This window comes from Campylobacter sp. JMF_11 EL3 (genome assembly GCF_027736965.1).
GTDB lineage: Bacteria > Campylobacterota > Campylobacteria > Campylobacterales > Campylobacteraceae > Campylobacter_B.
Genome location: NZ_JAOVTJ010000001.1, coordinates 402,777 through 460,447 on the forward strand (window position 1 = coordinate 402,777; position 57,671 = coordinate 460,447).

Genomic DNA, 57,671 nt, shown 5'->3' on the forward strand with positions numbered 1-57,671 from the left:
TTATTTTATCAGCGATTTGCATTTCGGACACGAAAACATTATGAAATACAGCCCAAAATACCGAAATTTTAATAGCGTGGCCCAAATGGACGAGTATCTAATCGCCCTGTGGAACGACACTGTGAGCGATGATGACATCGTCTATAATCTAGGCGATCTCTCATTTCACAAAGACAGCGCCAAAACAGCGCGGATTTTAGAGCGGCTAAACGGGTCGCATAGGCTGATTTTGGGCAATCACGACAAACAAATCATCGCAAACGCCGATTTGCAGGGCTATTTCGACGAAATTTGCGATTATAAATATTTCAAAGCCCCAGGCGTAAAAAAGGGCTTCGTGCTATTTCACTACCCGATTTTGGAGTGGAACGGCGCGCATTATGGCTCGGTGCATTTATACGGCCATGTGCATGACAAAACCCCGCCACTAAAAGGGCGCGCGATTAATGTTTGCTATGATTATAACGGCAGATTTTTGGAATTTAAAGAAATTTTAAAAATGGCTGAGAAGCTGGATTTTAGCGGGTTTATACATAATTCTAGCGATGATGATAACGAAGAGTAATGGGATTTTTAGCATGGGTTTGGGTTTTTGGCATAGTTTGGAATACTGTGCCGAAATTTGACAAATTTTAAATTTGCGTGAATTTTCTAAATTCGGCGCAGAATTTAACTTCGCTCAAAATTCAAAGCTTCTTAAAATAAAACGCATCATCTTTTCGATAATCCAAAAATCACCATATTCGCCGTCAATATAAATTTTACAATTCTCAAATTCGTTTAAATCCATAGCGCACCTACTCAATCACAAGTTGCATTAGATACAGATCTTCGCCGTCGGTTACTCGCAAATTTCTGCTCTCGCATTTTGGGCAGATGAAGTTGTTTTGCTCCAAAACGCCGTTATATCCGCACTTTTCGCACTCTATAACGACATCTTGGATATGGATTTTCAGCTCGGCATTTTCGCAGACCGTGCCCTGCCTAAACACATCGTAGCAACTCTGCAAATAATGCGCCTCCACGCCACTAAGCCTGCCTACTTTGACTACGATTTCTTTGATTTCTCCGCCACCGTTTGCATTTAAATTTTTCTCGCAAAGCTCCACTAGGCTTTGCACTATCGACATTTCGTGCATATTATCTCCATTTTATTAAAATGTTTTTATCATCAAATAATTGATTTTTTTCTCAATATCAATACCTGCAACTTCTAAAAAATATTTTCTCAAATCATCTTTATCTTTTTTTGTGATTATAGGTATGACTTTTTCGCCGTGCTTGGTTTTTATGAGTAAAAAACCAAATGAAAACAGACTGCTAAGCGACCCGTTTCTGACAACAGAAAGTATCATAAACGGGCAATAAAACAATATAATTATTCCACCAAAAATATTCGCCATATTCATCGCGCCCATAAATAAAGAAAAAAACATTGCCACTATAAAAATAGGAAGTAGCATCGTTCTTTTGTCAATAATAAAATTTGAAGCTTTCAATGAATTTGTTTCTATGGATACAATACTAGTTAGGGCGATTTTAGAGTTAAAAAATTTAAATTCATCGTCGTTCGTGCCTATGCGTTTTTTAAACCAAAACGCTACTATTATCGCTAAAATAATCGAAAAAATAAAATTAACATTGTTATTAAATTTGTCATAAATTGTATTTGTGGTCATAAATGTAATAACTCCCTTATCAAAAAGTATCTTTGTTAAAATTAAATCAAAAATGGCAGGGAAAAACATATAAAACGAAATTTCTTTTATAAAATCTCTTATAGCAATCGGATTTTCATCATAATCTCGCAAATTTGATTTTTTAACATTTGGTCTATTTTCTAAATTTTCGTTTTCCAAATTTATCCTTTTGTTTTTGCTGTTCGGTCAGTATCGCTTGATACTGAATTTTAAATTTCAGCAAATTCTAGGCAAAAGCTCGCCCTTTGGAAGCTCCAAAAATCGCCCTGAGCCATACGCATTTTGGATTATCACCCTATTTTGCGATTTTGCTGTGCCTGTTACTTCGCCGATGATTTGCGCATTTTTATCAAATTTACGCAACACCTCCAAAGCTTTTTCTTCGTCGCCACTAGCAACGACTGCGACAAAAGTGCCTTCGTTTGCCAGTTCGTAAGGCTCAAAACCTAGCAACTCACACACGCCCACGACTTCATCGCTCACGGCTATTTTTTCTTCGAAAACCAAAATTTCATTGCCAGAAATTTCGGCAAATTCGTTCAAAACTGCGCTCAAACCCCCACGCGTAGCGTCTCGCATGGCACTTATTTTCACGCCACTTGCTAGTAGCTCCCCTACTACGCCGTTTAGCGGTTTGCAGTCGCTTTTAAGCTCACTTTCAAGCGAAAGCTCATCTCTGGCAGCTAGTATCACAGCCCCGTGTCTGCCCACATCGCCACTAAGCAAGATTTTATCGCCGATTTTGATATTTTTCGCCTTGATGTTTGGTGCTAGGATTTGCCCTATTCCGCTTGTGTTTATGAAAATCTTGTCGCATTTGCCGTGCGGGACGACCTTAGTATCGCCACAGACGATTTTGACACCACACTGCTTGGCAGTATCGGCGATACTGCCCAAAATTCGCTCAAATTCGGCAAATTCCAGCCCTTCTTCGATGATGAAACCAACACTGATAAAAAGCGGTTTAGCGCCGACCATACAAAGATCGTTTATCGTGCCACAAACTGCGATTTTACCGATGTCGCCACCGCTAAAAAATATCGGCGTAACGACATACGAATCAGTCGTAAAAGCTAACTCACCACTGGGATTTGACAAAATCGCGCTGTCGTTGCACTCACGCAAAATTTCATTATCAAACGCCCTAAAAATCGTATCATTGATGAGTTTATTCATCTCTTCGCCACCACCACCGTGGCTAAGCAAAATCGTTTTTTTCAAATTTTATCCTTATTTTGTAAAATTTTACGCAAAATTTTATGAATTTCGTGCGTATTTGAAATACGCAGCACATGCACCCTCGCTACTTACCATGCACGAGCCTATCGGGTTTTGCGGGGTGCAGACCTTGCCAAAAACCTTGCAATCATAAGGTTTTGCCTTACCACGCAGTATCTCGCCACAAATACACGCCCTATTTTCGCCCTTGCTCTGCAAATTTTGCAAAATTTCAGCAAATTTCACTCTCGCGTCAAATTCGGCGAATTTGGCTTTTAGCTTCATACCGCTTTTTGGGATTTCGCCAAGCCCACGCCACGAAAAATCACAAATTTCAAAATATTTATCTATCAAATTTAACGCAGTTTTGTTGCCGTCAGCCTTAACCACGCGGTCGTATTCGTTATAGACTTCGTGCGTATCAGCTTCAAACTGAGTTACCAAATTTAGCACACCCGCCATAATGTCAAGCGGTTCAAAACCGCTCACGGCGATTGGTTTTTTGTATTTGACGGCGATATTTTCGTAAATTTTGCTTCCTGTGATGACGCTGACATGGCTAGGTCCTAAAAACGCGTCGATTTTGGCTTCTTTGTCTTGCAAAATGGCTTCCACAGGGGCTGGGACGGTTACATGATTTATGTGAAAAAATAGATTTTTTAGCCCCAAATTTATCACTTTATCCACCAAAACCGCACTCATCGGCGTGGTCGTCTCAAAGCCTATCGCAAAGAAAATGACATTTTTATCTGGGTTTTCTAGGGCGATTTTTATGGCATCGAGTGGGCTATAAAGTGCGCGTATGTCGGCTCCGTCCGCACGCAGTTTTTGCAGGCTCGTGGTGCTTCCAGGCACGCGTAGCATATCAGCCAAAGTGCAAAAAATCACGCCGTCAAGCGACGCAAGAGCGATTGCTTCGTCAATGCGAGCTCGTGGCATTACGCACACAGGACAGCCGGGACCATGCACGAAGTTTATATTTTCGCCAACCAAATTTGGCAGACCAAATTTCATAATGCTGTGCGTATGACCGCCGCAAATTTCCATGATATTTATGGGCTTTGTGCTTTTTTGCTTTATCGCTTCTGATAGCCCTAAAATCAGCTTTTTATCTCTAAAATCTTTTATCAAATCCATTTTTACTTCTTTGTAAGTTTATAACTTTCTTCGATTAAATCGTATGTCGTCGCCTCGTCGCAAATGCCAAACACTACGCTAATCCAATGCTTTTTGTTCATGTGATACGCCTCTATGACACTCTTGCCGTCGCGCAAAATTTCGCCCAAATTCGGCTCGATTTTCAAATTTAAAATATCAAGCGTTTTCTCGCCCGCAAACGCGCCGGGTTCGACGCCCAGAGTTTTTACGCTCACGCTCTTCATTAGCACGGCAAACCATTTTTTGTTTTTTTCGTGGCGAAAAACGCAAAAGCCCGGCGCACTTTTCCACAAATACTCAGGTTTTGCGCGATACCTGTGCCAGATTTCTTGGATTAGTGTTTCTGCTTCCACCGCGCGCCTTATTTGATTTTTTTGGCTTTTGCACTCACGCTTTGGATTTTAAACTCATAAATCTTCATACGGCGAAACTGTCCGTCTATTGCCTTTTCGAAAGCACTCATATACTCTTTGCAATACTTTTGACAAAGAAGTTTTATTGCCAAATACATTATTTTTTCATCTTTTACTTCGTAAGCTTTGGCTTTTGCTATTGCAGATGTGTATTCGGTCGTAAATGCTTTTTTGCCAAGCATGCTTGTATTGTCTTTAATCGCCTCAAATTCGGCATCGCTTAGGACTGGGACTTGATTGTAGCTAACACAAACAATACTTACTTCCCTGCCCTGCGTAAAAAGCTCCGCCTTGCTCCCCTCGGGCGCGCCGTGGATAAAGATACTATCATTTTCCCTAGCAATCGAAAGCGGAATCGAAAAAATCTCGCCATTATCTCTCACGCACGAAATTATGGCATATTCGCAATCATCAATGATTTTGTAAGCTTCCTCGTTTGAAAGTTCTCTGTCTTTTCTACGCATTTTTTTTCCTTTGCACGGCTTGTCTTTTTAGCGCTTTTTTGCGATTATTCGCGCTTGCTTCACTGCGACGCACAGCCCAGTGCGCCTCGCTCGCAACCGCTCTAAAACACAAAAAATCATCTAAAAATACTTCGCCTTATTTTTTTTCGAATTTTAAAATTTATTTTAAATTCGCTAGCCCCATATCGCCCTCGTCTGCCGAAATTTCGCCACTATTCATCTCTTCGGCGATTTGTTCGTAAATTTTCAAGCTCTCTAAGGCAACGGCTGTGTCGATTTTTTCCATCGCAAAGCCCACATGAATAAGCACGAAATCCCCAACGCTAACTGGCTCAGAAATGAGATCCAAGCTCACGCCACGCCTAACGCCGAGCGTTTCGACGGTCGCGAAATTATTTTCATCTATTGAAATCACTTTTGACGGAATTGAAAGGCACATTATCTAAATTCCTTTTTAAATTCCAAAAATTTCAGCCACTTATCCACGCCCTCGCCAGTTTTACTATCTAGGGCAATTACAGCGGCTTTTGGATTTAATTTTCGCACCTCTTTGACCACCTCTTCGACGCTAAAATCAAAATGCTCGATTAGCGAGTGTTTGGTTACTACGACCAAATCCGCCGCGCGAAACATTACAGGGTATTTTGCGACCTTGTCGCTTCCTTCGGTTACGCTTAGAAGCACGACATTTGCGTGTGCGCCGACATCGTAGCTTGCAGGGCAGACGAGATTTCCGACATTTTCTATGAAAACTAAATCAAGCCCAGTGGTATCGAGATGATGAAGCCCTTCATGCACCATAAATGCATCTAAATGACATGCTTGGCCTGTGGTGATTTGATGAGCGCGCGCGCCTGCTTGCAATACGCGATCGGCGTCGCGATTGGTTTCTAAATCGCCCTCGATTACGCCGATTTTAAATTTGCCACTTTTGATAGTAGCTTCTAGTAGCGTTGTTTTGCCACTTCCTGGGCTACTCATCAAATTTACGCATAAAATCCCGTCTTCGTCGAAATGCTCTCTGATATGCGCTGCTTCGGCATCGTTTGCAGATAGAATTTTTGTGATTACTTCGACGGTTTTTTTATCATTTAGCACAGGGTGTGCGTGGTCGCCGTGAGTGTGAATTTCGCCGTGCTCGTGCTCATGCGCCTCTCCATGAGAGTGAGCGTGAGCGTGATTATGCTCGTGTGTGTGCGTAACGCCGTCAGAGTGCGTGTGGCTGTGAGTGTGTCCTGCGATAGAACATCCGCAATCTTTACACATTTTTTATCCTTTAATTTGAGATTAAATATACAAGAAAAATTAAAACCAAAGCCCACACCACCGACCAAATAACAAATTTTTTCCAAAATTTATTGCTACTTTGCTCGTGGGTTGCGACTTTGTTTTGTGAGTTTTCGTAAAAATCTTTTGCCCTCATATCCGCGCTACTTAAAACAGCGCGCCTGACATCGACAAATTCGCCATTATAGCGCATTGCCCCGTCTGGTTCGATCCTGTAAGAATCTATTTTTTTAACGCTCCATAAAACTTTATTAGTTGCGCTTTGCATTTTGATTAGGGCTGAAATTTGCCCCTCGCTATCAAGGGCGTAAAATTTTAAAATTTTATCGTATGTAGCCTTGTCGATTTGCCCCAAATCCGCTAAATAATCTAATTTTTCTTTAATACTTTTTTGGTGAAAAGTATGTAAAAACATAAAAATTCCTAATCGTAAAATAACTTGCGATTTTACCTAAATTTAATTATTTAACGCTGAAATTTAGCCTTTAATGTAATCGCTGGCGTTGTATGCCTTGCCCGCGTCAAAATCCCGCAGTAAGCGCACCACAATGCCACTTAAAAGCAAAATCGCAATCAGGTTTGGAATCACCATAAGGCCGTTGAAAAGATCGGCTAGCTCCCAAACAAGGTCGATTTTAAGCAGTGAGCCCATAAAAACAAAGCCAATAACCAAAAGCTGTAAAAATTTTACCCCTTTTGGTCCAAGCAGATAACGGATATTTATCTCAGCGAAATAATACCAGCCCATAATCGTGGTAAATGCGAAAAACAAAAGACAAATTGCCACGAAGCTATATCCAAGCTCCCTGCCCAAAAAATTCGACGAAAACGCCTCTTGCACGAGCGCAATCCCGCTAAATACAGCCTTGCCATCAGCCCCAAACTCCACCACGCCCGAGGTCAGTATCACAAAAACCGTGATATTTAGCACGATAAATGTATCTATAAAAACGCTCATAATGCCTAGCATTGCTTGATCGACTGGGTGAGCGACATTAGCAGCAGCGTGAGCGTGAGGGGTAGAGCCCATACCAGCTTCGTTGCTAAATAATCCCCTAGCCACGCCATATCTCATAGCCATAGCGATACTCGCTCCCGTCGCACCGCCCCATGCAGCACTTGGATCAAAGGCAGCCTTGAAAATCAGCGAAATAGCGCCAGGAAGCTCGGAGATATTAGCGCAGATTATGCTAAATCCCACCAAAATGTATAAAATCGCCATAAGCGGGACGACCTTTTCGGCTACGCGCGCGATCGCACGCACGCCACCGATGAAGATTATCGCGCAAACCACAGCCAAAATTTCGCCGATATAGACTTTATCGATATTAAAAGCCTTGCTAAATCCGTCTGAAATGGCGTTTGCTTGCACCATATTTCCCATACAACCAAGTGCTAAGATTATCGCTATGGCAAAAACCACAGCCAAAATTTTGCCAAAATTCCCGCCAATACCGCGCGAAATATAAAACGCAGGACCGCCGATAATATGACCACTTTTATCCTTTGAGCGATAAATTTGAGCCAGACAGATTTCAGCGAAATTTGTCGCCATACCAAAAAACGCAGCCAACCACATCCAAAAAATCGCCCCAGGTCCGCCCATAATAAGCGCGGTCGAAGCTCCGACTAGATTGCCCGTGCCAACCTGCGCCGCAATCGCAGTCGAAATCGCCTGAAACGAGCTCATACCGTGTTTGCCAGCCTTTTTGCCATGGAGCGAAAAATCGCCCAAAAGTCTATTTCCAGCAAGTTTGAATTTCAAAATTTGAACGAATTTTAATCTGATTGTAAAATACACGCCAGTCCCGCAAAGAAGGGCTATGAGAAAGTATGGCCCCCAGATAAATGAGTTTATGTCGGTTACAATTTTGATAAAATTTTCCATTTTTGTCCGCCTTAATCTGCCTCGAATTTGTTAAAAATCGATTATTTTACTTTTTTCGCGCTTAATAAAACTTAAAATTTTATAAATTTCAGTTTTAATTTATAATTGTAAGAATTTATGGCACCAAATTTTGCTAAAATTCGCGCCGTTTTTAAAAAAAATTTGAAATTCATCGAGGCTAAAATGAATCTAAAAAACGAAAATATCTCCAAACTCTCAAATTTCCCGATTATGTTTTTTGCCGTAACAATGGGGCTTGGCGGGCTTAGTATCGCTTATCGCGCCATTAGCGAGGCGTATGGTGCGCCACATTTTATATTTGAAATTTTGCGATTTTTCGCACTTGGCGTTTTTGCGCTGATTTCGGCGTTTTACACGGCAAAAATTATCAAATTTCCGCGCGCTGTGCAGGCAGAATTTACCCACCCAATCAAGCTAAGTTTTTTTGCCACATTTTCGATTAGCCTGCTTTTACTAGCCATTGCGTTTAACGATATTAGCGCGCTTCATAGCGCATTTTACGGCGTAGCGATGATATTTCATGCGTTTTTGACGCTTTATATCATTTCGTTTTGGATACAAAAAAACATGCTCATCACCCACTCTAATCCAGCGTGGTTTATCCCAATCGTAGGCAATCTCATCGTAGTAATCGCCGCGAGCGAAAAGGGCGAATATCTGTGGTATTTTTTTAGCATTGGGATTTTCTTTTGGATTGTGCTTTTTAGCATTGTTTTTTACCGCATTATTTTTCACGACCAGCTCGCACAAAAATTCGTCCCAACGCTTTTTATAATGATTGCGCCACCGTCTGTGGCGTTTCTGGGCTATATCAACATCGGCGGCGAGTTTGATATGCTCGCTAAAATTTTGATAAATTTGGTGCTATTTTTCACGCTTTTGATATTTTTCATGGCAAAAAGCTTTTTCGGGCTTAAATTTTTCCTATCATGGTGGGCTTTCACTTTCCCGACAGCGGCTGGGTGCATTGCCTTTATGAAGGCGTATTTTTTAAGCGCGGAAGTGTGGTTTGCAAGGCTCGGGCTTGGTATGTTCGCGCTTTTGTGCGTTTTGATAGCGATTGTAGGATACCACACTATAAAAGGGCTAATTAACGGCGAAATCTGCGTGCAAGAGTGAAATTTAGCGCAAATTTCGCCAGATTTATTGTTTAAGAAAATTACTTACAAAATGCACATTATCAACCTTAAAATTTGGTAAAAGTAAATTTATAAACTTACAAATTTTCTTAAAATCCACTTATAAATTCGCTATTTTTATTGACTTTTAAGAATTAATATTATATTATAACGCCAAATTTTCACAAGGAGCAACCTATGGCAGTAGATGTTATAAAAGTCGAGCAAATGGTCAAAGACGCTGAATTTTTAGAAAACATCAGAGGCAGAGAAAGTTACAGAAAAGCTCTAAAACTCTTAGGAATTGCTAAAAATTATAGTCTTTTAGATAGCGAAAAATGGGAATCGCTCCATAATAGCGTGCAAACAATGGCTTCGCTCTTGGGCCTAGCAAGGGCAGAAATAGATGAGGTCTATACCCCTAAACAGCAGGTTTTAGCCGGCCACACTATGGAAATCATAGAGCTACTCAAAAAGGAAAAAACCCCGCTTCAAATCACAAAAATTTTGCAAGAGCGAGGCGTGGAGGTGGCTTACTCTCAGGTCAGCCATTTCATATCAGAGACAAGGCTAAATCAATTTTCCGCACCATCGACTAGGGAAAGGCTCGCCAAATACAAGGACGAAATCCAAGCCAAACTCGAAAAGGGCGATAGCTATTACGCAATCGGTGGCGATTTGGCAGAGGCATACCCTGAGCTTAGCGAGCTTACATATTCGCAGATTAGCAACTTTATCAAAAGCGAATTTGGCGAAAAATACCTAGCCGAAATAAAGGCGAAATTCGCTGGTCCGACAAGCGAAGAGTTGCTAAGCCCATACAAAGATGAAATTCGCAAAATGCTAGCTAGCGGCGACCAGCTCACGGATATCCGTGCCAAACTAAAAGAATTAAAGCCAGAGCTAGGGAATATTTCGTATTCACAGCTTAACTACTTTATCGCAACGAAACTCTCGCAAGGCTGAGAGCCTGCGATAAGAGCGTGAAATTTGGCGTGAAATTCTCGCGGTGGCGCGTTAGTAGTGCGCGCGATGCTGTCATTGCGAGAATTTAAAATTCCAGCATTGCATTTGCTGTCATTGCGAGAAGCGAAGCGACGAAGCAATCTACGAGTTTAAAATTCCGAAGTGTAAATTTGCAAAAATACTGACCTTGAATTTTTAATTCATAGATTGCCACGCTCACTGCGTTCGCTCGCAATGACAAAAAACGAATTATAAATTCTTGCATAAATTTAGAAGTTTTTCTAATTCATCGGCTATAAATTTCTGCTCTGCTTTCGGCGGCAGGGGGATTGGAAAAAGATTTATCGTTTCCATAGAAATATTATCATTTGTAGAATTTTTACTTTCTTGAATAATTTTTTGAATTATCGGAGCAATTACATTGTAATTGATATATTCAGGTAATGCGTTTCGCACTTTTATAGTTGCTACACGCTGATTTACAATCATTTTTTCTTCAAGTTTTTTAACAAAAAAACTTTTTCCTACTGTTCCACCTGTCATACATAAGAGAATATTTTTTTCTCCAAGTATAAAAGGTTCATATTCTGGTAAATATGGAAGACGAACAATGTTTGTATCAATAAACCCATTTTCATTAAAGTCTGAAATGCGTATAACTCTCACACCATTTGTAGTGTAATTTGTGCTTTTAAAAGCATATCCGCCATTTATTGTTGCAATCTCCCCTAACTTCACCCATGCCCAAGAATTTGGAATTTCAAAAGGTGGGTTGAAATCCCCGTCAGTATTTAGTGGCGTGATAGTGCGATATGATTTGATTTTGGTTTTTAGTTTAGCGATGATATGTTTGATTTTATCGCTATTTTTTGGTTTTGTTTTTAGAAGTTTTTCTAAATTTGAAAGCAGTTTTTCACGCTGTGATTTTAGAGTTGAAATTTTAGCGTTAAATTCAGCGATTTCATCAAAGGCTGTTTTGTTTGTCATTGCGAGATTTTTCGCAGAAAAATCGAAGCAATCCAGAGAATTGCCTTTATCTTTAAATTTAGAGATTTTGGAATTTTTCTGGATTGCTTCGTTCGCTTCGCTCTCTCGCAATGACGAAAGGGACGAGATTGCTCCGCCTGTTCGCTCCTCGCAATGACACGAAAGGCGAAATTTCGCTGAGAGTTCGCCACGAATAGCGTAATCAAGTATGGATTTTGGAATTTGTATTTTAAATTTGGTTTGCAAATTTGCCAAATTTAGGGCTTTTGCTTCGTAACTCTCACACTCTTTTAATGCTTGCTCCAATTGACCTGCAATAAATTGTTGCTCCGCAAGGGGTGGTAGGGGGACAATAAGATTTTTGAAATCAGTTTTATTAAATTTTCCTTGTGCCGTAGATGATGAAATGCCTTGCAACGCAGAAATACCAAAAGATGATGAAAAAAGATAATAAAACCAATATTTGCTATTTTCATCAAAAAATCTAACCATTACAGAATTTGGTGCTAATGTCATTTTTTCCTGTAATTTAGGCACTATAAAAACCTTACCGATAGATGCACCTATATTTGGGAAAATAAGTTCTCCGCCAAATAGATTAGAGTTTGATAAAAATTCATATCCGTGTTTATCTGTATATATCAAATCTTTTTGGAAATTTGTTTTAAAGTCAGTTGTCCTTACTAATACTGCATAATTAGGACTTTGATAATACTTTACATTTTCTCGCAATGTAGCAAAACTTCCACTTGCAACAAAATCGGTTACTTTTTTGACATAATCCCCTAACTTCACCCATGCCCAAGAATTTGGAATTTCAAAAGGTGGGTTGAAATCCCCGTCAGTATTTAGTGGCGTGATAGTGCGATATGATTTGATTTTGGTTTTTAGTTTAGCGATGATATGTTTGATTTTATCGCTATTTTTTGGTTTTGTTTTTAGAAGTTTTTCTAAATTTGAAAGCAGTTTTTCACGCTGTGATTTTAGAGTTGAAATTTTGGCGTTAAATTCAGCGATTTCATCGTAAGCTGATAAATTTGTAAATTCAGTGCGAAATTTCGCTGAGAGTTCGCCACGAATAGCGTAGTCTAAAATTGATTTTTTCAAATTCGCAGGATTAGTCATTATTGCGCCTTGTTGCTTTTAAGGATCGCCTCGATAGCTTCGAGTGTGGCGGACATTTGGGATTTTAGTTCGTTTTGTTCGTGAGTGAATTTTTCAATCAACTCAAACGGCGGTAAAATTTCGTCTTTGGCTTCGATAAATCCGCATAAATCAAGGTTGTAGTTTTTATCTACGAGCTGGGCTTTACTAAATTTGGCGGCTTTTGGGTTGCCGTTTTCATCATCAAAGGCAGTGCGGTTTGTATCCCAAGCGAAAAATTCATCAAAATGCTCTAATTTCATAGGTTTGGTCTTAGAAAATGCCTTGTAGGTAGGCGGCATATCAAGGCGATAAAACCAAGTCTCATCAGTGCCTGTGCCGTTACGCTCAAAAAACAAAATATTTGTCGTAATGGAAGTGTATGGGGCAAAAACGCTTTTTGGGAGACGGACGATTAGATGTAGATTAAATTCGTCAAGTAGGCGTTTTTTGAGATTGATTTTGGCACTATCATCGCCAAATAAAAATCCATCAGGCAAGACTACGGCGGCTTTGCCATTAATCTTCAAGCTCTCGGTGATGATTGCCATAAATAAATCAGCGGTTTCGCTACTTCTAAATTCGCTTGGAAAATTTGATTTTATGGTGTCGTTTTCGCTTCCGCCATAAGGTGGGTTCATAGCGATAATGTCAAAGCTAGGCTTAATATCATCAAAATGGGTGTCAAATGAGTTTGCGTGGTCTAAATTGGGATTTTCGATGCCTTTGATTAAAAAATTTGTTACACATAAAATATAAGGAAGTGGCTTTTTCTCAACGCCGTAAAAGCTTTCTTTTAAAATCTCACTATCTCGTGTATTTTTGGTTAATTTGTTCAAATAATTAAAAGCTGAGGTCAAAAACCCGCCCGTGCCACAAGCGAGGTCTGCGATTGTATCGCCGATTTTCGGGCGTAAAATTTCCATAATAAAATCCGTTACAGCTCGCGGAGTGTAATACTCGCCTGCATTTCCTGCGCTTTGCAAATCTTTTAAAAATGTTTCGTAAGTGCTAGAAAGCAGAGCTCTATCGGAATTTTCATCAAGGGTAATGCTATTGATTGCGTTTATTAGCTTGCGAAGCTGGATACCGTCTTTCATAAAATTAATGCGATCTTCAAAAGCTTTTTTGACGATTTTTTTATTTAACGGCATATCGTTAGTAATGTATAAATTTTTAAGCGTAGGGAAAAGTTTATTATTTACGAATTCTATCAACTCATCACCTGTTTTGATATCTTTTCTAACATTGCCATTGGCGTCGTATTGATTAGCCCAAGTATCCCATGAAAGCTCATCTGGTATGATAGAAGTATAAATTTCGCCCTCGAATTCAGCGCTATCACGCCAACGCTTTTCGTAAAAATCATAGACTTTTAAAAATAAAATCCAAATAATCTGACCAATTCTTTGAGCGTCACCATCTACTCCTGCGTCTGTGCGCATAATGTCTTGTAATGTTTTTATATTTAACAAATCAAATCCTTATTCTGCGTAAAGTGCTGATTTTATGCTATCAATAGCAATTCTATATGAAGCAATGTCGCCAAAAGCGGTTTTTAGCTTTTTAAAGCTTGGGTCGTCAAATGGCTCTTTGCTAAAAACCTCCATACTTTCTAACTCATTTATGCCATTTTGCTCGTATCTTTCAAGCAAAATTTGCAAAATTTCTCTCGCTTCACCTTGATAATTTTCTAAAATTTTGTTTGCTTTTTTGGCTCTTTGTGAGCGAGAAAGCGGAATTTTGCCAAAAGCAAGTGAAAGCAAAATGTCAAATTCGTCCATATTTTCGTATTGAGAATAACTTCGCAATTCTTCGATTAAAATTCCTTTGTTTTCAAATTCACCAAGTAATTCAAGCTTTTTCTTACTAGAATTCCAAATTTTGAGAAATTCCTCTAAATTTGCAAATTCCATACTATCCTTGATATTTTTTTTAGAATAATCTATAAAATTGTCAGTAATTACTTCACCATTTAAATAAATTTGGTTAATTTGCGTATCTATCGTAACCTCAACTCCATTAACATAATACCTTTTTACACTCTTTGGCTCAGGGTCTGGCTCGGGAGTTGGCTGAGGTGGAAATGTCGTAGGAGGCTGTGGGGTTGGCTCTGAGCTGCCACCATTTATCTCGCTAGGCGCAGGCTCATCGATTTCTACGACAGGCGGAACTTCGATTATTTCGATTGCGCCGTCGAATTCTGGGTCTTTAAATTTTTCACTAGAACCTTTAAAATCGATAACTGTAAAATATTTTTTGTTTCGTTTCTCATCTAGTCTTGTGCCACGCCCTATGATTTGTTTGAAATCTGTCATTGAATTTATGATTTTGTTTAGCACGATAACTTTGGCTAGTTTAGTATCTACGCCTGTGCTTAAAAGCTGCGAAGTTGTGGCTATGACTGGAAATTTCTTTTTTGAGCTGATAAAATCACTCAAATATCTCTTACCGTCCATATCATCACCAGTGATACGCACGACATAATTTTTGTCTTTTAAATCTAAATTTTCATTTTCTAATGCAAATTTTACCAAATTTGCCTCTTCTGTGGTTTCGCAAAAAACTATCGTTCTTGCAAATCTATCTTTTATCGTGTATTTCAAAAAATTTGTAATCGCCTTTGCAATGGTGTTAGTTCGCTCATCGATTAAAATTTTTTTACCAAAATCAGATTGATAATATATACCCTCTGGAACTTCTTGCCCGATTTTATCGATAGTTTCGCCCTGTATCTCTATGCCGTCATCGATATTGGAAATATATCTAATGACTTTAAAAGGTGCTAAAAAGCCATCTTGAATTCCTTGTTTAAGCGAGTATTCGTAAATAGGATTTCCAAAATATTCTAAATTTGACCCGCTATCATCGTGTTTTGGAGTAGCTGTTAAGCCAAGCTGAGTAGCCAAGCTAAAATAATCTAAAATTTTACGCCATGCCGAAACTTCGTTTGCGCTACCTCTATGACACTCATCAATGATAATAAAATCGAAAAAATCTCGCGGAATATCTTTATAATATGTAGTAAAAAAGTCCTCGTCATCGTTTCCAGCAAGTTGCTGGTAAAGCCCAAAAAATATATCATATTCGCTAGCGTTAATTTTATGTTTTTGGATTTTGTTGATATTTTTACCAAGTGGCTTAAAATCTCCGTCGATACTCTGATCTACTAAGATATTTCTATCTGCTAGATAAAGAATTTTTTTAAATTTACCACTCTTATAAAGCCTATGAATAATCTCAAAAGCGGTAAAGGTCTTGCCTGTGCCTGTCGCCATAACAAGTAAAAGGCGTTTTTGTCCTTTTGCAATAGCCTGAATTACGCTATCAATAGCAATTTGTTGATAATATCTTGGTTCGCGATTTTCTAAATAATACGGATAAGTTATAAGTTTTTCTTGATCTGGGGTTATATTTTTCGCATTTATATAACGCATAAAAAGTTCATCTGGGGTTGGGAATTCGCTCATTTTAAGGGTTTTATTTTTGCCAGTAAAAAAATCATATTCCATAAAAGCGTCACCGTTTGAAGCATAAGCAAATGGAACATTTAGCATTTTTGCATAATCTTTGGCTTGTGATAGTCCGTCTGTATAGGATTTATCATCTTTTTTAGCTTCGACTATGGCTAGACGAATATTTTTATAAGTCAATAAATAATCAGCAAATTTAGGTGTTTTTCTAGAAACTTTATCACCCATAAATGCCATTTCGCCGTCTGTGAATTGATAATTTTGCTTTACAGGAAATTCCATATTTATTTGGTTTTGAATATTCCAGCCTGATTTTTGTAAGCTTGGTGTAATGAGTTTTAATTTAACATCTTCTTCGGTCATTTTTTATCCTTAGCATAAAATTGCGGATTTTATCAAAACTTAACAAAAAAGAAAATGAATTTTTGTTACGCTAGAATTTCGTCGCTGTTTCACAACTCCTTACAATATCAAAAAGCAAATTTTACACAAATCACCTGCACGCGGGATTTTTACCACCTCGCGTGCAGTATTCCCCCAGCCAAAAGCCACGCTTAAATCATGGCTAAATTCCAAGCCAAAACACCACGGATTAAAACACAATCAAAATCCCAAGCGAAAAAGCGTGGCTAAATTCCAAGCCAAGCACCACGCTTACAACACAATCAAATCCCAAGCCACGCGCCACGCTCAATCAAAAATCAAATTTTACAGAGCTTTTGCGACTAATTCGTTGATATTGGCGATAAAAGCGCCCGGATCATCGACGCTTTGGGTCTCGCCGAGTTTAGCCAAATCAAAAGCCAAACGCGCCACGCTAGCAATCATAGTTTTATTATTTTCTAGCTTTTTGATAATCTCATGCTTTGCGTTGATTTCCAAAATCGGCTTAAACTCAGGCAAATTCGTCTGTCCCATTTGGCGCAAAATTTGCTGTGTGGCGTAGTCTGGATCGCTCTCGTCAAAGACAAGGCAAGAAAGCGAGTTTGTCAGACGAGTGGAGATTTTCACATCTTTTACAAGGCCCTCCAAGCACTCTTTAAATTTCGCCGCCACTTCCAGCGCCCACGGGCTTTGCTCTTCGTTTTGCTCAGCACTTTTTACGCTAGTTACGCTCTTGATTGCTGTGCCGTCAAACTCGAAAAGTCCCGGCATAACCACAGCATCAATCTCATCATCGCAGAGCAAAACCTCCACGCCCCTAGCGTTAAAATCCTCCAAAAGTGGCGAGTTTTTCAGCATTTTCGCGTCTTTGCCGGTGATGAAATAAATCTCTTTTTGCTCCGCGTTTTCGCTCATACGCGCCTTGTATTCATCTAGGCTGATTAGCCCCTCGCGCAAATTTGACTTAAATAGCGCTAGGTGGCTAATCTCAGCCTTATCAGGGCCGAATCCATACAAACCCTCTTTTAGCACTTTGCCAAAAAGCGCGTAAAATTTCTCATATTTTTCGCGATCATTTTTTAGCATTTTGGCTAATTCGCCTAAAATTTTCTTTACGCTTTGTTCCTTGACATGGGCCAAAATGCGGTTTTCTTGCAGAATTTCACGGCTTACATTTAGTGGCAGATCCTCCACATCTATCACGCCACGCACGAAGCGCAAATACACAGGCAAAAGCTCTTTGGCGTCATCTGTGATAAATACGCGCTTGACATAGAGTTTGACGCCACTTTGATAATCCACGCGGTATAAATCAAACGGCTCGTTTGATGGCACATAAAATAGCGTCGTGTATTCATGCACACCCTCTGCTTTGGTATGTATATGAAATAGCGGATCTGCGCTATCATGGCTGATTTGTTTATAAAAGTCGTCATAATCGCTCTGTTTTAGCGATGATTTTGGCAGTTGCCAAAGCGCGCTAGCCGAGTTTAGCTGCACGACCTTGGTCTCGCTATGACCCTGCGCGCCGTCCTCGCCAGGGATATACTCCTCTTTTTGCCCAAAAATCGGATATGGGATATGGTTCGAGTATTTTTTGATAATGCCCTCTAATCGCGCTAAATTCGCAAATTCATCGTCTTTTAAATGCAATATTATATCGGTGCCAAAGCTATCTTTTTCGCAGGCAGAAATCGTGTAGTCCTTGGCGTTTGACGACCAGATGAAAGCCTCGTCTTCAAGGGCTTTGCGCGAGATGACATCGATACTATCTGCGACCATAAACGCCGAATAAAATCCCACGCCAAACTGCCCGATTAGGTTGCTATCTTTGGCGGCATCGCCACTCAAATTCGCCATAAATCCCTTTGTGCCAGATCTCGCAATCGTGCCTAGATTGGTCTCTAACTCGCCTTCGTTCATACCGATACCATTATCTGAAATTTTTAAAATTTTATTCTTGCTATCGAGCGAAATTTCAATGCGTGGCGTGTAGCTTAAAGCCTTGTAAGCCTCATCGGTAAGGCATAGATAATTTAGCTTATCAAGCGCGTCTGAGGCGTTAGATACGAGCTCACGAAGGAAAATTTCCTTGTTTGAATACAGCGAGTGGATCATTAAATTTAATAAATCATTGACCTCTGTTTTGAATTTTTTCTTTGCCATAAAATGTCCTTTGGATTGAATTTTGTTTAAAAATTAGCACATTATAGCACCGAGTGCTAAGTTTTGTCAATATTAAGCCAAATTTTGTTTTTAAATTTGGCTTAGAATATCGTCGATTATGGATTTTGCGCCGTTTTTGGAGCTGAAATTTACTAGCCCTCTACTTGCACTTGGAGCGTCGAAATTTTGGATTAAATCCAAAATTTTATCCTCGCTAGCCTCATTTTGGCGCACGATTTTGCATAAATTTAGATCTTGCAAAAATTTCGCATTGTAGAATTGATGATCTCCTGCCGCGTGCGGAAACGGCACGAAAATCGCAGGAAGTCCGTTTGCCACGAGCTCCCACAGAGTGCTAGCCCCACTTCTGCCTACGCACAAATCGGCCTTTGAGATCAAATCGACCAAATTTTTGCTAAATCCCACAAGCTCGACATTTAAATTCGCGTTTTTGTAAAATTCGCTGTATTTTTCAAACTCTTTTTCGCCACATTGATGAATAATCTCATAGCCCATTTTAACGAGCTTTGGCGCTAAATTTGAAGCAAGAGTATTTATAAAACTCGCCCCTTGCGAACCGCCTAAGAAAATTATCGTTTTTATCTCACTTCGAATTCTAGATTTTTCGAAAAAAATGTCGCTTACTGGATAGTCGAATTTATCGCTTATGCACTGGGTATTATCCTGCGTAAATTTCGTCACGCAACCACAAGCCGTGGGAAGCTCGAATTTTTCCCTAGAATATGGGCTATAAATTTTCTTGCAAAACGGCTCTAAAAGGTCGTTTAAACGCCCTAAAATAGCGTTTTGCTCGTGGATAAAAAGTGGCTTGAAAAAAAACAAAGACGCAAACGAAGCCGGAGCCGAGCTGTATCCGCCCACGCTGATTACGGCTTTTACGCCGTTTTCTTTGAAAATTTTACGACATTTCAAAGATAGTTTTAAAATATTCATCAGCGATGAAATTTTACTAAATCCTTTTTTATTTACCACGCCAGAGCTTTCCAAAAAATACGCCCGCTCGAAAATTTCGCTATTTTCGAACCACGCTCTGTCTTGGCCGTTGGTCGAACCGATAAAAATCACCCCTATTCCGCGATTTTTAAGCTCAGTGCCCAAACTTTTTGCGATACTTAAATGCCCGCCTGTGCCACCACCACTGATTGCTATCATTTTTAGCTCCTTAAATTTGCGCGTTTGCTAATCATAAGTATAAATCCAACCGCCATTGAAGCAGCTATGACATGGCTTCCGCCATAGCTTAGAAACGGCACAGCGATACCCTTCATAGGTATTAACCCAGTAATTCCATAAGAATTTAGACAAAATGAGAAAAATAGCATAAAAGCAATGCCAAGCCCAAAGAGAAAATATACGCTATTTACGGATTTTGAGGCTATGCGAAAGACCCTAGCAAGCATCGCAGCAAAGAGCAAAACAATGCCAAGAATTCCAAAAAATCCGATTTCCTCGGCAATGCCAGCTAGCACGAAGTCAGTATGCACCTCGCTAAGATAGCCCAGCTTAAAGCTTCCCTGCCCTAGCCCAGCCCCCATTAGCTCGCCATTGTTTATGGCATTTAGCGAGTGGCCGACTTGGTAAGGCATATTCGCATCATCTACGCGAACCTTAGCGGCTGTTTCTGGGGAGAGAAACGGAGTGATAGTGTCTTGCACGCCAGCCCACCATGAGCGAATTCTCACGATTCTGTGCGGACTAGTGACGATAAAGGTATAACCCAAAATGCCGATTATTCCCACCACTATGCCAACTAGCCTCATACTTGTGCCTGCGAAAAACGACATACATATCATCGTCGCAGCCAAAACAGCCACTTGACCAAGGTCCTTTTGTCCTATGGCGATAACTATGCCAAAAATCGCGAAAAGAAAGACATACGGAACCCAAATTTTAATCTCTTGCCAAACCGTTTTTTTGGTGTGGTTCATCTTGCGCGAGAAGCTCCACGCCAAAAAATATATAAAACCAACTTTGAAAAATTCCACCGGAGCGATACTAATGCCTGCGATTTTTATCCACCTAGCCGCTCCATTTACCTCTGATACGATTGATTTAGGCATGAAGCCCATTGAGATCATCACTAGCCCAGATACCACCCACAAAACCATGCAAAACGGCGTTAAAACCTTATCTGGGTTAAACTGCGAAAGCCCCCACATAAGGAAAATGCTAAACATACCAAATATCCATTGTTTTTTGAAAAAATATAGCGGCTCAGTATCGCTTGCAAGCGTGGTATATGAGGTCAAGGATAGCGAAAATACAATGCCTATGGTGATTAATGCAACCGTGAAATAAAACAGCCACTGATCTGTTCTCAAATTTTACTCCATTTAAATTTCAAAATTTAGCCAAATTTATTTGATGATATCTCTTCACCCTTTGGTATTAACTTCGCTTAAAATTCCCATTTGCTCTAACTGCTCGATGATTCTAGCAGCGCGGTTGTAGCCGATTTTAAGACGGCGTTGCAGATAGCTACCAGATGTTTTACCCTCGGTTAGAACGATGTTTTTCGCCTCTTCAAACAGCTCGTCAAGCTCCATATTTTGCGGATCCATCATACCTGTGCCCTCTTTTTGACTATCATTTTCGGCCAAAAATCTCTCATCATAAACCACGCTTTCTTGCGAACGCAAATACTCAGCTATGGCATTTATCTCATCTTCTGTGCTAAATGGCGCATGCAGGCGAATCGTAGTGCTTCCACTTGGTGGCATAAAGAGCATATCACCTTTCCCTATCAGGCTTTCAGATCCCATTTGATCGAGGATTATGCGACTATCTGTATATGAGCGAACCTTAAAGCTAATACGACTTGGCATATTTGTTTTGATTTGGCCCGTTACAATCTCTTTGCTTGGGCGTTGAGTTGCTATGATGAGGTGGATTCCGCATGCTCTTGCCTTTTGAGCTAAAAGCACTATGTTGGTTTCGACCTCTTTTCCACCTGTCATAATAAGGTCGGCAAATTCATCTATCACAACCACAATATAAGGCAAAATTTCGCCATTTTCTTTTGAAATTTTGGCATTATAACTTTCGATATTTTTGACCCTATTATCAGCCATTATGCGATATCTATGCTCCATTTCAGCCACGACATTTCCAAGGGCGGTTATAGCTTTTTTTGGCTCAGTAATAATCGGCGTTAGTAGGTGTGGGATATCCTCATAAAGCCTAAATTCAACCATTTTTGGATCGACCATTATTAGGCGCAGGGTTTTTGGCGAATTTCTATACAAAAGGCTTAAAATAAGAGCATTTACGCCGACGCTTTTACCGCTTCCTGTTCCTCCTGCGATGAGTAGATGCGGGAGTTTTTTTAGATCTGTGACAAAAGGCTGACCCACGATATCCTTACCAAGAGCCATTGTAAGCGGACTAGAAGCTGTTTTAAAAACCTCACTTTCAAAAATTTCGCGCAAATAGATTGTCTGGGCCTTTTTATTTGGAATTTCGATACCTACGACATCTTTGCCAGGAATCGGGGCTTGGATACGGATCGTCTCCGCGCGCAGTGCCATAGCCAAATCATCTTGGAGGGTTAGGATTTTGCTAACCTTAATGTGCGCTGCTGGGCGAAACTCAAATGTCGTAACCACGGGGCCTGAGTATGTGCAAATGACATCGCCGTCGATTTTAAATTTGCGAAGTTTATCGAGCAAATCAAAGATTTTTTGATCTATTTCGCTATCATCGACCATATTTTGTTTTTTGGGCGGATTTTCCAAAAAATCAAGTGGCGGAAGGGCGAAATTTTGCGGTTTGTCTATTTTACCCTTTTCTAGCTCATCAAGAAGTTTTTTGTTTTCGGCAACCTCGCTTAAATGCTCGACTTTTTTTAGCGAAGATGGTTTTTTGGAATTTGATTTTTTGGAATTTGGCTCTAAAATTTCATTTTGCAAATTTGGCTCTTTTTCTAAATTTAAATCTAAATTTTCACCCTCCAAATCATCGCTTTGCTCGGTTAGAAATTTTTCGATTTTGCTCTCTTGCTTTTCGCTAAATTCGGCTCTGTCTTTTTTAAGCGGTTTTGGTTTTAGCTCGGTTTGCGCCCTTGTGGCTCTTTGGCGGGTTTGTTCGCGCGAAATTTCACTTTTTGCCTCGCTAGTTTGCTCTTTGATAAAAGAATTTTTGATTATGTTTGTAAGCTTATCCTCGAAAATCAACACCAGCGAAAGGACAAAAAGTGTTAGATTAAAAATCCAAATCCCCACGCTTCCCACAAACTGCCTTAGCTGATTTATAACCACGCTACCGATGATTCCGCCACTATCGCCAATAATGCTTGATTGCACAAAAAGCACGGTGAAAAATAGCAAAATCACGCCTATGCAAAATTCAAAAAATCTAAAATCAAATCCCCTGAAATAGCGATACGCGATATAGACAAGCCCTAGTAAAAATAGCGGATAAATATATGAAAAATAACCAAAAAGCCCTAAATTTACCGAGCGAATTGCATTGCCAGCACTGCCGACAAGAGCTGAGTCAGGCGCAATCGTAGCAAATCCAAAAAACAAAATTATAGCCGAGACGATTATAAAATATACTTCTTTTATTATGATAAATCCTTTGAAAATAAAAAGCGCAATTTTAGCAAATTTAAGGTTAAAATTTTATTTGAAAACTAGAATTTTACGAAGTTGAGATAAATCCGCGCCCGATTTGGACGCGGATTTTGTTTTAGCTTTTGACAGCTTTTCCCAAATCCCACATTGGCATAAAGATACCAAGAGCGAGTAGCAATACCATACCAGCCATGAAAAATAGCATAATCGGCTCAACATAGCTAGAAATATTATCGATAATATCATCGAATTTCTCTTTGTAATAATCAGCAACATTTCCAAGCATTTTATCAAGGTTACCAGCCTGCTCACCAGCGCTAATCATCTGAATAAGCATACTCTCGTAAAGTCCAGTATTCTCAAAAGCCTCTGTTAGGCTAACACCTTGTTGAACAGCGATTTTAACGCTTGAAAGTTTTTCTTTTAGCGTGTGATTATCGACCATCAAAACAGCCGTATCAAGGGCGTCTGCGATAGGAATACCAGCGCGAACTAGCTCGGTAAAAATAAGCATAAAGCGTGACATTGTAGAGTAGAAAATAATCTTACCAAACAAATAAACCTTTAAAATTCCCCTATCCCAGCCGATTTTAAACTGATCGTTGTTTTTATAGAGCCATTTAAGACCCACGATTGTAACGATGATACCAAGCAAAATATAGCCACCATAATTGCTAAGCGCACTTTCAATTCCTAGCAAAATTTTTGTAGGAAGTGGCAAATCTGCGCCGAGCTCTTCGAAAATTTCGCGGAATTTAGGCACAACATACATCATCAAAATCGTAAATGCTATCGCCATAACAATCATCAAAGTCATCGGATAGCGCATAGCCTTTTTAAATTTTCTTTGGTTCTCATAAAGTTCAGTAAGCATAGAAGCTAGCTTGGCAAGTGATTCGGCCATATTACCTGTGGCCTCACCGAGGCTTACCATTGCCACGACGACATCGCCTAGTTGTGGGCGGAATTTCTCAGCTGATTCAGTAAGGCTAAGACCCGCATTAAGGTCGTCGTTCATCGCGCTAAAAATGCCTTTTAGCGTCTTATCCTCTGTCGCTCTTGCGACCTCTTTAATAGAGTCGTGGATAGAAATACCAGCGTTTGTCATAACAGAAAGCTGTCTAATGGCAGCAACTAATGGCAGAGTTTTTACCTTGCCACTACCGCCCATTAAACGAGTTACTTGGGTTTTAAAATCGCCTGTGATATTACCCAAATTTTGCGTTTGAGCGCGTCTAGAAATCGAACCGCCTGAGCGTTGTTTCATTAGGTTGTTCGCATTGACCTTGTTATTGACTTTTAGTCGCATTTGCTGGCGTTTTCCACCAGCGTTCATATTTACATTTAAATCTTTCATTGTTTAGCCACCCTATAAATTTCTTCTATACTTGTTACTCCACGAGCCGCACGAATAATGCCGTCTTCAAACATATCGATAAAGCCCTCCTCTTTCGCCAAAGCTCTCATATCGTCTTTCGAGCCACCATTTGCAATCAGGCTTTGCATACGATCTGTAATAGGCAAAATTTCACTTATCATCTCACGACCCATATAGCCTGTCTGACCACATTGATCACAACCAACTGCTTTGAAAAATTTATACTGCTCAGGTAAAAATTCTTTTAACTGATCGAGCATAGATTTTGGCACATTTGTCGGTTGTTTGCAGTGCGGGCATAGCTTGCGCCACAAGGCGTTGAGCCTCGACCGCAATAAGCGCACCACTGATTAAGTAACTCTCAATTCCCATATCTACAATTCTTGGTATCGCACTAACAGCGTCATTTGTGTGTAGTGTAGAAAAGACCAAGTGTCCAGTAAGAGCCGCTTGAATCGCGATTCTAAGCGTTTCTTGGTCGCGAATCTCACCAATCATTATAATATCAGGGTCTTGACGCAAAATCGAGCGCAAAGCCGACGCAAATGTAAGGCCTGCTTTTTCATTAACATGGACTTGTTGTATTAAATTTACCTGATACTCAACAGGGTCTTCAACGGTAATGATTTTTGTATCGACACTTTTGACATCGTTTAGTGCCGCATATAGTGTGGTTGATTTACCACTACCAGTTGGTCCAGTAACTAGGATAATGCCATACGGTGCGTGCATTGCATTGCTGAATTTTTTAAAGCTTTCTGGGTGCATACCAAGCTTTTCAAGGCTAATGATAACCTTAGATTTATCCAAAATACGCATAACGGTAGATTCGCCATTGATAATAGGCAGTGTCGAGATACGAAAATCGTATTCGCGCCCAGAAATCGTCATAGAAAAACGGCCGTCTTGTGGCTTTCTACGCTCTGCAATATCCATATTTGAAAGCAGTTTCAAACGGCTAACAAGTGGCGGATAAATGTCTTTATCAAAGATAAAAATTTCTTGCAACATACCGTCAATTCTGGTGCGCACGACGCAGTTATTCTCAGTAGGCTCGATGTGAATATCGCTACCGCGCATAATGATTGATTGTTTTACAATCATCTCGATAAGCTGCAAAATCGCAGATGTATCATCGCCTGTGCCACTACCGCCCGTGCTAGCAAGCTCTTTTCTAATAGTAGCGACCAAATCTTTGATACTTTCAGAAAGTTCAAGCTTAGCCATATATTTATTTACTTGATTTGGATCGGCCACAACGATTTTTAGAAGGTGTTTGTTAAAAATCGCTTGAATTCTATCCTGGGCTTCCATATTAAATGGATCAGAAAACGCAACATAGATATTTAAATCGTCCGCCCTTACAGGAATTACGCCAAATTTTTTAAGTTGCGCCATCGGAGCGCGCTCAGATAGTTTAAAATCGATATCAACATCGTCTAAATTCATATAGGTTAAATTTTGCTTTTTAGCCAAAACTTGCAAAAATTCTTTTTGATCGATTGAAAATTTCTCACGAACATCTTCGTAATCAATCTGTCTGCGTTTGTAAAGCTCAGCTAAAATCAAGCAAAAATTTTCTTGACTTAAATAGTTGTCGCCGACCAAAACTTCGCCAAGGGTCAAACCAATATCCATTTTCTCCTGAATTTCAGGGACGATAGCTTGGGTTAGGACATTATTTTTTATTAGAATTGAAACAATCTGCTCTTCTATCTTTGTCATATCAATCACCAATAAATTTTAATCGAGCTAAGTTTTTCACTGGCATAGATTGCCACCACCATTTTTTTTACTCCCTCTTCTTCTTTGATAAAAAGCTCGGCTTTTTCGCCGTCATCTAGGGTAAAAACATACGCATCACCTTTTTTGGTGTATGTTTTCTCTACGAATTTATCAAAAATTTCAGACAAAATATAATTAATCTTCGGCGTTCTGATATACGAAATATCCACGCCATCGCAAAGCGCTAAATAAAGCATTTTCTTTTGAAAAACTATGGTCGAATACAAAGAGGCATTTTCCCTAGTTTCCTTCGTTTTATACAGCATTACCATTGGCACGACTAGCTCATTTACCCTATCCATTTTTAGGCAAGCTTTCGCGTAAGTGTTTGCTAGCGCCTCGTTTTGCTCCTCGATAAAGAGATTTCTAACGCTTTCTTGGCAAATTCTATTGTATTGACCGATTTGATCCCAGTTTCGCACATCATCGACATTGACAGCGAAAACAGAGCCCAAAATTAGCGTTAAAAATAAAAATACTCTCATAGCGCACCGCTTTTGATTTGATTTATTAAATTCGCAATTTCACCATTTTTAGCCTTAGAATTAAATGTTTCTAGCGCATAAATAGCGTCATCTTTGCGACCTTTTTTATAATTAGCTTTGGCGAAAATTATCCAGCTATTAATATTGTTTTTATCAATCTCATTTGATGTTAAAGCCCATTTTATCGCATTGTCATAATCTTTTTTATTATAAGCTTCCTCGGCCAATGAAAGCGAATATTCGATTTTATTTGTCGCATAAAATTTACTCTCCAAACTCTGTCGCTCAGAGCTTAAATTTGAGGTGCGAATTTCAAGACGAGAGCTAATCGGAGCCCTATTTACAGGGGCTGGCGCGTTAGAAGCGACATTTTGTTTTGGCGGCAATGGAGCCTTACCAAAATCAATAATCTCGTTTTTCATCGGTTGGTTGAAATTTTGAGCATTTGGGTTAAAATTTGGCACATTGTTAGCCTGATTAAAACCCTGATTAAATCCGCCGTTTGCAAAATTTTGGTTATTGGCAGAATTTTCGTATGTGTTTGTAATCTTAAAACCGCCAGAATCCTCGCTAGATAGCACGCCCACATCGTTGATATTTAGGCTTGGGCGATCAATATTTTGCGCTCGGTTGCTATCGTTTGCTGGGGCGCTGATATTATAATCTGCACGCGAAATTTCACTATTTTGCGCGGCAACCTCAGTTTGCGGGGCAGTATTTATGGTAGGCTGGGCCTGCGGCGCAAGGTTTGGCGCAACATCACTTATGGTAGATTCGTTTTGGATATTTTCGTTTATGCTAGCCATGCTGACTTTATCATCGTCTTTAAGCAACCAAAAAATCGCGCCGATCGCGATTGAAATCAAAGTCAAAAGCCCTAAAATCGTCTTGTCAAATTTAAATACAAAATTTGGCTTAGATTTCAAAAAGGAAAATTGCTTTTTGTTTTTATTGTATTCTTCCCATTTTTTTTCTAATTCATTAACTTCGTAAAATTCAAGCATCGATTATCCCCGTGCCAATGGCCGCCATTTCTATGATTTTATTATTGATTTGAGCAAAACTAATTTCTGTTGGCTTATTTGCCTCGTAATACTCAAACAGCTCATACATTTTATACATTAATTTGTTTATGTTTCTCATATTTCCATCAGTTAAATTTAGGATTAAATCGAAATTGTCATCGCTAAACATAAAATAATATTGCTGAAAACCATGAAAAACTAATTTTTTTTCTATATACAGCTTCACCTCGCCTAAATTTGAGTTTGGAAGCTCTATACTCTCCCAAATTCTGGTTTTAAAATAATCTTTGGCAAGACGATCTTCCTCGTCTGTTTTATGCACTGTAAATAAAAATTTAAATAACCTAGAATCCGCCATTAATCTAATTTTTTCAATCAAATTTCCAGGATAAAGCTGAGCTTCATCGAGCAAGATTACCACCTGCTCCACGGCTGCACCTCCACCTGTAATCCCAAGTCTTTCGCGATAAACTCTCATAAAATTTTCGTAGTTATCGATTGGCGCAACTGGGTTAGAGTGGAAAATTTGAGAATAGAGTTCTAAAAAAAACTCTTTTTCATCAAAAAAAGGTTGTGGCATAAAAACTACTTTAACCTTTTTTTCCAAATCGACCTTGATTTTATTTAGCAAAAAGGTCTTTCCGCAACCTGGTTTGCCATAAAACAAAATCAGTTTAAGCGGTTTTTGTAGGGCATTTAAAATTTTATGGTATGCAAGAGTTGATTTATCGAGATTAACGAAGTCTGAGACTTCGTTATCTTCGATAAATATCTCTTTAATAGAGGTATAAGTGTTACTCATTATTTTTCATAAATTGATTTTGAGTAACCAAGCTCTTTTAGCGATGTAGCCAAAGGAGCGCCTGTATTGTCGATAATATGTGGAGTTACGACAAAAATAAGCTCAGTCGTGCTTAAAACATCAGCTGTGCTTTTGAATAAATTTCCTACAAGAGGAATTTCAGCCAAAATCGGAACTCTTGTATTATTTTTAGATTTTGTTTGACCAATCAAACCACCAAGGATTACAGTATCGCCATCATCAACCCAAACTACACTTGAAAGTTTCTTTTGAAGTGTATCAGGAGCGATATTTCTAGGTGTAGTAGTTTTCACATCATCTTCTGCATATTTAAAGCTACTCAAAGACGGATTGATTCTAAGCATAATTCTATTATCATCTGAAATTTCTGGCAAGATATTTAACAAAATACCGATAAAAATAGAGTATTGTGTTTGATCAGATGTGACAGAGCTACCATCACTTGCCGCAGTTAGAGAAGTAGCGCTTTCTAGCAATAAATAGTTGATAGTATCACCAACAGAAATAATCGCTGGTTGGTTATTCATAGTAGTTACCTTAGGGCTAGATACAACTTTTGTTTTACCCTTAGTCTCCAAGAAGTTAATCATACCATCAATGCTGAAATTCAAGTTCGCGCCGATAGCCCAAGCACCGTTGCTAGTGCTTGTTTTGCCAGACCATTGATTAGTAGTACCGCCAGTAGTAGTTCCGACATTTAATGCAGCATTACCGCCAGTGCCATTTGTAATAGTTCTACCAACTGAATTTCCGAAATTAAACAAACTAGCTGTTCCAGCATTGTCTATGTAAGTATTGAAACCAAGTTGGAATTTACTCCAATCGATACCTGTTGTGTATTCATTGTGCAACTCGACAGAGATGATATTTACATCAAGCAAAACCTGTCTGCCAAGGCGTTTTTGCATACTTTTCAAATAACTATCAACACGAGCAATTTGAGATTTTGTAGCAGTTACGGTAATCAAACCAGCATTTTGATTGATGATAGGAGCTACGGCTACATATTTTTCTGTGCCGTTATTTAAAATACTAGTGATATCATCGCTGATTTTTTCCCAAAAATCAAATTTCTCAGTAGAAGTGATTTTGTTATCATCTAATTTAGCATCATCAATATCATCGCCTACCTCGATAGGAGCTGAATCAACAGAAGCTTTTGTAGTAGCCACTCCCTCTCTTACAGAAGTGATATAATCTACCTTAAATGTCTTTGTCTCTAATGCAGAAATTTTAAGAACATTGTTTGAGTAATCATAGCTAAGGTTGTTTTCTTTGATCAATAAATCAAAAACCTCTCTTAATGACATATCTTTAATGCTAACACCTTGAAGCTCTTTTGCAAGCTCTTCTTGTGCCATAGCATCTTTTGCAACGACAGAAAATCTACACATATCAGATAATTGTGTTAGCATTTCATTTAGTGTTACAACATCATTAACCTTAATATTCAAAGCCTTTCTATCGCAGTTTGAAGCAGCAGATAAACCTGTGACACCAAGCGATAATGCAAGCATAGCAGCTAAGCTAAGTTTCTTACTTGTATGTAATAGTGACATTTTGATTTCCTTGTTTTAGTTTTAATTCGATTTTATTATCTTCGTTATTAGCGACAATAACGCTATTGCCAGTTATTTGGACAATCTTATATGAACCGATATAATCACCTAGTCCATACCATTTGTCATTTAATTTAACTTTATTGCCCATAATACCAAGCAACTGATAACCTAAACCTTCTGTTTTTTTCACCACAGGCTCAGCAGGACCAGTATTAGCCTCACGCGGATAAAATGGATCTGGCAAAGATGCGATTTGAGAATCACTAAGACCCACTCTTGGCTTGTTTAGGTTAGAAAACATACCATTATATCTATCTTGAAATGCTCTTACTTCATCAGATAGACCCTTAGGCTCATCTGCTCCAAAAAGCACACTAGACAAAACAAACGAACATAAAATTATCTTTTTCATTTGTAATTCACTCCCCAGATAGACATACCAACCGTGCCACCAATTTTACCTTCCTCGGTGCCATTGATATCCATCTTATTAACATCTACAATCATTTCTGATTGTTCGATTAAATTTACATATCTAACAACATTTTGAAAAGCACCTTCAAATTTAACATCGATATTCAACAATGCTTCTGGTTTGAATACATTTTTAGCACTCGGCTCTTTTTTAGAGCTAATAATGCTATGAATTTTGATATTATTATTCTCAGCCAGTGTTGTTAAACTGTCCATAAAGGTAGCCCAGTTTTTCTCATTGTATGTTAGCTTTGAAATCTCTGTCAATTTTACATCTAAATAGTTGATTTTATTAACAGCGTTTTCCAAATTTGTCTCTTCGCGTTTTAAAGTAGCTCTTTCTTGCGCAACTTTGCCAGTAGGATTACCGTTAAACTCAGTATCATACTCTCTTTGTGATTTTTCCAATTTATCAGTCGCGCTAGCTAAATTGCTTTCACTCTCTTCTAAATATGGCACAGAGTATGTGCTCAACGCAAAGTAAGCAATAACCGCTGCCAAAGCCAAGCCCATATATAAATATGTGTTGGCGCTATTTCCTTTGGCTGCAAACCATTCATCAATTTGATCTAATGAACCTTTTTTTCTCATTAGCGCACCTCCACACTTATATTACTATCATAAACGACACTGTCATCTTTGCCTTGCAAGACGATTGTTTCAGTATATACGCCATATTTTGCTTTTTGGCTTATATCTTCTAGCAACTCTGTCATTTGCTTGTCATTTTTAGTATGAACTTCTACGGTGATATTTCTATCATCGTTGCCTATTCTTACCAATTTTCCTCTGTTTTTAACAATCATATTAGTAAGGTCAAATACAGACATGCCCTTCATAGCATACTCATTTTTCTTACTAAAAATTTCGTTAATCAAACTACTGCGATCGCCTAGTTCTTTATTTCTTACGCCAAATTCCTCTTTGACTTTGGCAGTTTTATCTCTGGCTTCTTTAACTTGCGCTCTTGCAGGGACAAGCTCTGATTCTAGCCCCTCATACTCTACTGTTTTCTCATCAGCTATCATATTGTTGTAATAACCATAGCCGAATTGATATGCAGGGTAAGCAGCACCAAGCAACAAACCACCCAAAACATAGCCAATCAATTTACCGCTATATCTTTGATTTAATGGTGGTGGGCGCATAAATGGTGAGTAGTTGTGATCATCATCTGGCTCAGCCAAGTATTGCTGTCCGGCTAAAAACATCAAAGTATCTAGTTGAGTAAGCGGATAATCTTTCGCATTAATCGCTACGCTAAAATTGAAATCTTTGTAGTCGATTTTTAGATTGTTTTCTACAAAAACCTCGATAGCAGGGATTTTGCCGATATCTGTGCCGATATAAATACTTTGAATATTTATATTATAGACCTTAGATATACCGTTCAAAACATCGTTGATATAGTAGAACATATCATCGAAAATTTGAATCATATAATCTCTCTCAGCTGGATTTTCTAAATTTATACCTTGTGTTGCAAGTAATTTAAAGAATTCAGCCTCTTCCATTCTGTTTCCGACCAATTCAGAAAATTTGTCGTGCAAGAATTTGAGATTGTATCTAAGCTGTCTTGATTGAAAATATTCACCGTTTTGATAGACGACCAAAAACGCGTCATCTCTTTGCAGATAAACAAAACAATCAATTCCGTCTCTTGTCAAAATTCCACGAGCATAGAGATTTTCGTAAAGAAACGGTGCCATAGCGACATAATCGATGTAATTTGTGCGAGCTGCGATAGCATCAAATTCAGCAGTTAATTTTGTGTTATCGACGACGAATACATTAAATACTCTATCATCGCTGTTAGCACCGATAACTTCGCTATATGTAATTTTATAATCCAGAGCAGTGTCAAGACCTAGCTCCTCATAAACCTTAACGACGATAGTGTCTAACAAATCGTCATCCGCGACAGTCTTGCTTATTTCGACTGTTGTTGTCATTACATCCTTATAAGGTACATAAGAAATGTAAGTCTCTTTCGCACGATTTGATTTAGAAAAATCGTGTTCAAAAACTTCATTTTCACTTAGACCGAATATGGTTTGCGTGACTTTGTTGATTGCAACAACCGAAGTAGCATTTTTACTATTTCTTGCCATAACACTCCACTTCTTTAAATGAAATTAAATATCTACGAATAATAATAAAAATAAAATGAAATGTCAATAGATAAAGTGCCTTTTTACGCCATTTTCATCATTTTTCCACCCTTTTTTTACCAAAACTATTAACTTTAAGTAAATTTTAATGTTTTTAAAGGCGGAAATTATTTTTTTTCCTCTAATCCCTATTCTCTTAATTGTTTCACCATTTTTGCCAATTAAAATTTCTTTATGAGAGTTTGTGTCGGTAATAATCTTGGCATAAATTGAGATTAAATTTGGCTTTTCTATCACTTTTTCGATTAAAACATCGCTCGAATATGGCACCTCGCTATTAGTATTTTCGAAAATAGATTGCAAGATAAATTCGCGGTAAATGTCCTTTTCGTTTGTAGTGCTTAAAATTTCAGGATCGTAAAAATACTCGTGCTCGGGCAGAAATTTGCAAATTTCGTCCAAAATTTGGCGTTTGTAGATATTTTTTTTGATACTAACTGGAATTATGGCTTCAAATTTATCTTGAAATTTTTGATATTCAAGCAGTTTTTTAACGATTTTTTCGTCATTTACTTCATCGATTTTAGTCAAAATCACGATATGTTTGGCAGCGGGATTTAGCTCGACAAATTTCGCGTAGTTTTCCACGCTATCATGCACAGGCGCTAAAAACAGCGTCAAATCGCCGTCCCCAATGGCTTTGAGCGCCACTTCGACCATAAGCTTATTCATCAGCTTCTCGCTCTCGTGAAGTCCTGGGGTATCGACAAAGATGATTTGATCATCTCCATGCATAACTATGCCATTGATTTTACGGCGTGTGGCGTTGATTTTGTGCGAGACAAGCGAAATTTGCTCACCCAAAAGATAGTTTAAAAACGAGCTTTTCCCAGCGTTCGTGCGTCCGATAAGTGTAACAAATCCGCTTTTCATTGAAATTTCCCGCAAAATTTAAAGAATATATTTTGCCAAATCGTCGTTACTTACGATTACGCCCAGCTTTTCGCTGACTAAATTTTCATCGATCACGATCTTTTCACCGCTGTGCTCATCGGCTTCGAAGCTGATGTCTTCTAACACCTTTTCCATTATGGTATGAAGTCGTCTAGCACCGATGTCTTCGACCTGTGCGTTTGCCTGAGCAGCGTATTTGGCAAGTGCTTTTATGCCACTTTCGCTAAATTCTAACTCCACGCCCTCGGTTGCTAAAAGCGCACAGTATTGTTTAAGAAGCGAATTTTTTGGCTTGGTTAAAATTTCGTAAAGCGCGTTTTCATCTAAGCTTTCAAGCTCCACGCGAAGCGGAAATCTGCCTTGAAGCTCTGGGATCAAATCGCTTGGTTTGCTTATGTGAAACGCCCCAGCAGCGATAAATAAAATGTGATCGGTGTCTAAATTGCCAAATTTCGTGCTCACGCTCGATCCCTCCACAATCGGAAGCAAATCGCGCTGAACGCCCTCTTTGCTCGGATCTTGGCGCGAGCCGTTGGAGCTAACGGCTACCTTATCAATCTCATCGATAAAGATAATGCCCTCTTCCCTAGCCCGTCTCATCGCCTCTGCCTTTACGCTTTCCATATCCAAAATTTTCTCGCTAGCTTCGTTTTTAAGGGCGACTTTGGCGTCTTTGATTTTGAGCTCTTTTTTTGTTTTTTTCGTCGCTATGCCGATGACTTTAATGAAATTCTCTTGCATATTTGCCATTTCTGGCGGTAAATTTGAGTTTGATTCTAGCGTGTTTTCGCTGATTTCGATTTCGATTAATTTCTCGTCCAAACTCCCGCTAAGTAGCTTTTCACGCATTTTTTCGTAGCTTTTGGCATACTCTGCGTTTTTCTCTTCGCTAGCCCCTCTTGGTAATGGCGGCATAAGCTTTTCTAAAATTTTTTGCTCGATATACTCGTCGATTTTGTCTTTGTTTTTTTCAAATTCTTCATTTCTGACTAAATTTACAGCCGCAGCTGCCAAATCTCGCACCATAGACTCCACATCTCGCCCTACAAAGCCCACTTCTGTGTATTTGCTAGCCTCCACTTTGATAAATGGCAAACCAAACATTTTTGATAATCTTCGCGCGATTTCTGTTTTTCCCACGCCGGTAGAGCCTATCATAAGGATATTTTTTGGAGTAACTTCGCCCCTCATATCATCGCTTAGCCTCATACGGCGATAGCGATTGCGAAGTGCGACTGCTATCGTGCGTTTAGCGTCCTTTTGTCCGATTACATAATCATCTAAATTTTTAACAATTTCCTTTGGTGTCATCATCTATTTATCGTCCCAGATTGCGTAAGTTTTAATGTTTTCGTTTGTGTAAATGCAAATTTCACCAGCTATTTTCAGGCTCTCTTTTACCAAATCCTCTTCGCTTAAAATTCCAAACCTATCCAATGCCCTAGCTGCGCTTAGTGCGTAGTTTCCGCCACTTCCAATGGCCGCTAGGCGACCGTCGTCTGGCTCGACGACATCGCCCGTGCCACTTAGCAAAAATATATTTTTTCTATCCACTACAAGCATCATGGCTTCGAGTTTGCGTAGATATTTATCCTTGCGCCACTCTTTGCTAAATTCCACCACAGCTTTCAAAAGTTCGCCCTTTGCGTTATCAAGGCACTTTTCAAACATATCAAAGAGATTAAACGCATCGGCTGTGCTTCCTGCAAATCCAGCTAGCACGCTTCCGTCTTTGCCTATTTTGCGAATTTTAGTCGCATTGCCTTTAAGCACGGTATTTCCGAAGGTTACCTGTCCATCTCCGCCGATGACTGAGCCACTTTTGCCTTTGTAAGCTAAAATCGTAGTTGCTTCAAACATTACTCTGCTACCACATCTATTTCAAATTTCGCCACAATGCCGTGTTTAAATTTCGCCGAAACATCGTAAATTCCGACACTTTTTATATTTTCGACTTCCAAGACTTTTTTATCTATATCGAAATTCTTTTGCTCTTTTAGCGCAGTTGCGATCTCTTCTTTTGTAACTGAGCCAAAAAGTGCGCCATTTGCACCTGCTTGTTTTGCGATTTTTAATCGGACATTTTTTAACGCCTCTTTAAGCTCGGTAGTTTTGTCGATTTCCTCTTTTTCTAGCTCGGCTTCTTTGCGTTTGCCAGCCTCGTATTTACGCAAAACCTCGTTAGTCGCAGCTAGCGCAAAGCCCTTTCCTATCAAAAAATTATTTCCATATCCGTCTTTTACTTCTTTGATTTCACCGGCTTTTCCTAGCCCTTTGACATCTTTTATAAGTAAAACTTTCATTAAATTTCCTTTTAAATTTTAAAATTTTCGACCGCTTTTTCCTGCGATAATAAATCTAAGCGCATTTAGCTTGATAAAGCCGTCTGCGTCTTTTTGGTTAAATACAGCGTCTTCTTCAAATGTGCTAAATTCGACATTAAACAAGCTATCTTTGCTCTCTCTGCCTATTACGATGACATTTCCTTTGTATAGCTCTATGCGAACTACACCATTTACGCACTCTTGTGATTTATCGATTAGGCTTTGAAGCATGATTCGCTCTGGGCTAAACCAAAAGCCGTTGTAGATCAGCTCAGCGTATTTTGGCATAAGCTCGTCTTTTAGGTGCGCTGCGCCACGATCTAGTGTGAGGCTCTCTATCGCGCGGTGAGCTTTGAGAAGGATTGTGCCACCTGGGGTTTCGTAGCAACCTCTACTTTTCATACCGACATAGCGATTTTCGACTAAATCAAGTCTGCCAATACCGTGTTTGGCGCCAAGATTGTTTAATTCGTGTAAAATTTCATGTGCTTTTAGTTTTTTGCCATTTAGCGCAATTGGATCGCCATTAGCATACTCGATTTCGATGATTTCGCTCTCATCTGGGGCGTTTTTTGGATCTGTTGTCCATCTCCACATATCATCTTCTGGGGCGTGATTTGGATCTTCTAGCACCAAACCCTCATAAGAAATATGAAGTAAATTTGCGTCCATTGAATATGGTGATTTACCTGGTTTTTTTGTTATATCAATACCATGTTTCTCGGCGTAAGCAAGGAGCTTTTCGCGGCTGTTTAAATCCCACTCACGCCATGGAGCGATGACCTTTATATCAGGTTTTAGCGCATAAGCACCAAGCTCGAAGCGAACCTGATCGTTTCCTTTGCCAGTAGCGCCGTGGCTTACAGCGTCTGCGCCTGTTTTTTGCGCGATTTCGACCATTTTTTTCGCAATTAGCGGTCTAGCGATACTTGTGCCTAGCAAATACTCGCCCTCATAGACTGCATTTGCGCGAAACATAGGGAAAACATACTCTTTTACAAACTCTTCTCTCAAATCTTCGATAAAAATATTTTCTGGTTTAATGCCTAGTTTTAGGGCCTTGTCTTTGATTGGGGCTAGGTCTTCGTTTTGACCGATGTCAGCAGTGAAGGTTACCACTTCGCAACCATAATTATCGCCAAGCCATTTTAAAATAATACTCGTATCAAGTCCGCCAGAATACGCTAGAACTACCTTTTTTACGCTTTTTTGCATAACCACTCCTTTGATTTGAAAATAACGGCAAGGATTTTAGCTAAATTTTGGTTTAAAAGTTCTGAAATTTGCGAAATTTGGGAAATTTGCGAAATTTTAAGGCGTTAAAATAAAAATTAATATCAAATTTGCTAAAATTGATTTTGAAATAAACTTTCAATAAAGGTAGATAATGTTTTCATCATTTTTCAAAAGCAAAAAATGGCGAATTTTGGCGTGGGGCGGTATGTTTTGCATACTAGGTATAAATTTGTTTCAAACCATTTTAAATGTCAAATTTAACGAATGGTATCGGACATTTTATGATATGGGTGGCGAGATAGACAAGCACACAATCGATGAATTTTACCAACAAATTTTGCTTTTTATCTGGATTGCTGTATGGTTCGTGCTATCGGTGGTTGCTGAGCGATATATCACGCGTGTATGGGTGCTAAAATGGCGCGAGGCGATGACATTTGCATACATTGGCTTTTGGCGCAAGGTAGAGCGCGATATCGAGGGTAGCTCGCAGCGTATCCAAGAGGATATTTATCGTTTCACCAAAACGCTCGAAGATGTCGGCATGCGTATCGTGTATGCCTTTATGACGCTCTTTGCCTTCATACCGATTTTGTGGAATTTAAGCTCAGGGGTCAAAGTACCAATACTCGAAAATATCCCAGGCGGGCTTGTTTGGATTGCGCTAATCGTTAGTATCGGAGGGCTTGGGATTTCGTGGTTTGTGGGACGCTACCTGCCACGCCTAGAATACAACAATCAAAAAGTCGAAGCAGCCTTTCGAAAAGAGCTAGTATTCGCCGAAGAAGATAAGCAAAACTACGGCAGCGAAGAGAAAATTTACTCACTTTTTGACAAGCTTAAATTTAACTACCACAAGCTATTTTTGCACTATTTGTATTTCGATGCGTGGCTAAATACATACTCACAAATCCTAGTCATGGTGCCTTACCTCATCATGGGTCCTGGGCTTTTTACCAAGGCAATCACGCTTGGCGTGCTAATCCAAACGGCAAACGCGTTTAATAAAGTGCGCGTGAGTTTTAGCGTATTTACGAATAACTGGACGACGATTACGGAACTTCGCTCAATCCACATGAGGCTTAAAGAATTTGAGGAAAATATCGGGTATAAGCCAAATTTAGAGTAAAAAAAATAGCGAATTTGGGTGAAATTTACCTAAATTCGCAAAAAGGAGTTCAATGAAAATTTTAAAATTTAACTTCTAAATCTACCCAGAAATTTCTACCTTTTCCCACTAAATAGCTATCTCTATTCACAGCAGCGTTCATATAAGGTTTATCAAAAAGATTATTCACGCCAAAGCCAACTTTCGCCCCGTCAAGCAGATCTACAACGCCATTTTTTATCTCATAACTTCCACTAAAATCAACGATAGTGAAAGGTTTATCTACATAAAAATACTCCGTCCTACCAGAAATAAAGCTAGATGGATTTGATTTTGGATCAAAATAGTGGCTAACTTTGAGTTTCAAATCCAAATCAGTAATAGGCGAATACCCAATAGAGCCGGTAAGCTTGCTAGCTAATTGCTTTAAATCTTCTCTTGTTTGCGTGTCGTAAATTTTGCTGTTTTCGTAGCTTGCGCCAAATTTGAAATCCCCGATTGCGTAATTTGCGCTAATCTCCACACCATATCTTTTGGCTTTATCGACATTTTGGTATTGAGCGTATTGTTGAAAATCACTAGCGCCCCAATCGTTTAGACGATTTGGTGGCGGAGTGCCTAAATCTGGGCGAGCTTTAAGTGCAATCATATTATCAATTTTTCCGTCAAAATAGATAGCCTTGAAATTCAAATAATCATTGCCGATAATTTCGCTTTTTTCATAGCTAAATCCTACTTCCCACTCTTTGGCTGTTTCTGGTTCGAGGTTGAAATTCGGCACATAATAATACATTCTATTCATTGCACCCATTTGAGAAGCTTCATTTGGCGTAGGAGCCCTGAAAGCCTCAGCATATCCAGCGAGCAAATTAAACCCTTCAAAAAGCTCAACCCCAAGCGCAACCCTCGGCGAAAATCTGCTATCGTCAGTGTCTGCGTATGGAGCGTGGGATTTAAATTTATCATATCTTCCGCCAAGCGTTAATTCGAAATTTCCCATTTTCATGATGTCTTGCAAAAACGCAGCATAAGTCTTTTGGGTATTTGGCATACCGCCAAATTCGCTTTTTACGCCATCATAGATATAAATCGCATTTTCTTTTCTGTGTTGATACTCTGCGCCCACTACCAAATCATGATCGATAAACCCAGTTTTGAAAAATGCCTCGTTTTTCAAAGAAAATCCGTATCTATCATCTTCGTTTTTATAGCTTAAATCCTGCCCAGCACCCTCTAAATAATACCTATCATAGTGACTTTTCGAATCATAAGCTTTAAATGCTAAATTTACATAATCCAAATGCGCTGGATTATATGTGTAATCAAAAATAAAATCTCTTTGGAGAATTTCGCCTGTGACGGGATTTACAATACCATTTAAATTTTGATAAACATTTGATCTAGCCTGCCACGGGATTCTCGTATCTTCTTTGTAATCATAAGCACTAAATTGCACCCTGTGGCTGTCGCCAAAATCAGAGCCGATTTTTGCAAAAAGCGTTGTGATATCCTCGTCGTTTTTATCTTTTTTTACGACTTCTTTGTAACTATCGCTCCAACGACCGCCATCGGCAAATTTATTGTCGCCAAAAGTTTCAAATTTACCATAAAGCAAAATATCAATCGGAATATCAGTAGGATTGGCATAAACAGCGCCTCTTGCGCCTTTCATATTATTGCTTTCAATCCTGCCGCCTATCATAGCGCCGATTTCTTTACCTTCACGCAAAAAATCTTTCGCGCTTTTTGTCTCCATGCTAATAACGCCGCCAATCGCGCCAGAACCATGCAAAATCGAACTAGCCCCCTTTACAACCTCTGCTTTTTTAAGCAAATCGGTATCTGTGCGAAGTGTAGAAATCATACCGCTAAAAAGCCCTTTTGAGCGAGACACACCATCTTGTTTGATGATAATTCTCTCATCATCGCTAAAACCGCGGATATAAATGGTTTTCGCTGCCTGTCTGCCCGTATCCAATCCGCCGTCGACACCCGGAATTTCGCGCAAAGCATCAACAATATTTGGTTTGGATTTAAAATCATTTGGTGTCAAAACACCGACAGAACCAGGATATTTTAAATTTTCGACCTCCGTCAAGGTCGCACTAACGATAATCTCGTCGAATTCAACCGCATTATGTTTGGGAGTTGTTGCGTTGTTTTCGACACCAAAAAGCACACCAGCCACAACGATAGAAAGATAAAAGCTCTTTTTCATATGGAATTTCCTTTCGTTAAATTTGCATTTAAAAATCGTGGCAAAATTATATTCATTATCAACTTAAAATATATTGAAAATTTTTATCAATAAAATGTAATAACGATTATACTTCGTTTTTATCGAAGTTTTTATAAAATTTTAAGGAAAATTTATTAAAAAATTTTGCGAGAATTTATTGTTTTATTTTCGTTTAAAATTTTAAAATTTATGAATTTTATGCTTTATAACAAAATTGATAAAACAAATTTATAGTAGTAAATTTTTGATTACATTGCGCCCGCAAGCTTTTTAAATTTTTCAATCATCTTCCACATGCCCTATTCCAGTGATTTCGCAAATTGTATCTTTGTATTTCGAAAAATCTGTTATTCGATGGCGTTCGTTCGTTACTTCGATATAACAACGACCGCCGAATAATTCTTTAACTTTTTCTACATTATTTACCAAAACTTCGTCGCTTTGGGATACAAAAATACTCATTGCAATCGTAATTGACGGGTTAAATTTATAATTGTAAGTCGCTCGTTCTGCGATGAAATCGTAGTTTTGCGGGTCAAAACACGGGTTAAAAAGGACCAATTCGCAACAATTTTGCTCAGCAATCGCTCTGGCATAATAGCAGCCAAGCGATGAAGCGATTATTTTATACTCGTCTTTTTCTGGTAGTTGCGCTAATAAATTTTGAAAATTTATTTCGAAATCCGCCATGCTATCCCAATCTAGAACTTCAACTTTAATCCCTAGTTTTTCGATATTTTGCGCGGTTTGTGCGCCTGTCGAATTATATCCGTGAATGTAAAAATATTTTGTGGTATCGTTTTCTGGCGCACATGCTATGCCTAATTTAATTTTTCGTTTTGCTTTTAGTTTTTTAATATTTTTTATCATTTTTGCTCCTTATTTTCATTATAATATCTCCGCCTTAGATTTTCTTTAATCTAGCTTAAACAAAAATTTTAAAAATTTTAAATTCGCCTAAATTTCCAAATTTTAAGGCGAATTTGGCTACAATCCCGCCCATGAGAGTCGATAAATTTTTAAATTCAGTAAATATCACAAAAAGGCGCGCTATAAGCGAGGATATGTGCAAAAGTGGCGTAGTCTATATCAACGGCGCAGTGGCAAAAGCTAGCAAAATCCTAAAAATCGGCGATATAATCACCATAAAATTTTTAGAAAAAGATAAAAGCTATCAAGTTCTGGGCTTTCCCGCCACCAAAAACACGCCAAAAAGTGAGCAAGAAAAATATGTCAAAGAGCTTTAAACTCACGCTAAAAGAGAGTGAAATTTCACAAATCGCTGAAATTTTGCCACGCAGTGGAGTGATTTTGCTAAATGGCACACTAGCAAGTGGCAAAACCACGCTAACGAAGGCTATCGCGCTATCACACGGCATAGATCCAGCCGCTGTGAGTTCGCCGACATTTTCACTCATGCAAAATTACGGGCAAATTTACCACTACGACCTGTATAATGGCGGTAGCGAGGCGATGATGAACAATGGCTTAATTGAAAATTTATTCGAAGACGGGCTTCATATCATCGAGTGGGCGGACGAGAATTTGATAAAATTTATTGAAAAATATGAGCTGGATTGTTGCGCGGTAAATATCAAGGTCATGGGCGACAAACGCGAATACGAGGTAGTTTATGCATAGATTAGAAGTAAAAGATTTGAAAAAGACTATCAAAGGCACCCCGATAATCAAGGGCGTTTCATTAGAGGTCGAAAACGGCGAAGTCGTGGGCTTGCTAGGTCCAAATGGCGCAGGCAAAACCACGACATTTTATATGATTTGCGGGCTGATTTCTAGCACGAGTGGCGAGATTTTGCTCGATTTTAAGGACATTAGCAATGTCCCGCTTCACAAACGCGCCAAGCTTGGCATCGGATACCTGCCCCAAGAAAGTAGCGTTTTTAAGGATTTAAGCGTGGAAGAAAATTTAATGCTTGCCGCTGAAATCACCTACAAAGATAAAAAAACAGCTGCTGAAAAAGTCGATGAAATGCTAAATCTGCTAAATATCGAGCCGATAAGGGAGCGAAAAGGCGTGAGCCTAAGCGGTGGAGAACGAAGGCGTTGCGAAATCGCACGAAGTCTAATGATAACGCCAAAATTTCTCTTGCTTGATGAGCCGTTTGCAGGTGTCGATCCTATCGCTGTTAGCGACATACAAAACATCGTGCGAAGCCTAAAAGAGCTTGACATTGGCATTCTCATAACCGATCACAATGTCCGTGAGACTTTGGCGATTTGCGATAGAGCCTATGTCATAAAAGACGGCGAGTTGCTCACTAGCGGCACAGCAAAACAGGTCGCAAACGACGAAAATGTGCGAAAATACTATCTAGGCGATAATTTTAAATTTGATAGCGAAATCGTAGAGTAAATCGAATAAACTTTAACAAATTTTGGACAAATTTCACCAAATTTAAACCCCAAAATTTTAATAAAATTTGCCAAATTTCAACCTAACGAAATTTGGCAAAAATTCAAAATTTCGCAAAATTATACTTAAAATTTTACGAAATTTTATGCGTTAAAATCCCTGTAAAATTTTACCAACTATACTTTGCGGTTAGTGTTACCTTCGCACCCTCTCCGTAATAGCACCAGTAGTTGCACCCTGCGACATACTCCTTATCAGCGATATTTGTCGCATTTAGACGAAGCGAAAAGTCCTTATACGAATACTCCGCCATAGCGTCAATTAGCGTGTGTGATGGCACACTCACAGCGTCGTGGCGAGGCGATGTCCATGCGCTGCTCTCGCTCTTGCTTTTGCCCACATAGCGCACGCCAGCGCCCATTTTGAGGCCATGTCCGCCACCCAAATCCATAGAATAAACCAAAAAGCCAGAAAGCATATCTTTCGGAATTAGTGGCGTTGGCGTCATGTAGTCAAAGCCATCGACATTGATTTTAGCTTCGTTGTAATGCGTGTAAGCGGCGATTAGGTTTAAATTTTCGCTTAAATTCACATTTGCGCCAAGCTCCACGCCTTTGGCTACCTGCTTTCCAGCCTGACTTGAAAAGCTCGAACCATCGGTGTATGGGACATTTCTCTGCTCTATGTCAAAATACGCTAGGCTAAATTCGCCGTCTATGAAGCTTGGCAGATATTTCACACCCGCTTCGTATTGTCTAGCCGTGGTTGGCTTGTAAAACTCGCCCGAACTCGTGCGGCCGGATTGTGGCATAAAAGACTCGGAGTAGTTGAAATACGGCATAAATCCGCTATCAAACGCGTATAAAATCCCAGCCTGATAGGTCGTTTCGTCCGTGTCGTAGCTTTTATCACCATTTAGCGTGGCCTTAGCCTTGTCGTGGCGAATTCCAAGCGTTAAATTTAGCTTTTCAAACAGCTCAATTTTATCGTTTAAATAAAACCCAAGCTGACTTTGATCTAAATCATAATTTGGGTTTGAAAACGACAGCGCGGGATTTGCCGTTAGGCGGGTGCGCACGGGATTATAGACATTTATAGTGCCTACGAAGTAGTTGTAAAAATACTGCCCCCTAGCGCGGATATCTCTGTAATCCACGCCCAAAGTTAGGCGGTTTTTCACACTACCCCACTCGTCTTCGTAGCTTATACGGTTATCGAATATATGCGAATTCACACTCGCATCGACGAATAATAAATCCTGCGCGATATCGGTATCGTTTATCATATTATACTCGACACTTGCGCCGATTTGGTCTTTGTTTTCGCGGTTAAATTTATAGCTTGATTCGAATTTTAGCTTGTCGTTAAAGCTATGCGCTAACTCATATCCAACCGAAATTTGATCGCGCGATAGACTATCATTTAATGCGCCCAAATTCGCACTTGGCGAAATTTTACCCTGCGCGCCAGGGATCATAGTGCCAACATAAGGGAAAAACCCATTGCTTCCAGTGCCAACATCGTGCGTATAACTCGAAAGTAGCGTTAAACTCGTATCATCGCCTAGCAAAAACAAAATCGATGGCGCGATGAAAAAATGCTCGTTCCATGTGTAATTTATGTCGCCACGCTTTTTCTCATAATCGCTTACAATGCGAAATTTCACATTTTCGCTAAATTCGTCGCTGACATCGAAAAACACCCCGCGCAGGTGATTTGAGCCAAATTTCGCGCCGATTTCGCCTTGTGGGGTGAGAGTTGGGCGCTTAGAGATGAGATTTATCACGCCACCAGCGTATGATGAGCCATAAAGTAGCGAGTTTGCGCCCTTTACCACCTCGATACTCTCATATCCGTATAAATCAGGGCTGATGCCAAAATATCCGCCCTTATACGCACTCGCGCCGTCCAAGCTCACACTCGCTTCAAACCCACGAAGTCTAAGCCAGTCGCTAGTGTCCAAATCCGCGCCATAAGGCTGTCCAATGAAACCAGCTTCGTATTTTACGGCCTCGTCTAGCTGTGTCGCTCCACGCTCTTCGATTGCTTTTTTGCTCTCGATTACAGATGAGCTTCCAGCACTCATGAAATCGACCTTGCCACTACCCTTGCCTACCGAGCCTACCACGGCGATTTCGTCTAAAACCTGCGCCTCGTTTGCCCTCTCAGAGACTTCCTGCGCCAAAACAGCCGCCGCACACAAACTAAGCGCAAACGCGCTACCAAAAATTTTTCGCATAAATGCTCCTTTGATTAAAATTTATTAAATTTTTCTTGCAATCCATAGAAAATAAAGGCTTCCGATTATCGTAGCGACCACGCCACAAGGTATTTCGTAAGGAAAAATCAAATTCCTACCCAAAAAATCCGCCACGCTCATTATCAAAGCCCCGATTAGCGCACTTGCCATGAGCCCAGCGCCCGTTTTGCGAAAGCCCAAAAATTTCGCCAAATGTGGCGCGATAAGCCCCACAAAGCTCACTGGCCCCACGCAAAGTGCGCTAAAAGCCGACAATACGGCGCAAAATACAAATAAAATTGTTTTAAATTTGAAAATATCCACGCCCACGCTACTAGCGCACACATCGCCTAGGCTTAAAATCGTAATTTCTCTTTGAAATCTCATCACCACGCCAAAGCTAATCACGCAAAGCATCGCCAAAAGCAAAACTTGCGAAAAACTCGCACCGTAGGTGCTTCCAGCGCTGTATGAGATAAAATCATAAATCCTGCTATCCCCGCTAAAAAGCAAAATTTTCTCCACTGCGCTCACAAAGGCACTCACCGCAATCGCGCTTAAAATCACGCGCATTGGACTCATGCCACTTCTCGCATTTATCGCCAAAATAAAGCCCAAAACCACCAACGCCCCAAATACACCAAAAACAAAGCCAAGCGCAGGTGCGAAAAACATCGAAGCAAGCACGCCAAGGCTAACGCCAGAACTAATGCCAAGAAGCTCGGGCGAAGCCATGTCGTTGCGGGTTAGGCTCTGTAAAATATAGCCACAAACAGCCAAAATTCCGCCACAAAGCAAGGCTGTGAAAACGCGGTTTATGCGCAGAGCGAAAATTTCGCGCGAGAATTCGCCATAAAATAGACAAAACACCACAAAAACAGCCAAAATTCCGCCAAGAAATGGCAAATTTAAATATTTCGCTCTTTCGTGAATTTCGTTTTTGGCGCCGTTTCCTGCGTTTGCGTCCTTTGTGGCGCAGTGTATGAGCCACAAAAACATCGGCGCACCCAAAAATGCGCAGATTGCACCCGCAGGAAGCGAAATTTGGGTTAAATTTTGTAGTATTATGAGCCCTGCGTCGCAAATTCCAAGTATCAAAGCCCCCAAAATGGCGCAAAAAATCGCTTTTTTGACAAACGAGCTAAATTTTAGCTGATTTGTGAGATAACTCGCCCCAAGCCCCACAAATGCGATAATCCCGCAATGCGCCACCGCCACAGCGGTAAAATACGCACCCAGCACAAAGCCTATAATTCGCACCAAAACGACATTTAGCCCAAGCGATTTTGCCGTGCTATCGCCAAGCCCAAAGAGCCAAAACGAACGCGCAAAAGCAAGAGTTACAAGCAGTGCTGGAAGCGATAAAATCGCCATTGTGCGCAGGTTTGCGTAGCCGTTTTGGGCCAAATCGCCACTTAGCCAAACCGTGATAAAATAACTTTCATCTTTGAAAAATATCAAAAGTAGCGCGCTTAGTGCGCCAAAGACTAGCCCTATGATTAGACCGCACAGCGTCGCGCTAAATGCGCTAAACTCGCGTGTATTTGTGAGCACAAACAAAAGCCCAAGTCCGATGAGCGCGCCCACAAACGCACTTAGCGTGGTGCCAAGCGCGGGCGCGAACAGCCCCAAAAACAGCACCCCAAAGGCGCTTGACGCGCTTACGCCACTGGTGCTATCACTCGCTAATGGATTGTGCGTAATAGCGCAGAGCAAAAGCGATGAAAGCGAAAGAAGCGCACCGCAAAGAAGAGCCGTCAAAATGCGCGGCAGGGTGGAATTTAGCACCACAAGTGTGCGAATTTCGCCCAAATTCGCGTGTGCGCCAGCAAGAGAAATGGCGCAGAGTATCGCAAAAATGAGCGTTAAAATTGGCAGAATTTTATTCATTTGCGCCCTTTTGCGAAATTTTAGAATTTGCTAAATTTGCTAAATTTGGTGAAATTTTGAAATTCGCTAAATTTGCCTCATTTTTCAAAATTTCACTCAGCAAATTTGCAAATTTTTGCATACTTAGCCACGCACCAGCACTCCACACAGCCTCTATTTGCGCGCGGTTTTGCAAAATTTGCAAATTTTTATAAATCCCATTTGAGGCGATTTGCGAGTTTATATCAACCCTATTTGGCTCGATTATGACGAGCTTTGCGCCCTGCTCCACCTCATAAAGCGCGCTTACATGGGCACTCGCGATACCCCAGAGATTATATGATAAATTACTTGGAGCCAAATTTGTAATCCCAAGTTTAGCCAAAACCACGCCATATAGGCTATTTGCGCCATAAATCCTAATGTGAGCCGCGTCGATAAACTGCACGACTAAAACTGGCGTGGCGAAATTTTCTAGCTCTTTTTTCTTTTTTTCGAAAAATTCGTTGTTTTTGGCAAGTAAAATTTTCGCTCTCTCTTCGCAATCCAAAATTTTCGCCACTTCCAAAACAGCCAAATTTAGGTTGTCTTCCAAATTTCCGTCTTTATAAACATCGATAACACGGGTTTTGGCGTATTTTGAAATGGTTTTTTCGTGCCCCGCAAAAAACGATGGCAAAAGCACAAAATCAGGCTTCAAAGCTATTATCATCTCCAAACTCGGCTGGTTTCTAAGCCCCAAATCTAGGGTATTTGCGCCACTACCTAGCCTACCACCCCAGAGCATGAAACTCTGCTTTTCAGCCATTGCAATCGGCCGAACTTCTAAAAACTCCAAAATCTCCGCCACACCCCAATCTAGCGTGATTATACGCGGTTTTTCGCCCCCAAATACTGCGCCGAAAATTAAAAATAAAAAAATAACCACTCTCATCAAAACATCGCCGTTAATAAATTTGTCTTTGGGTGCGCGATTATATGGGCATTTACGCCGTAAATTTCTTTGATTTTTTCTGCGCTCATAGCCTCGCTAGATGGGCAGTTTAGTATCAGCTCGCCGCCTTTTAACGCGATGATTTTATCGCAATGCGAACAGGCTAAATTTATGTCGTGAATCACGATGATGACGCATTTGCCAAGCTCTTTTGCCATTTTTTGAACTAACGCCATGACGCTTAGCTGGTGCGCAATATCTAGGGGCGCTAATGGCTCGTCAAGTAGCAAAAAATCGCTTTCTTGCGCGAGTAACATCGCTAGGAAAATGCGCGATTTCTCGCCACCACTTAGCGTGGAGACGATCTGGTCTTTGAATTTGAGCGTATCTGTGATTTGTAGGCACTCGGTAGCGATTTTGGTGTCGTTTTCTTTGTCCGTAAAATACCTGCCCCCGTGCGCATATCTGCCCGCCATAACTAGCTCCAAGCCCGTCAAATGAGAAGCGTCTGGTAAAATTTGGGGCAAATAAGCAACACTTTTGGCAAATTCTTTTTTTGCGTAATCTTCGATTTTTTTGCCATTTAGCGAAATTTCGCCACTTTGATTTTTGATTTGTGCGGCTAAAAGCTTGATAAGCGTGGATTTGCCGGAGCCATTGTGCCCCACGAGAGCGTAAAATTCGCCCTTTGCAAACTCTAAATTTATGTTATTTAAAATTTTTTTATTTTGTATTTGGTAATTTAGATTACTAGTTTTTAACACGATGATAATATCCATTATTAAAATAAAAGATAGATATTATCAAAAATTTAATAAATTTAAACTAAATATTTAACAATTATTATCAAAAGCCATATCAATTTAAAATTTCAAAAATGATAAAGTATAGCAAAACCTGCCCTGCTCTACTCCCATAAACTTGGCTCATGCGGGTCTGTATAGCTGGATAAAATTTGATATGGCTGGTAGTCGAATTTGTATTTTAGGCTCGCACACTCACGCACTGCATAACCCAAATATATCCAGCGAAGATTAAATTTTTTCGCGATTTCAATCTGCTTTAAAAGCGAAAATTTCCCAAGGCTAAGATCGCTTCTGTATGGGTCGTAATAGCAATAAATCGAGCTTATCCCGTCTTCGACAATGTCGATCAAATCGACGCAAATCAGCCTGTCAAACTCATCGTAATACGAAATTTCCTTGCCGAAATTTCCATATCCCTCCACATAAATTTCATAGTATTTCTCAGGCGTGATATTTTGGCGCGGCCAACCCTTTTTTTCGCTCATATAGTTGTGATAAATTTCGAAAAGCTCCAAATGCTCGCCGTCTAAAATCGGTGCTGAAAAGCCAAGCGTGGTTTTTTCGTTTTTTTTATAAACTCTGCGGTGCGATTTGGAAAATTTGAAATTTCTCGCATCTACTCTCAGGCTTTTACACTCATCGCAACCCGCACAAATGGGCTTTTGGAAGTAATTCCCAAAGCGTCTGTATCCGTGAGTAACTAAATTTGAATTATAAGAATACGAGGCGTTTTTGACAAAAATGTATTCATTTCTAGCTGATTTTCCCTGCAAATACGGGCAGGGAAAATCGAGCGTGCAAAATGGAATTTCAAGCATTAAATTTTTCTAATATTTGCGTTTTCGATATATTTCAAAAACTCGTCTTTTAGCCGATTTTCGCGCGCACTCACACTCTCATCGCCTAAATCCTCATCTTTGAAAATATCTTTAAATTCATCGCGATTTGGGTTTGGTTTTGGCTTAGGTTTGGGTGGATTTTTCGCCTTTTCCTCTTTAATCATATCTTTTTTTATGCTATTTAGCGATTCTAAAAAATCCATTTGCGCTCCCTAAATTTCGGCTTCTCGCATAGCAGAAGCGATTGCGGCGACGACTTCGGTTTTTTTCGTATCGAAATCGTCCTTGGTGTTTGCCAAAATTTTGTCCAAATTTTTCTCGACATAGCTCGTATCGAAAAATCCCAGTCTAAACTCACGCGATTTGCTAATCGAGAGCAAAAATGGGATTATCGTGCGCACACCCTCTATGCGGAACTCCTTCAATGCCCTTTCTAGCTTATTTACCGCCAAGTCATAATCTGTCGTTTTGATAATGAGTTTAGCTAAAAGCGAGTCGTAAAATGGCGGAATTTTATAGCCTTTGTAAATATGGCTATCCACGCGCACGCTAGGTCCTAAAGCTGGGTAATAATCCTCGACCTTACCAGGTGCTGGGGTGAAATTTTTCCATACATTTTCGGCTGTAATTCTCGCCTCAATCGCGTAACCGCGCGGTTTGATATCGCTTTGTTCGAGCTCTAAAATTTCGCCGTTTGCGATACGGATCTGGCGCACGACGATATCCACACCGGTGATTTCCTCGGTGATTCCGTGCTCGACTTGGATTCTGGTATTCATCTCCATAAAATAAAAGTTGTTGTAATCATCGAGCAAAAACTCCACAGTGCCGACATTTGAATAATTCACAGCCTTAGCCGCGGCTACTGCGGTGATACCCATGGTTTTGCGCAAATGCTCGCTAATCGACGGGCACGGGGCAATTTCGATGATTTTTTGGTGACGGCGTTGGATTGAGCAATCGCGCTCGCAAAGGTGGATAATGTTGCCGTAATTATCGCCGATGATTTGAAACTCGATATGGCGCGGATTGACGACGAGTTTTTCCATAAAAACTTCATCGTTGTTAAAATACGCCTTCGCCTCTCTGGTGCAGGATTCAAACGCCGCTTCCATATCCTCTTCGCTCCAAACTTCGCGGATTCCACGCCCTCCGCCACCGCCACTTGATTTCAAAATCACCGGATAGCCGATTTTGCGGGCGTATTCTTTGATAGTCTCCATTGATTCGTTGTTTAATTTTTCGGTGCCCGGCACGATAGGAATACCATTTTTGCGCATTAAATAGCGAGCGATGTTTTTATTACCCATTTTACGAATAACTTCTGGTTTTGGACCGATAAAGATAATCCCAGCGTCCTCGACCTCTTTTGCGAAATCATAATTCTCACTCAAAAATCCATATCCAGGGTGGATAGCGTCCGCACCGCTTGCTTTGGCTATTTCTACGATTTTTTTAGCGTCTAAATACCCAGTAAGTGGCTCTGTGCCGACTTCATAAGCCTCATCAGCAATTTTAACATGCAAGCAGTCTTTGTCGGGCTCGGTGTAAATCGCTATACTTTTTATATGCAAATCTCTACATGCTCTAATAACCCTAACCGCGATTTCACCGCGATTTGCTATGAGAATTTTGTGTATCATACTAAAACACCTTTTTGTAAAAATAATATTGCGTATGATAGTATAAAAAATGTTATATCAAGTTGAAATTTAGGGGAAAAAGTCAAAATTTTAAAGGATTTTAGTGGTGCCCAGAGCCGGAATCGAACCGGCACGGAGTTGCCTCCGCCAGATTTTGAGTCTGGTGCGTCTACCAATTTCACCACCTGGGCTTGAATTAAAAATCGAGATTATACAAAAATTTGATTAAAATAAAATTAAGCCCCAAAATTTTGGGGCTTAAAAGAGTAAGAAAAATTATTTTTTCTTTTTAGCTTTTGAAGCAGCAACAGCCTCTTTAAGTTGTTTGCCAACTTTAAATTTAACTACTTTTGTAGCAGGTGATTTGTAAGTTTTATTTGTGCCAGGAACTTTACCTTCACGAGCAGCACGCTCAGCAATGCTAAAAGAACCAAAGCCAATGAAACTAATCTCATCGCCTTTAACTAATAGCTCTTTAATTGTTTCAAGAGCTTTATCTACTACTGCTGTAGTATCTTTTTTGCTTTGTCCTGCTTTTTCAGCAACAATACTGATAAAATCAGCTTTTTTCATAGAGTATCCTTTGTGATAAAGTGTAACGGCGTCCATTTTACAATACTTTGATAAAAATTTCAATAGAATTTTGCGAATTTTTCGCCAAATTTGGCAAAATTTCACGAAATTTGGCAAAATTTTGCCTATTTTTACACTATTTGAAAAATAAATTTTTCATTTTTTCCCAAATTTACACAAATTTAGGCGCTAAAATTTTTTATAATCTTAAATTTGATATAATGCGCCCAAAATTTTAAATTTAAGGTAAAAATATGACAAAAATTTTGATGATAGAAGATGATTTGGAGCTGGCTGAAATTTTAAGCGAATACTTAGAACAATACGAAATCGACATTACCGTAGCAGATGACCCATTTATCGGACTTTCAAAGCTTAAATTAGAAAATTTCAACCTCGTGATTTTAGACCTAACGCTTCCTGGTATGGACGGGCTTGAAGTCTGCAAAGAAATCCGCAAAACCTCGAATTTACCGATTATCATTTCTAGTGCGCGCCACGATTTGACCGATAAAATCAATGCCTTTGATTTCGGCGCAGATGATTATCTACCAAAACCATACAACCCCCAAGAGCTTCTAGCCCGCATTAAACGCCATGTCGAGCGCTACAACACAGGCTCGATCAAACAAGCCGGTGAAAAAACCAACAAAGACATCGTGGTAGATGATTTTTCACACATTATCACCTTTAAAGGTCAGCCTCTATCGCTGACAGTCGCTGAATACGATGTCCTCTCATATCTAGTCAAAAAAGAAGGCGGAGCAATCACGCGCGAAGAGCTCATTTACAACAGCTCCTCAATCAGCGAAGAATCCTCGCCAAAAAGCATAGATGTCATCGTCGGTCGTATCAGGGTCAAGCTTGGCGAAACCTCCAAGACACCGCAATATATCCACGCAATCAGGGGCGTGGGATACAAGCTCGTGCAATAAATTTTGAAATTTAAATATGAGATTTAGATCTTCGATTTTTTATACCATTACATTTATTTTCGCGCTTGCGACGATTGGCGTATCGCTCGCACTCATTTGGCTTATCGGATATGATAAACAAAACTACACCAGAGAGCTAAACACAAAATACTCCATAGTCGCGCGCTCGCACCTATACCAGATGAGTAGGCTCATCTCGCAAAACGAATTCCAAAGACAAATCGCAAATTTCGAATTTGCTAGCATTAACGACGAAAATTTTATAAAGCAATTAACCGAAAATGGCGAAATTTTAGATAGTATTTCGGCTGACATCGGCTCGGCTGATATTATAATGTATAACCGCAAGCACTACCTCAAAATCACCCACGCCAACGAGGTTAGAATTTTAAACGACAAAGAATACCAACCATATCGCTACGATATTTTCAGGGCGATTTATGGCGGAATTTTGGCGATTATTTTGCTCGCATACATTTTTATTATACGCAAAATCAAACCACTTCGCAAGCTAAAACGCCAAATCGATAAATTTGCCACAGGCGATCTAAATATCGCAAATGTCGCCACAGGCACGGACGAAATCTCCGAGGTTTCGCGCGCGTTTTACGGCGCAGTTACGCAGATCAACAAACTAAACGAATCGCGCCACCTATTTTTGCGAAACATCATGCATGAGCTAAAAACGCCCATTACCAAAGGCCGCATAACCGTCGAAATGATCGAAAAAAACAAATACCAAGAGCGCTTGTTATCGGTGTTTGAAAGGCTAGAAGATTTGATTAACGAATTTGCCGCAGTCGAGAGGGCGACTTCTGGGATTCCGCTTGGAGAGCGTGGAATTTACTCAGCCAAAGAAATCATAAACGAAGCCCTAAAAATCGCAATGATAGGCGAAAATTTAGTAACCATAAATGCGCCAGAGGATTTGAAATTTAATGTAGATTTGAAGCTGTTTTCAATCGCTGTGAAAAATCTAATCGACAACGCAATCAAATACTCCACCGACCGCCATGTCATCATAAATGTCGGAGAAACCTTCGATTTCATCAGCAATTCGCCCGAATTAGAGCAGGATTTCGAGCATTACAAAGAGGCATTTTCCAAGGGCTCAAACGCCAAACAAAGCTTCGGTCTTGGGCTATATATCGTCGATAATATCGCCAAATCACATGGTTTAGTCTTTAAATACCGCAGAGAAAATGAGACAAATATCTTTTATTTTGATAATATGAGTGAAATTTTACTCTAAATTTTAAGGCGATTTGATATATGATTGCAAAATTTTTTAAAAAGTGAGTTTATGCGAAATTTAATATTTTTACTAGCATTTTTCGGTGTTTGTTTGTGTGCAGAGAGCTTCATCACAGATGAAGAATACGGAGCCATGCTCTATCAAAACCCCCGTGGAATCGGTTGCGATAAGTGCCACGGCGAGCGTGGCGAGGGACAGCTCATCGCAAAATATGAGGAATTTAACCGCTCAAACGAAACTTACTACGAAAAATCCCTTTTCGCGCCCAAAATCAACACCCTTTCACTGCAAGAATTAGCCGACGGAATCGGCGCTAGCAAGGACATTATGCCAAGCTATTTTCTTACAAAAGACGAAATTATCATTATTTATAAATATTTAAAAGCCAAAAATCAAACCCAAAAAAAGGACGAAAATGACAAACAAAACTGAATTTGCAAAGGCTACGAAATTTATCCCAGGTGGCGTTGATTCGCCTGTTCGCGCATTTGGAAGCGTAGGTGGTGAGCCATTTATGGTAAAAAAGGGCAAAGGCGCGTATATCTACGATGTCGAGGGCAGAAAATACCTTGATTTCGTGCAAAGCTGGGGTCCGCTGATTTTCGGACACGCTGATAAAGATATCCAAAAAGCGGTTTGCGATGCAGCGAAATTTGGACTAAGTTTTGGCGCACCAAGCCCGCTAGAAACGAAACTTGCTAAGCTTGTTTTAGATAAATTTCCATTTTTAGATAAAATTCGCTTCACTAGCAGTGGCACAGAGGCCACAATGAGCGCAATCCGCCTAGCGCGCGCTTACAGCGGAAAAGACGGCATAATAAAATTCGCCGGTTGCTACCACGGACACAGCGACTCGCTTTTGGTCAAGGCAGGTTCAGGGGCTACTACATTTGGATATTCAAGCAGTGCTGGCGTGCCAGAAGATATCGCCAAAAACACATTTGTCGCTGTTTATAACGATATCCAAAGCGTCAAAGCGATTGTCAAAGCCAATGATATCGGCACCATAATCATCGAACCAATCGCTGGAAATATGGGCTTAGTGCCTGCAAAAGCCGAATTTTTAAGCGAACTTCGCAAAATTTGCGACGAGAAAAAAATCGTGCTAATCATGGACGAGGTAATGAGCGGATTTCGCGCTAGTGCGCGCGGAAGCTACGATGTGTATGGCATAGAGGGCGATATCGTAACCTTTGGCAAGGTAATCGGTGGCGGTATGAGCGTGGCAGCCTTTGCAGGAAAATCTGAAATCATGGATCTAATCAGCCCTCTTGGCGGTGTTTATCAAGCAGGCACGCTAAGCGGAAACCCAGTGGCGATGGCGGCTGGAATTGCGAGTTTGAGTAAAATTTATGCTAAGAAAAATTTATACAAAGATTTAAATTCACTCGCCAAACGCTTCATAAACGGCCTTAGCAAAGCTGCCAAAAAGCACGGTATCGCGCTTCAAACAGCCTGCGTGGGAAGTATGTTTGGGTATTTTTTCAACGAAAATGAGGTGAATAACTACGATGACGCGCTCAAATCCGACACTAAGCGTTTTGCGAAATTTCACCGCGAAATGATAAAACGGGGCGTATTTTTGGCGCCAAGTCAGTTCGAAACTGGCTTTATTTGCGAGGCAATGAGCAAAAAAGATATAGATTTTGCCATAAAAATGGCAGATGAAGCAATGGCAAATTTGTAAATTTTGAAATTTAAGGCGAGGTTATGAAATACACAAAAAACCTGCACAAGGTCGTCCCGGTCGCATACGATGTGAGCCTTGGGATTTCGATAGTCGTCGCAATCGCCATTGGCGTGGGGCTTGGGCTGTGGCTCAAATCCCTAACCGGCTCATTAATCGTTTTTTGGGTTTGCGTGTGCTTTGGTATAGCTGCGGCGTTTTTAAATGTCTATAAGGCGTTTAAGGGGCTAAACGAAAGCCTCAAAGAGCTAGAAGACGATCCCAAATACAAGGCTGCAAAAGAGAATTTCGACGATGATGATTGGGACGAAAAAGAGTGAAAAAAGAAATTTTAAAAATCTACTTGATTTTTGATTTTCTAGTCCTTGCGCTTGGGGGTTTGCTTTGCGTTTTTGGGGCGAAATTTGCCCCATTTTTCGCTAGTTCGCAACTCGGATTTTTCTGCTCGCTTGCGGTTGTGTTTTTTTCGCACAGAGCCTACGCACTGCGCCTCGAAGATGAAATTCGCTCTGGCAAATACGACAAAATCGCTAATGATGAATTTGATGATGAAAATTTAGCCGAGCCCAAAAAAAGCGCGGTCAAATCAAATTTTGCCACCGCGTTTTTTTCGCCATTTAAAATTTTATCCTATCTCGCGCTAATTTTTGGAATTTGGCTTTTGGCTAAATTTAATCTTTTAAACCCGCTTGCACTAATGCTTGGCGTAAGCGTAATCCCGCTAGGCACGCTCGTTTTTGCATTTTCTAATAAAAACTAAAATTTTACTCTACAATTGCAAAGAAATGCGAAGCATTTCAGTTAAATAAATCAGCTAAATTTAGAAAAACGAAGTTTTTCTAAATTTAGCCACCTTGTAAAGCGTCGTCGGGGGTTAGGGGATTGTAAGGGGGAAGGGGCGCGACCTCGCAATTCAAGCCCCCTTCCCCCTTACAGAGAATTTCACGGCGCAGGTTAAATTCAAAAAATCGTTCAATGCTAAATTTGGATTGAATTTTGAATTTAAATTTTACTAGATTGCTTCGTCGCTGTCGCTCCTCGCAATGACAAATTGTGCGCAAAATTTGCTAATCTGTCATTGCGAGATTTACGAAGTAAATCGAAGCAATCTACGGATTTAAAATTCCCACCGCTAAATTTGCAAAATTACTGACCCGAAATTTTAAAAAACAAAAACAATCAAAACTACACAAATTTGGCTAAAAATATAAAGAATTATTAATTCAAATTTCGCTAAAATGATGAGTTTTGAAAAGGAATTTTATGGATTACAACACGCTAAAAAAAATATTTTTTAAATTTCAGCCAGAAACTGCACACCATATCGCAGAATTGGGGCTTCGCACACTAAGCGCAGTTCCGTTTGGACTGGAAATTTTAGCCAAAAATACAACCTTTAAAGATGAAATTCTAAATCAAAAAATCTGGGGGTTAAATTTCGAAAATCCGCTTGGAATCGCCGGCGGATTTGACAAAAACGCAACCATGCTAGCCACACTTTACGCCCTTGGATTCGGGCATGCTGAGTTTGGGACATTTACACCAAAACCCCAACCCGGCAACGCCAAACCGCGCCTTTTTCGCCTAGTCGAAGAAGAAAGTATCCAAAACGCAATGGGCTTTAACAACGAGGGCGCCAAGGCTATCGCAGAGCGCGTGCGCAAAATTTACCCAGCCAAATTTCCGCTTGTCGCAAACATTGGCAAAAACAAAATCACGCCAAACGAAAATGCTCTAAGCGATTATGAAATTTTAACTCGCAAGTTTGACAGCCTTTGCGATATTTTTGAAATCAACATTAGCTCGCCAAATACGCCAAATTTGCGCGCTTTGCAAGATGAGAGTTTCATAAAAGAAATTTTATCTATGATGAGAGGCATTACCAAAAAACCAATAATTTTAAAAATCGCCCCCGATATGAGCGCGCAAAAGGCCGTGTCGCTATGCTCGTGCGCCGTGGAGGCTGGGGCAGATGCCTTGCTAGTAAATAACACTAGCATTGATTACTCGCTAACGCCCAAAGCAAGGGATT

At 39.9% G+C, this 57,671-nt stretch carries 54 protein-coding genes, 1 tRNA gene and 1 pseudogene (2 of these 56 cut by a window edge); 14 read left to right on the forward strand and 42 right to left on the reverse strand.

Annotated elements, in window-relative coordinates; translation table 11 throughout:
* Nucleotides 1–565, forward strand: the 3' portion of a protein-coding gene (locus OFN67_RS01985; RefSeq protein ID WP_270864978.1) for a metallophosphoesterase. The gene continues 11 nt to the left of window position 1, outside the view; the window shows 565 of its 576 coding nt (coding positions 12–576); its start codon lies beyond the left edge, outside the window; the stop codon is at nucleotides 563–565.
* A gap of 232 nt (nucleotides 566–797) precedes the next feature.
* Here OFN67_RS01985 and hypA read toward each other — a convergent pair whose 3' ends face one another.
* From hypA to OFN67_RS02035, 10 genes are all read right to left on the reverse strand, one after another.
* Nucleotides 798–1,139: a hydrogenase maturation nickel metallochaperone HypA gene (gene hypA / locus OFN67_RS01990; protein WP_270864977.1), complete on the reverse strand. Its 342-nt coding sequence runs from the start codon at nucleotides 1,137–1,139 to the stop codon at nucleotides 798–800.
* A 15-nt stretch (nucleotides 1,140–1,154) separates the two neighbouring features.
* Nucleotides 1,155–1,859 carry a hypothetical protein gene (locus tag OFN67_RS01995; RefSeq protein WP_270864976.1) on the reverse strand — a complete coding sequence of 235 codons (705 nt, stop codon included), beginning with the start codon at nucleotides 1,857–1,859 and terminating at the stop codon, nucleotides 1,155–1,157.
* A gap of 57 nt (nucleotides 1,860–1,916) precedes the next feature.
* The gene (gene hypE / locus OFN67_RS02000; protein ID WP_443101018.1) at nucleotides 1,917–2,921 is read right to left on the reverse strand and encodes a hydrogenase expression/formation protein HypE; all 1,005 of its coding nucleotides are present in this window, start codon (nucleotides 2,919–2,921) and stop codon (nucleotides 1,917–1,919) included.
* Between the two features lie 36 nt (nucleotides 2,922–2,957).
* A complete protein-coding gene (gene hypD, locus OFN67_RS02005) occupies nucleotides 2,958–4,055 on the reverse strand; it encodes a hydrogenase formation protein HypD (protein ID WP_270873938.1) in 1,098 nt (365 codons plus the stop codon).
* Between the two features lie 2 nt (nucleotides 4,056–4,057).
* Nucleotides 4,058–4,429 (reverse strand): MmcQ/YjbR family DNA-binding protein, encoded by a 372-nt coding sequence (locus tag OFN67_RS02010; protein WP_270873939.1) that lies wholly within the window; start codon nucleotides 4,427–4,429, stop codon nucleotides 4,058–4,060.
* An 8-nt stretch (nucleotides 4,430–4,437) separates the two neighbouring features.
* Nucleotides 4,438–4,953 carry a pyridoxamine 5'-phosphate oxidase family protein gene (locus OFN67_RS02015; protein WP_270867981.1) on the reverse strand — a complete coding sequence of 172 codons (516 nt, stop codon included), beginning with the start codon at nucleotides 4,951–4,953 and terminating at the stop codon, nucleotides 4,438–4,440.
* Nucleotides 4,954–5,113: 160 nt separating this feature from the next.
* Nucleotides 5,114–5,392, reverse strand: a complete 279-nt coding sequence (locus tag OFN67_RS02020) for a HypC/HybG/HupF family hydrogenase formation chaperone (protein ID WP_270858784.1) — start codon at nucleotides 5,390–5,392, stop codon at nucleotides 5,114–5,116.
* Complete coding sequence (hypB, locus tag OFN67_RS02025) at nucleotides 5,392–6,219, reverse strand: hydrogenase nickel incorporation protein HypB (RefSeq protein ID WP_270864968.1); 828 nt, start codon at nucleotides 6,217–6,219, stop codon at nucleotides 5,392–5,394. The genes OFN67_RS02020 and hypB overlap by 1 nt, the downstream gene beginning before the upstream one ends.
* A gap of 10 nt (nucleotides 6,220–6,229) precedes the next feature.
* Complete coding sequence (locus OFN67_RS02030; RefSeq protein ID WP_270864967.1) at nucleotides 6,230–6,655, reverse strand: hypothetical protein; 426 nt, start codon at nucleotides 6,653–6,655, stop codon at nucleotides 6,230–6,232.
* Nucleotides 6,656–6,718: 63 nt separating this feature from the next.
* On the reverse strand, nucleotides 6,719–8,128 hold the full coding sequence (locus tag OFN67_RS02035; protein ID WP_270873940.1) for an alanine/glycine:cation symporter family protein: 1,410 nt from the start codon (nucleotides 8,126–8,128) through the stop codon (nucleotides 6,719–6,721).
* A gap of 117 nt (nucleotides 8,129–8,245) precedes the next feature.
* On the opposite strand from OFN67_RS02035, the gene OFN67_RS02040 reads away from it, so the two are divergent.
* Together OFN67_RS02040 and OFN67_RS02045 are read left to right on the forward strand one after the other, a co-directional pair.
* Nucleotides 8,246–9,268 carry an SLAC1 anion channel family protein gene (locus OFN67_RS02040; RefSeq protein WP_270873941.1) on the forward strand — a complete coding sequence of 341 codons (1,023 nt, stop codon included), beginning with the start codon at nucleotides 8,246–8,248 and terminating at the stop codon, nucleotides 9,266–9,268.
* Nucleotides 9,269–9,465: 197 nt separating this feature from the next.
* Nucleotides 9,466–10,233, forward strand: a complete 768-nt coding sequence (locus OFN67_RS02045; RefSeq protein WP_270867984.1) for a hypothetical protein — start codon at nucleotides 9,466–9,468, stop codon at nucleotides 10,231–10,233.
* Between the two features lie 249 nt (nucleotides 10,234–10,482).
* On the opposite strand, the gene OFN67_RS02050 is transcribed toward OFN67_RS02045, so the two are convergent.
* From OFN67_RS02050 to OFN67_RS02150, 21 genes and pseudogenes are all read right to left on the reverse strand, one after another.
* Entirely contained in the window at nucleotides 10,483–12,345 is a 1,863-nt protein-coding gene (locus OFN67_RS02050; protein ID WP_270867985.1) for a restriction endonuclease subunit S, read from the reverse strand.
* Nucleotides 12,345–13,838: a class I SAM-dependent DNA methyltransferase gene (locus OFN67_RS02055; protein ID WP_270867986.1), complete on the reverse strand. Its 1,494-nt coding sequence runs from the start codon at nucleotides 13,836–13,838 to the stop codon at nucleotides 12,345–12,347. Before OFN67_RS02055 ends, OFN67_RS02050 begins: the two co-directional genes overlap by 1 nt.
* A 9-nt stretch (nucleotides 13,839–13,847) precedes the next feature.
* Nucleotides 13,848–16,199, reverse strand: a complete 2,352-nt coding sequence (gene hsdR / locus OFN67_RS02060) for an EcoAI/FtnUII family type I restriction enzme subunit R (RefSeq protein WP_270867987.1) — start codon at nucleotides 16,197–16,199, stop codon at nucleotides 13,848–13,850.
* A 345-nt stretch (nucleotides 16,200–16,544) separates the two neighbouring features.
* Nucleotides 16,545–18,386 carry a molecular chaperone HtpG gene (htpG, locus tag OFN67_RS02065; protein ID WP_270867988.1) on the reverse strand — a complete coding sequence of 614 codons (1,842 nt, stop codon included), beginning with the start codon at nucleotides 18,384–18,386 and terminating at the stop codon, nucleotides 16,545–16,547.
* A gap of 90 nt (nucleotides 18,387–18,476) precedes the next feature.
* A complete protein-coding gene (gene murG, locus OFN67_RS02070) occupies nucleotides 18,477–19,559 on the reverse strand; it encodes an undecaprenyldiphospho-muramoylpentapeptide beta-N-acetylglucosaminyltransferase (RefSeq protein WP_270867989.1) in 1,083 nt (360 codons plus the stop codon).
* A gap of 2 nt (nucleotides 19,560–19,561) precedes the next feature.
* The gene (locus tag OFN67_RS02075; RefSeq protein ID WP_270867990.1) at nucleotides 19,562–20,728 is read right to left on the reverse strand and encodes an FtsW/RodA/SpoVE family cell cycle protein; all 1,167 of its coding nucleotides are present in this window, start codon (nucleotides 20,726–20,728) and stop codon (nucleotides 19,562–19,564) included.
* Nucleotides 20,729–20,782: 54 nt separating this feature from the next.
* A complete protein-coding gene (locus OFN67_RS02080) occupies nucleotides 20,783–22,936 on the reverse strand; it encodes an FtsK/SpoIIIE family DNA translocase (protein ID WP_270868177.1) in 2,154 nt (717 codons plus the stop codon).
* Between the two features lie 160 nt (nucleotides 22,937–23,096).
* Nucleotides 23,097–24,338 (reverse strand): type II secretion system F family protein, encoded by a 1,242-nt coding sequence (locus tag OFN67_RS02085; RefSeq protein ID WP_270867991.1) that lies wholly within the window; start codon nucleotides 24,336–24,338, stop codon nucleotides 23,097–23,099.
* Nucleotides 24,335–26,084 (reverse strand): annotated as a pseudogene (locus OFN67_RS02090) (GspE/PulE family protein). Before OFN67_RS02090 ends, OFN67_RS02085 begins: the two are co-directional and overlap by 4 nt.
* A 5-nt stretch (nucleotides 26,085–26,089) precedes the next feature.
* Nucleotides 26,090–26,629 carry a hypothetical protein gene (locus OFN67_RS02095; RefSeq protein WP_270867992.1) on the reverse strand — a complete coding sequence of 180 codons (540 nt, stop codon included), beginning with the start codon at nucleotides 26,627–26,629 and terminating at the stop codon, nucleotides 26,090–26,092.
* Nucleotides 26,626–27,633 carry a tetratricopeptide repeat protein gene (locus tag OFN67_RS02100; protein WP_270867993.1) on the reverse strand — a complete coding sequence of 336 codons (1,008 nt, stop codon included), beginning with the start codon at nucleotides 27,631–27,633 and terminating at the stop codon, nucleotides 26,626–26,628. Before OFN67_RS02100 ends, OFN67_RS02095 begins: the two co-directional genes overlap by 4 nt.
* Nucleotides 27,626–28,456: an ATP-binding protein gene (locus OFN67_RS02105; protein ID WP_270867994.1), complete on the reverse strand. Its 831-nt coding sequence runs from the start codon at nucleotides 28,454–28,456 to the stop codon at nucleotides 27,626–27,628. The genes OFN67_RS02100 and OFN67_RS02105 overlap by 8 nt, the downstream gene beginning before the upstream one ends.
* Nucleotides 28,456–30,036, reverse strand: coding sequence for a pilus (MSHA type) biogenesis protein MshL (mshL, locus tag OFN67_RS02110; protein ID WP_270867995.1), 1,581 nt, complete (start codon nucleotides 30,034–30,036; stop codon nucleotides 28,456–28,458). Before mshL ends, OFN67_RS02105 begins: the two co-directional genes overlap by 1 nt.
* The gene (locus OFN67_RS02115) at nucleotides 30,014–30,451 is read right to left on the reverse strand and encodes a hypothetical protein (RefSeq protein WP_270862440.1); all 438 of its coding nucleotides are present in this window, start codon (nucleotides 30,449–30,451) and stop codon (nucleotides 30,014–30,016) included. Before OFN67_RS02115 ends, mshL begins: the two co-directional genes overlap by 23 nt.
* The gene (locus OFN67_RS02120) at nucleotides 30,448–31,104 is read right to left on the reverse strand and encodes a type 4a pilus biogenesis protein PilO (protein WP_270867996.1); all 657 of its coding nucleotides are present in this window, start codon (nucleotides 31,102–31,104) and stop codon (nucleotides 30,448–30,450) included. Before OFN67_RS02120 ends, OFN67_RS02115 begins: the two co-directional genes overlap by 4 nt.
* Complete coding sequence (locus tag OFN67_RS02125; RefSeq protein WP_270867997.1) at nucleotides 31,104–32,624, reverse strand: hypothetical protein; 1,521 nt, start codon at nucleotides 32,622–32,624, stop codon at nucleotides 31,104–31,106. Before OFN67_RS02125 ends, OFN67_RS02120 begins: the two co-directional genes overlap by 1 nt.
* A gap of 63 nt (nucleotides 32,625–32,687) precedes the next feature.
* On the reverse strand, nucleotides 32,688–33,557 hold the full coding sequence (gene era, locus OFN67_RS02130; protein ID WP_270867998.1) for a GTPase Era: 870 nt from the start codon (nucleotides 33,555–33,557) through the stop codon (nucleotides 32,688–32,690).
* Between the two features lie 18 nt (nucleotides 33,558–33,575).
* Nucleotides 33,576–34,892 carry an HslU--HslV peptidase ATPase subunit gene (gene hslU, locus OFN67_RS02135; protein WP_270867999.1) on the reverse strand — a complete coding sequence of 439 codons (1,317 nt, stop codon included), beginning with the start codon at nucleotides 34,890–34,892 and terminating at the stop codon, nucleotides 33,576–33,578.
* Nucleotides 34,893–35,438, reverse strand: coding sequence for an ATP-dependent protease subunit HslV (gene hslV, locus OFN67_RS02140; protein ID WP_270858759.1), 546 nt, complete (start codon nucleotides 35,436–35,438; stop codon nucleotides 34,893–34,895). It abuts the gene before it with no gap.
* Complete coding sequence (gene rplI, locus OFN67_RS02145) at nucleotides 35,438–35,881, reverse strand: 50S ribosomal protein L9 (protein ID WP_270868000.1); 444 nt, start codon at nucleotides 35,879–35,881, stop codon at nucleotides 35,438–35,440. The genes hslV and rplI overlap by 1 nt, the downstream gene beginning before the upstream one ends.
* An 18-nt stretch (nucleotides 35,882–35,899) precedes the next feature.
* Nucleotides 35,900–37,117 (reverse strand): argininosuccinate synthase, encoded by a 1,218-nt coding sequence (locus OFN67_RS02150; RefSeq protein WP_270868001.1) that lies wholly within the window; start codon nucleotides 37,115–37,117, stop codon nucleotides 35,900–35,902.
* Between the two features lie 172 nt (nucleotides 37,118–37,289).
* On the opposite strand from OFN67_RS02150, the gene OFN67_RS02155 reads away from it, so the two are divergent.
* Entirely contained in the window at nucleotides 37,290–38,267 is a 978-nt protein-coding gene (locus OFN67_RS02155) for a putative transporter (RefSeq protein WP_270868002.1), read from the forward strand.
* Between the two features lie 61 nt (nucleotides 38,268–38,328).
* On the opposite strand, the gene OFN67_RS02160 is transcribed toward OFN67_RS02155, so the two are convergent.
* Both OFN67_RS02160 and OFN67_RS02165 read right to left on the reverse strand, forming a co-directional pair.
* A complete protein-coding gene (locus OFN67_RS02160) occupies nucleotides 38,329–40,464 on the reverse strand; it encodes a TonB-dependent receptor domain-containing protein (RefSeq protein ID WP_270868003.1) in 2,136 nt (711 codons plus the stop codon).
* 300 nt (nucleotides 40,465–40,764) lie between these two features.
* Nucleotides 40,765–41,355 carry a YqiA/YcfP family alpha/beta fold hydrolase gene (locus tag OFN67_RS02165; RefSeq protein ID WP_270868004.1) on the reverse strand — a complete coding sequence of 197 codons (591 nt, stop codon included), beginning with the start codon at nucleotides 41,353–41,355 and terminating at the stop codon, nucleotides 40,765–40,767.
* Between the two features lie 131 nt (nucleotides 41,356–41,486).
* Here OFN67_RS02165 and OFN67_RS02170 point away from each other — a divergent pair, with 131 nt between their 5' ends.
* The 3 genes from OFN67_RS02170 to lptB are packed head-to-tail and all read left to right on the forward strand — an operon-like array spanning nucleotide 41,487 to nucleotide 42,859.
* Nucleotides 41,487–41,732: an RNA-binding S4 domain-containing protein gene (locus OFN67_RS02170; protein WP_270862526.1), complete on the forward strand. Its 246-nt coding sequence runs from the start codon at nucleotides 41,487–41,489 to the stop codon at nucleotides 41,730–41,732.
* Nucleotides 41,716–42,126 (forward strand): tRNA (adenosine(37)-N6)-threonylcarbamoyltransferase complex ATPase subunit type 1 TsaE, encoded by a 411-nt coding sequence (tsaE, locus tag OFN67_RS02175; RefSeq protein WP_270868005.1) that lies wholly within the window; start codon nucleotides 41,716–41,718, stop codon nucleotides 42,124–42,126. Before OFN67_RS02170 ends, tsaE begins: the two co-directional genes overlap by 17 nt.
* Entirely contained in the window at nucleotides 42,119–42,859 is a 741-nt protein-coding gene (lptB, locus tag OFN67_RS02180; RefSeq protein ID WP_270868006.1) for an LPS export ABC transporter ATP-binding protein, read from the forward strand. The genes tsaE and lptB overlap by 8 nt, the downstream gene beginning before the upstream one ends.
* Nucleotides 42,860–43,028: 169 nt before the next feature.
* Here lptB and OFN67_RS02185 read toward each other — a convergent pair whose 3' ends face one another.
* The 9 genes from OFN67_RS02185 to OFN67_RS02225 all read right to left on the reverse strand — a co-directional run bounded on the left by OFN67_RS02185 (nucleotide 43,029) and on the right by OFN67_RS02225 (nucleotide 51,762).
* Entirely contained in the window at nucleotides 43,029–45,098 is a 2,070-nt protein-coding gene (locus OFN67_RS02185; protein ID WP_270868007.1) for a TonB-dependent siderophore receptor, read from the reverse strand.
* 24 nt (nucleotides 45,099–45,122) lie between these two features.
* On the reverse strand, nucleotides 45,123–46,988 hold the full coding sequence (locus OFN67_RS02190) for an iron ABC transporter permease (protein WP_270868008.1): 1,866 nt from the start codon (nucleotides 46,986–46,988) through the stop codon (nucleotides 45,123–45,125).
* Nucleotides 46,981–47,901, reverse strand: coding sequence for an ABC transporter substrate-binding protein (locus tag OFN67_RS02195; RefSeq protein WP_270868178.1), 921 nt, complete (start codon nucleotides 47,899–47,901; stop codon nucleotides 46,981–46,983). The genes OFN67_RS02190 and OFN67_RS02195 overlap by 8 nt, the downstream gene beginning before the upstream one ends.
* Nucleotides 47,901–48,665, reverse strand: coding sequence for an ABC transporter ATP-binding protein (locus tag OFN67_RS02200; protein ID WP_270859465.1), 765 nt, complete (start codon nucleotides 48,663–48,665; stop codon nucleotides 47,901–47,903). The genes OFN67_RS02195 and OFN67_RS02200 overlap by 1 nt, the downstream gene beginning before the upstream one ends.
* Before the next feature lie 143 nt (nucleotides 48,666–48,808).
* Entirely contained in the window at nucleotides 48,809–49,525 is a 717-nt protein-coding gene (locus OFN67_RS02205) for an arginyltransferase (RefSeq protein ID WP_270868009.1), read from the reverse strand.
* Nucleotides 49,525–49,749, reverse strand: coding sequence for a hypothetical protein (locus OFN67_RS02210; RefSeq protein WP_270859463.1), 225 nt, complete (start codon nucleotides 49,747–49,749; stop codon nucleotides 49,525–49,527). Before OFN67_RS02210 ends, OFN67_RS02205 begins: the two co-directional genes overlap by 1 nt.
* A gap of 9 nt (nucleotides 49,750–49,758) precedes the next feature.
* Nucleotides 49,759–51,189, reverse strand: a complete 1,431-nt coding sequence (locus tag OFN67_RS02215) for an acetyl-CoA carboxylase subunit A (protein ID WP_270862426.1) — start codon at nucleotides 51,187–51,189, stop codon at nucleotides 49,759–49,761.
* Between the two features lie 104 nt (nucleotides 51,190–51,293).
* Nucleotides 51,294–51,380 (reverse strand) — tRNA-Leu (locus OFN67_RS02220).
* Nucleotides 51,381–51,465: 85 nt separating this feature from the next.
* Nucleotides 51,466–51,762, reverse strand: a complete 297-nt coding sequence (locus tag OFN67_RS02225) for an HU family DNA-binding protein (RefSeq protein WP_270859461.1) — start codon at nucleotides 51,760–51,762, stop codon at nucleotides 51,466–51,468.
* 254 nt (nucleotides 51,763–52,016) lie between these two features.
* Between OFN67_RS02225 and OFN67_RS02230 the strand changes: the two genes are divergently transcribed.
* From OFN67_RS02230 to OFN67_RS02260, 7 genes are all read left to right on the forward strand, one after another.
* Nucleotides 52,017–52,697 (forward strand): response regulator transcription factor, encoded by a 681-nt coding sequence (locus tag OFN67_RS02230; protein WP_270862425.1) that lies wholly within the window; start codon nucleotides 52,017–52,019, stop codon nucleotides 52,695–52,697.
* Between the two features lie 16 nt (nucleotides 52,698–52,713).
* The gene (locus tag OFN67_RS02235; protein ID WP_270868010.1) at nucleotides 52,714–53,949 is read left to right on the forward strand and encodes an ArsS family sensor histidine kinase; all 1,236 of its coding nucleotides are present in this window, start codon (nucleotides 52,714–52,716) and stop codon (nucleotides 53,947–53,949) included.
* A gap of 51 nt (nucleotides 53,950–54,000) precedes the next feature.
* The gene (locus OFN67_RS02240; protein ID WP_270864475.1) at nucleotides 54,001–54,384 is read left to right on the forward strand and encodes a c-type cytochrome; all 384 of its coding nucleotides are present in this window, start codon (nucleotides 54,001–54,003) and stop codon (nucleotides 54,382–54,384) included.
* The gene (gene hemL, locus OFN67_RS02245) at nucleotides 54,368–55,639 is read left to right on the forward strand and encodes a glutamate-1-semialdehyde 2,1-aminomutase (protein WP_270868011.1); all 1,272 of its coding nucleotides are present in this window, start codon (nucleotides 54,368–54,370) and stop codon (nucleotides 55,637–55,639) included. The genes OFN67_RS02240 and hemL overlap by 17 nt, the downstream gene beginning before the upstream one ends.
* A 23-nt stretch (nucleotides 55,640–55,662) precedes the next feature.
* Nucleotides 55,663–55,959 carry an AtpZ/AtpI family protein gene (locus OFN67_RS02250; RefSeq protein WP_270859456.1) on the forward strand — a complete coding sequence of 99 codons (297 nt, stop codon included), beginning with the start codon at nucleotides 55,663–55,665 and terminating at the stop codon, nucleotides 55,957–55,959.
* Nucleotides 55,956–56,399: a hypothetical protein gene (locus OFN67_RS02255; RefSeq protein ID WP_270868012.1), complete on the forward strand. Its 444-nt coding sequence runs from the start codon at nucleotides 55,956–55,958 to the stop codon at nucleotides 56,397–56,399. The genes OFN67_RS02250 and OFN67_RS02255 overlap by 4 nt, the downstream gene beginning before the upstream one ends.
* 503 nt (nucleotides 56,400–56,902) lie before the next feature.
* A protein-coding gene (locus tag OFN67_RS02260) for a quinone-dependent dihydroorotate dehydrogenase (protein WP_270868013.1) crosses the window boundary here: on the forward strand, nucleotides 56,903–57,671 show its 5' portion. Its footprint extends 290 nt past the window's final position; the window shows 769 of its 1,059 coding nt (coding positions 1–769); the start codon lies at nucleotides 56,903–56,905; its stop codon lies beyond the right edge, outside the window.

Bases quoted from the DNA above. Each gene is read 5' to 3' on its own strand.
- hypA (WP_270864977.1), bottom strand. From the start codon at position 1,139: ATGCACGAAATGTCGATAGTGCAAAGCCTAGTGGAGCTTTGCGAGAAA.
- hypD (WP_270873938.1), bottom strand. From the start codon at position 4,055: ATGGATTTGATAAAAGATTTTAGAGATAAAAAGCTGATTTTAGGGCTA.
- OFN67_RS02015 (WP_270867981.1), bottom strand. From the start codon at position 4,953: ATGCGTAGAAAAGACAGAGAACTTTCAAACGAGGAAGCTTACAAAATC.
- OFN67_RS02020 (WP_270858784.1), bottom strand. From the start codon at position 5,392: ATGTGCCTTTCAATTCCGTCAAAAGTGATTTCAATAGATGAAAATAAT.
- hypB (WP_270864968.1), bottom strand. From the start codon at position 6,219: ATGTGTAAAGATTGCGGATGTTCTATCGCAGGACACACTCACAGCCAC.
- OFN67_RS02030 (WP_270864967.1), bottom strand. From the start codon at position 6,655: ATGTTTTTACATACTTTTCACCAAAAAAGTATTAAAGAAAAATTAGAT.
- OFN67_RS02035 (WP_270873940.1), bottom strand. From the start codon at position 8,128: ATGGAAAATTTTATCAAAATTGTAACCGACATAAACTCATTTATCTGG.
- OFN67_RS02040 (WP_270873941.1), top strand. From the start codon at position 8,246: ATGGCACCAAATTTTGCTAAAATTCGCGCCGTTTTTAAAAAAAATTTG.
- OFN67_RS02045 (WP_270867984.1), top strand. From the start codon at position 9,466: ATGGCAGTAGATGTTATAAAAGTCGAGCAAATGGTCAAAGACGCTGAA.
- OFN67_RS02050 (WP_270867985.1), bottom strand. From the start codon at position 12,345: ATGACTAATCCTGCGAATTTGAAAAAATCAATTTTAGACTACGCTATT.
- hsdR (WP_270867987.1), bottom strand. From the start codon at position 16,199: ATGACCGAAGAAGATGTTAAATTAAAACTCATTACACCAAGCTTACAA.
- htpG (WP_270867988.1), bottom strand. From the start codon at position 18,386: ATGGCAAAGAAAAAATTCAAAACAGAGGTCAATGATTTATTAAATTTA.
- murG (WP_270867989.1), bottom strand. From the start codon at position 19,559: ATGATAGCAATCAGTGGTGGTGGCACAGGCGGGCATTTAAGTATCGCA.
- OFN67_RS02085 (WP_270867991.1), bottom strand. From the start codon at position 24,338: ATGAAAGATTTAAATGTAAATATGAACGCTGGTGGAAAACGCCAGCAA.
- OFN67_RS02095 (WP_270867992.1), bottom strand. From the start codon at position 26,629: ATGAGAGTATTTTTATTTTTAACGCTAATTTTGGGCTCTGTTTTCGCT.
- OFN67_RS02100 (WP_270867993.1), bottom strand. From the start codon at position 27,633: ATGCTTGAATTTTACGAAGTTAATGAATTAGAAAAAAAATGGGAAGAA.
- OFN67_RS02105 (WP_270867994.1), bottom strand. From the start codon at position 28,456: ATGAGTAACACTTATACCTCTATTAAAGAGATATTTATCGAAGATAAC.
- mshL (WP_270867995.1), bottom strand. From the start codon at position 30,036: ATGTCACTATTACATACAAGTAAGAAACTTAGCTTAGCTGCTATGCTT.
- OFN67_RS02115 (WP_270862440.1), bottom strand. From the start codon at position 30,451: ATGAAAAAGATAATTTTATGTTCGTTTGTTTTGTCTAGTGTGCTTTTT.
- OFN67_RS02120 (WP_270867996.1), bottom strand. From the start codon at position 31,104: ATGAGAAAAAAAGGTTCATTAGATCAAATTGATGAATGGTTTGCAGCC.
- OFN67_RS02125 (WP_270867997.1), bottom strand. From the start codon at position 32,624: ATGGCAAGAAATAGTAAAAATGCTACTTCGGTTGTTGCAATCAACAAA.
- era (WP_270867998.1), bottom strand. From the start codon at position 33,557: ATGAAAAGCGGATTTGTTACACTTATCGGACGCACGAACGCTGGGAAA.
- hslU (WP_270867999.1), bottom strand. From the start codon at position 34,892: ATGATGACACCAAAGGAAATTGTTAAAAATTTAGATGATTATGTAATC.
- hslV (WP_270858759.1), bottom strand. From the start codon at position 35,438: ATGTTTGAAGCAACTACGATTTTAGCTTACAAAGGCAAAAGTGGCTCA.
- rplI (WP_270868000.1), bottom strand. From the start codon at position 35,881: ATGAAAGTTTTACTTATAAAAGATGTCAAAGGGCTAGGAAAAGCCGGT.
- OFN67_RS02150 (WP_270868001.1), bottom strand. From the start codon at position 37,117: ATGCAAAAAAGCGTAAAAAAGGTAGTTCTAGCGTATTCTGGCGGACTT.
- OFN67_RS02155 (WP_270868002.1), top strand. From the start codon at position 37,290: ATGTTTTCATCATTTTTCAAAAGCAAAAAATGGCGAATTTTGGCGTGG.
- OFN67_RS02160 (WP_270868003.1), bottom strand. From the start codon at position 40,464: ATGAAAAAGAGCTTTTATCTTTCTATCGTTGTGGCTGGTGTGCTTTTT.
- OFN67_RS02165 (WP_270868004.1), bottom strand. From the start codon at position 41,355: ATGATAAAAAATATTAAAAAACTAAAAGCAAAACGAAAAATTAAATTA.
- OFN67_RS02170 (WP_270862526.1), top strand. From the start codon at position 41,487: ATGAGAGTCGATAAATTTTTAAATTCAGTAAATATCACAAAAAGGCGC.
- tsaE (WP_270868005.1), top strand. From the start codon at position 41,716: ATGTCAAAGAGCTTTAAACTCACGCTAAAAGAGAGTGAAATTTCACAA.
- lptB (WP_270868006.1), top strand. From the start codon at position 42,119: ATGCATAGATTAGAAGTAAAAGATTTGAAAAAGACTATCAAAGGCACC.
- OFN67_RS02185 (WP_270868007.1), bottom strand. From the start codon at position 45,098: ATGCGAAAAATTTTTGGTAGCGCGTTTGCGCTTAGTTTGTGTGCGGCG.
- OFN67_RS02190 (WP_270868008.1), bottom strand. From the start codon at position 46,988: ATGAATAAAATTCTGCCAATTTTAACGCTCATTTTTGCGATACTCTGC.
- OFN67_RS02195 (WP_270868178.1), bottom strand. From the start codon at position 47,901: ATGAGAGTGGTTATTTTTTTATTTTTAATTTTCGGCGCAGTATTTGGG.
- OFN67_RS02205 (WP_270868009.1), bottom strand. From the start codon at position 49,525: ATGCTTGAAATTCCATTTTGCACGCTCGATTTTCCCTGCCCGTATTTG.
- OFN67_RS02210 (WP_270859463.1), bottom strand. From the start codon at position 49,749: ATGGATTTTTTAGAATCGCTAAATAGCATAAAAAAAGATATGATTAAA.
- OFN67_RS02215 (WP_270862426.1), bottom strand. From the start codon at position 51,189: ATGATACACAAAATTCTCATAGCAAATCGCGGTGAAATCGCGGTTAGG.
- OFN67_RS02225 (WP_270859461.1), bottom strand. From the start codon at position 51,762: ATGAAAAAAGCTGATTTTATCAGTATTGTTGCTGAAAAAGCAGGACAA.
- OFN67_RS02230 (WP_270862425.1), top strand. From the start codon at position 52,017: ATGACAAAAATTTTGATGATAGAAGATGATTTGGAGCTGGCTGAAATT.
- OFN67_RS02235 (WP_270868010.1), top strand. From the start codon at position 52,714: ATGAGATTTAGATCTTCGATTTTTTATACCATTACATTTATTTTCGCG.
- OFN67_RS02240 (WP_270864475.1), top strand. From the start codon at position 54,001: ATGCGAAATTTAATATTTTTACTAGCATTTTTCGGTGTTTGTTTGTGT.
- hemL (WP_270868011.1), top strand. From the start codon at position 54,368: ATGACAAACAAAACTGAATTTGCAAAGGCTACGAAATTTATCCCAGGT.
- OFN67_RS02250 (WP_270859456.1), top strand. From the start codon at position 55,663: ATGAAATACACAAAAAACCTGCACAAGGTCGTCCCGGTCGCATACGAT.